Below are 56,555 nucleotides of genomic sequence, written 5' to 3'. Positions count from 1 at the left end.
CGCGCCAGAACGACGACGATGAGAGCGGCCAGCACGACGAAGCACGGCACCAGCCACGGCACCGGCAGCACGCCCGCCGAGCCGCCGATCGAGACGAACTCCGACAGGGCGGGAGGAGCAGAGCCCGACGGAAAGCCGCCGGTCCATAGCAGCACGGTACCCTGCACGATCGTGCCGATGCCCAGCGTGACGATCAGCGGATGAAGCTTGAGGGAGGATGAGATCAGCCCGTTCACCGCCCCGACGAGGCAGGCAAGTGCGACGACCACGAGGCAGACCAGCGCGAAGTTCATGCCCTGGCCGTAGAGCTGCGCGGTGACGACATTGGCGAAGCCGATCAGGAACGGGATCGACAGGTCGATGCCGCCGATGATGACCACCAGCGTCTGCCCGATCGAGGCGATGGCCAGCAGCGAGGCGAGCACCAGCATCGCCCGGATCGAGAATTCGGAGCTGTAGCCGGGGATGAGCACGGTGCCGAGCACGTGCAGGCCGACCGCCACCGTCAGCGACCCCGCGACCCGCCACTGGTCGCTCGTCCAGCGCGACATCATGCCGTCTCCTTCGCCCGGCCGAGCAATCGCTCGTGCAGCGCGGTGAGCACGATCGCCAGCACCAGCACCACGCCATAGGCGATCTGCAGCACGAAGGTCGACAGGTTGAAATAGGTGAGGGCGCTCTGCAGCAGGAAGATGTCGATCGCCCCGATCGCCGCGCCGAGCAGGCCGCCCCTGCCTCCGGCCAGGCTGACGCCGCCCAGCGCCACGGCCGAAATCGCCATGAGGGTGTAGGTCGGCCCGATCGACGGGTCGGCCGAGCCGATCAGCGCCGTCATCATCAGCGCCGCGACGCCGGCGAAGGCGCCGGTGATGACGTAGGACAGGAAACGGACCAAGGTGACCGGAATGCCCGCGGTATAGGCCGCGCGGTCGTCGCTGCCGACCGCCATCAGGTGATCATAATAGGGCAGCCGCCGTATGGCGATCCAGGCCAGGAAGACGGCCGTCAGCGGCAGGATCGACAGCGGCCCGCCGAGCGCTCGCAGCCAGGCAGGCACCGTGCCGGTGGGCGCGGGCAGGATGGTCAGCGTGATGCCGATCAGGATCAGATAGGTGCCCAGCGTAGCGACGATCGGCTGGATGCGCAGCACCGTCGCCAGCACGCCGTTGCCCGCGCCCACCGCCGCCCCGATGAGGACGGCGGCCGGCACGATGATCCACGGCGTCTCGATGCCGAGGCGCTGCACCAGCACCAGCACGATCAGCGCATTGATGAAGCCCATCAGCGGCCCGACCGAGATGTCGATGCCGCCGCGTCCGCCGAGAATCGCCGGCGTCGAGGCGAGCGCCGCGCCGATCAGCGGCGCGGCAAGCCCGATCAGCGTTCCCCAGGCGCCGGGCGCGAAGCGGGCCGGGTTGACGGCGATGTTGACGGCGAGCAGCAGCACCAGCAGCACCGGGCCGAAGCCGGCCTGCTGCCATGCCGCCCGCGCCCAGCCGAAATCGCCGCCCTTGCGATCCGATCGCACAACCGCGCTCATTGCGCCCGCCCGAACATGATGGAGATGATGCGCTCGGCCGCGAGGTCGTCCCCGGTCACTGTCGACGCCACCTGCTGCTCGCGGAAGACGACGATCCGGCGGCAGAGCAGCAGCATTTCCTCGATCTCCGTGGACAGGATGACGAGCCCGACCCCTTCCGCTGCCAGTTCCCTGAACACCGCGTAGAGCGTCTGGCGGGTGGCGATGTCGACGCCGCGCGTCGGGTCGTTGAGCAGCAGCACGTCGGGCTTGTGGGCGAGCGCGCGGGCGAGCAGCACCTTCTGCTGGTTGCCGCCTGACAGCGTCGTGATGGCGTTGCGCGGTTGTTGCGCCACGATGGAGAGCCGTTCTCGGTAGTAGTCGTAGCGCCTGCGCCGCTCGCGCCGGCTGATCAGGCCGAAGCGGCGGTCCTGCCCGACGGTGGCGATGGCGAAATTGTCCACGATCGACATCGTCGGAAAGATGCCGGTGGCGCGGCGGTCGCGCGGCAGGTAGGCGACGCCGCCGGCGATCGCCCTGCGCAGGCTGGTTACGGCATGATCGGCGCCGTCGCGTCGGGACACGACGCTGCCGGCGGCGGGCGCGTGAAGGCCGGCCAGCACTTCGATGAACCGCTCCTGGCCGTGTCCGTCGAGCCCGGCCAGGCCGACGATCTCGCCGGCGCCGACGTCGAGGTCGAAGGGCTCGGCGCCGGCCTTCAGGGCGATGCCGCGCGCCGACAGCCGCGGTTCGGCGTCAGCCATGCCGCAGCCCCCGGGCTGTCTCGGGAGCCATCAGCGCCAGCAGCTCGTCCGGCTTCAGAGCCTCGCGCGTCAGCGTGCGCACCACCCGCCCGCTGCGCAGCACGGTGACCTGGTCCGACAGCGACATCACCTCGTCCATCCTGTGCGTGATGAAGATCACCAGCCGGCCCTCGGCCGCCTGGCCGCGCATAAGCGCGAAGACCGCCTCGCGGTCGGCGAAATCCAGCGCCGCGGTCACCTCGTCGAGGATGAGCACGCGCGGCTCGCGCAGCAGCGCGCGGGCAAGCACCACCAGCTGCTGCGCGGCAAGCGGCAGGTCGGCGGCGAGCGCATCCAGCGGCACAGGCGACACGGCGAAGCGGCCAAGCACGCGTGAGGCGGTCTGGCGCCGCTGGCTCCGCGGTATCAGCCGGCTGAACAGGCCGTCATAGCCGAGCAGCACGTTGTCGACGACGGTGCGGTCCGGCGCGATCAGCACCTCCTGGAACACCGTGGCGAAACCGGCGGCCCTGAAACCGCGCGGATCGCGGGCGGCGATGTCGCGTCCCTCCAGCCGGACCGCGCCGCGGTCCGGCGACACGATGCCGCTCAGCAGCTTGACCAGCGTGCTCTTGCCGGAGCCGTTCTCGCCGAGGATCGTATGGATCGTGCCCGGCCTGAACGAGATCGACGCGCCGTCGAGGGCGACGGTCTCGCCGTAGCGCTTGGAGAGATCGACGATGTCAAGCATTCACACCCCATGGCGGGAACGACCACGCTACGATACCGCACCATTCGTGGTCCGCACCCACCCCGCGCCGTTTCCCACAAGAGAACAAAATGCCCGCCCATCGAGGGCGGGCATTTGCCGGGACGTCGAGGTCTGGCCCGCGACCCCGACGATCCAGGAAGGCGCTAATTCGCGGCGCAGGGATCCGGCGTCTGGCCGTAGTCGAAGAGGGGAACGGCGGCCGGCTTGGCGAAATAGGCGTCCATCATCGGGTCGGGCAGCGGATCCTGCGGCGCGACCGGGAACACCGATACCGCGTCCTTTGTCATGCAGGAGGCGTACCATTTGTCGAGTTCGGCCTGCTTCACCTCCGGCACCGGCACCATGATGATGTTGAGCTTCGGCTGTTGGCCCTCCAGTACCCGCACCCCGACGCGGAACAGCGTCTGCGCGGTCCAGGACGGCATCAGCGCGCCGCCGGTGAACTTGAACTTGTCCGGGTTGTCCTTCCAGTAGCCCAGCGCGTCGCCGGAAATGCTGCCCGAGACCAGCGGCACCGGCCGCCCGGCCTGCTCGAATGCTTCGTCGACGATGCGCGCCTCGCTGCCCGAGGTCCAGACCGCGTCGATCGGCTGCGGATTGGTGGCGAGCACCTGCAGCACCACCGTTTTTGTGACGTTGGGCGACCAGTTGCCGTTGACGTCGCGCACCACCTTGACATCCGGGGCCTCGGCGAAGGCCTTGTCGGCGCCGGCGCGCTGCTGCGCCACCAGCGGGCTGCCGGCGATGCCCTCGACACGCAGCACGTTGCCCTTGCCGCCGAGCCCGTCGACGATGCCCTTGGCAAGGTCGTAGCCGAACTTCACGTAGTTGGAATCGACATTGACCGCATAGGGGCTGGTGACCGCGCCGGCACCGGTGACGAACGGTATTCCCGCCTTGTGGGCCGCCTCGATCGCCTCGTTCAGCGCCGTCGAAGAGCCGGCGAAGGAGGTGATGATGCTGCACTTCTTGTCGATGAAGGCGCGGACCTGCGCGATCTGCTGGCTGGTGTCGCCGTTGGAATCCGACATCTCGAAATCGGACACCCAGCCTTCCTTCTGGTAGAGGCCGACCAGGCGCTTCAGCTCGTTGGTGACCGAAACGCGCCAGGGATTGCCCTGGTACGATTCCGAATGGCACCATTTCCACGGTTTCGGCGGTGCCTTGAAGTCGTCGAAGGCGGCGGGCTGCACGGTGTCCTCGACGCCGGTATAGAGCGCCTTGATGTCGTCGGGCAGCGTGGCGAAGGAAGGCGGCAGTTCGGCCGCCCCGGCGCCGCTCGCCCCCGCCAGCATTCCGCCTGCCAATGCCATCGCGACCACGCCTGCGGCCGACCTTGCCTGCCTCTTCATTCCCTTTGCCTCCTCTTCCCGGGAAAGAATATGTGCCCGCTGCGGGCCGCTCATACCGGACATCTCGCTTCTTTTTCGTATTTGAGAAATCCTGTTCATATGAGATAGATTGCCTGCCGGACTGTCAACTGGAATATTGGAACGGTTCTGGCCGTTCCGGGAAACGTTTCGTGGGATTTCGTATGCTGCATGTGTTCGTCGGTTGCCTCAATCGGACCGCACCCTATTTCTCGCGGGCGCACGGCGTGGGGCTCGCCGTCTACGCCTTCGACGAAGACAGCCTGGCTTTCGAGAAGCGGGCGGAAACGGGCGATGTCGACAATCCGACCTTCCTCTCGGTCGATCCTGAGAAGCGCAGCGTTTATGCCACGTCCGAAGTGTACGAGTGGAAGGAGGGGACGGTCAGCGCCTACCGCTTCGATCCCGACGGCGGCGTCCTCACCTACCTGAACAAGCAGGTCACGCTCGGCAGCATCGCCGCGCACAGCAGCCTCTCCCGCGACGGCCGCTTCCTGATGGTCGCGAACTACTCCATGGGCGAGGGCGGACCCGACCGCTCGGTTTCGGTGTTCGGCCGCAATCCGGACGGAAGCCTGACGCCGGCGGTGTCCGGCGTGGTCCATAGCGGGTCCGGGCCGAACCGGGAGCGCCAGGAGCGCAGCCATGCGCATTGCGCGCTGCAGCTTGCCGATGACGGGCTGGTGCTGGTGGCCGACCTCGGCCTCGACCGCGTGTTCGGCTACCGCCTCGGCTCGGACGGGACGCTGGCGCGGCAGACGGAAGTCGCGGCTGCGTCCGGCGCCGGGCCGCGCCACATCGCGCTCCATCCCGACGGGCGCACCGTCTTCGTCTTCAACGAGCTGGATTCGACGGTCGCGTCCATGCGCCTGCAGGCGGACGGCTCGTTTGCGGTCCTCGACGTGGTCGCGGCGCTGCCCGCCGGGGTCTCGCATTCGCACGCCGCCGACATCCACATCTCGCCGGACGGGCGCTTCCTCTACGGCTCCAATCGCGGTCACGATTCCATCGCCGTCTTCGCGGTCGAGCAGGGCAGCGGCAAGCTCACGCCGCGCGGCCATGTCTCAAGCGGCGGCAGGACCCCGCGCAACTTCACCCTGACGCCTTCCGGCCGCCATCTGCTGGTGGCCAACCAGGACAGCGACGTAATCGTGCTTCTGGCGCGCGATGCCGAGACAGGCGATCTTACCGACACCGGCCGCCGGCTGGAGATCGGCACGCCGATGTGCGTGCGCGTCGCAGCCCTGTAGCGCTGTTCTGCCGCTTGCGCGCGTCTGCCGCGCGGGCGTCAGCGCCAGCCCAGACCCGGTGCGACGTGGGTCAGGATCGCCTCGATCACATGCGCGTTGTAGTCGACGCCGAGCTGGTTGGGCACGGTGAGCAGCAGCGTGTCGGCTTCAGCGATGGCCTCGTCGCCCTTCAGCTGGTCGATGAGGGCGTCCGGCTCGCCGGGATAGCTACGGCCGAACACCGCGCGCGTATCCGCCTCGATGTAGCCGAACTGATCCTTGTTGTCGCTTCCGCCGAAATAGGCGCGGTCGCGGTCGTCCACCAGCGCGAAGATGCTGCGGCTGACCGACACCCGTGCCTCGCGTTCGTGGCCGGCCGCCTTCCACGCCGTGCGAAACACCCGGATCTGCTCGGCCTGCTGGATGTGAAAGGGTTTTCCGCCCTCGTCGAACTTGAGCGTAGAGCTCTGCAGATTCATGCCCAGTTTCGCCGCCCATTCGGCGGTGGCGTTGGTGGCCGCGCCCCACCAGATGCGCTCGCGCAGGCCTTCCGAATGCGGCTCGACGCGCAGAAGACCGGGCGGATTGGGGAACATCGGCCGCGGGTTGGGCTGGGCGAACCCCTTGCCGCGCAGCACTTCGAGCAGCACTTCCGTATGCCGCCGTGCCATGTCGGCATCGGTCTGTCCGTCTTGGGGGACGTGGCCGAAGTAGCGCCAACCGTCGATCACCTGCTCCGGCGAGCCGCGGCTGATGCCGAGTTGCAGCCGCCCGCCGGCGATCAGGTCGGCGGCGCCCGCGTCCTCGGCCATGTAGAGCGGGTTCTCGTAGCGCATGTCGATCACCGCCGTGCCGATCTCGATGCGCTTCGTCTTGGCGCCGACCGCCGCCAGCAGCGGGAACGGCGATGCCAGTTGGCGGGCGAAGTGATGGACGCGGAAATACGCCCCGTCCGCCCCCAGCTCCTCGGCAGCGACGGCGAGGTCGATGGACTGCAGCAGCGCGTCGGCCGCCGTCCGCGTCTGCGATTGTGGCGAGGGCGACCAATGGCCGAACGACAGGAAGCCGATTTTTTTCATGCTGCTGTTTAGCGCGCCCGTCCATGGCGCGCCACGTTGAAATTCGGGCAAACGGCCATGGGCTCTCAGCCGTTCTCCAGGCGCTGCTTGAGCTCGACCGCGGGGCAGCCGAGCTTGACCCGGCCGCGCTCGACGACCACCGCGCGATCCACCGCCCCGGCCTTCGACCGAGCCGGTAGCGGATTGTCAGACCACGCCGGTCACGAGGCCGAGCCCGACGACCGCCACGACCGCGCCGGCCACGCGCACCAGCGTCTGCCCGATCTTGCCGGACTCGCTGCCGATCGCCACGCCGAGGCCGATGCCCGCCGCGTGCAGCAGCGCCGTGGCCGCCACGAAGCCGGCTCCATAGGCGAGGCCGCCCGCGTCTTCCGGCATCTCGGCGCCGTGCGCGTAGCCGTGGAATACAGCGAAGAAGCCGACCAGTGCCATCGCGATCGGCACCGCCGCCCGCAGGTGGAAGGCCACCGCGGCGCCGAGCACGACCACCGACAGGCCAATGCCGAGTTCGATGAAAGGCACGGCAACGCCGGCAAGCCCGAGCGCTCCGCCGAGCGCCATCACGGCGACGAAGCTGGCTGGCACCAGCCAGACGGCGCGCCCGCCGAGCTGGGCGGCGAACACGCCGACCATCACCATGGCGAGGATGTGGTCGAGCCCGCCGATCGGATGCATGAAGCCGTGGGCGAAGCCGCTGGTGTCGCCGACGCCGGTATGCGCCTGGGCCACGCCCGCGGTGAGCGCGAGAAGCGGTGCCGCGAGCAGCGCGGCCAACGGTCTGGTGGTCATGGTCTTTCCTTTCATCGATGGAACGGGCTCCGCGCGGCGTCGGATATGGAAGCCTCACTTGCGCCGAGGCGCCGGCGCGCTGCCGAAGGCCGCGCGCACGCTAATGGAGAACAGCAGTTCGGCGACACGGCGGGCGGCAACCGCATCGGCGGCGAGGCAGCGCACGCCCCAGCCGGCGCCGTTGGGCAGCGTGCTGACGCCCGCGACCGCGTGGCCGTCCGGCGCCAGGGCGGCCAGGTCTTCCCTGACCGGCAGACGCGCCGGGTCGCCGAGCAGCAGGAAACTGGAGACGACGCGCCAGCCGCCGACCGGCGAGGAGGGCCCGACCAGGGCCTCGCCGGTGACGCGAAAACAGTCGCGCAGCAGCAGGCGGCCGGCGGCGTCGCGAACGACGACCTCCGACGCGAGCCGGTCGAACGGCCGCGCCGCGCCCAGCGGATCGTGCAGGGCGAAGGCATCGGCGAGCAGCAGCACCGCCCCCGGCGCCATTTTCGCCTCCAGCCGGTTGACGCAGGAGGCGCCGGGAAACAGCACGAGCGGGTCGGGCGTCAGCGCCAGGAACGCGTCCTCCTCCAGCGCGATCTCGACCGTCTGGCGGGCCGGCTGGCCGTGGCAGTCGTGCACGACGGTCGCCGCCTGGGTAGTGACGTGCGCGGCCGCCCGCGCTCCGATATCGTAGCGGCAGGCGAGGCGTTCGGCGCGATACAGCCCGCCCGAAGAGGATTGCTGGTAGACGGTGAGCAGCGACGGGATGGCGGAATCCAGCGCGAACGGCCGGGTCAGGTGAAACGGGTAGGATACGAACTGGCGACCGACCGCGGTGCGGCCGCCGTGGCGCAGGAAGGCGAGCTCGAAGCGGCCGGCGGGCACGCCCGTAGTGGCCGCCGGCACGCTCGCTTCGCCCGGCGGCGGCGGCTGCCAGTGGCTGGTCATCGGAACAGCACGGCGGACAGGATCTTGTCGGCGATCGCCTCGATCCCCTCCGCCTTGCGGCAGTTGGTCAGCACGATCGGCCGCCCGCCGCGGGCCGCCGTCGCCTCCGCTTCCATGCGGGGCAGATCGACGCCGACATAAGGCGCCAGATCGGTCTTGTTGACGACCAGCAGGTCGCATTTCAGCACCCCCGGCCCGTTCTTGCGCGGGATGTCGTCGCCGCCGGCGACGTCGATGACGAACATCCACCAGTCGACGAGATCGAGCGAGAAGGTCGAGGCGAGATTGTCGCCGCCGCTCTCGATCAGGATCAGCTCGGCGTCTGGAAAGCGCGCCTCCAGCTCGTCGGCGGCGGCGATGTTGAGGGTCGGATCCTCGCGGATCACCGTGTGTGGGCACGCGCCGGCCTCGACCGCGGCGACACGCGCCGGATCGATCAGCCCGGAACGGCGGATGCGCTCGGCATCCTCGGCCGTCACCAGGTCGTTGGTGACGATCGCCAGCGACACGCCGCGCGCCGCGAACGCCGGGATCAGCCGCTCGATCAGCGCCGTCTTGCCGGAGCCGACCGGGCCGCCGATGCCGACGCGCGCCGCGCCGACGCGCGAGGCCGTTTTGCCGTGGGGGGAAAGCCGTGCGTCCATCGTCTCACCTCAGCATGTAGCGCTGCGCGAGCGGCAGCTCGTGCGCCGGCTCGCAGGTCGCCAGCTCGCCGTCGACGAACACGTCGAAGGTCTGCGGGTCGACGCGGATGTTGGGGCAGGCGTCGTTGTGCAGCATGTCCTTCTTCGACAGCGCCCGGCTGCCGCGCGACGGCAGCAGCGCCTTCTTCAGGTCGAGCGTGTCCGCTAGCCCGCGCTCGATCGCCAGCGGGTTGACGAAGCAGGCCGACAGCGCCTGCTTGGCCCGCCCGAACGCGCCCCATTGCGGCCGCAGCAGCAGCGGCTCGCAGGTCATCAGCGAGGCGGCGCTGTCGCCCATCGCGCCCCAGGCGATGAAGCCCCCCTTGATGATCAGCTCCGGTTTGATGCCGAAGAAGGCCGGCCGCCACACCACGATGTCGGCCAGCTTGCCGTCCTCCAGCGAGCCGATGTGCTCGGCGATGCCGAAGGTGCGGGCGGCGTTGATGGTGTATTTGGCGACGTAGCGCTTGATGCGCTCGTTGTCGCCGAAGCCGGTCCTCTCCTCGGGCAGGCGGCCGCGCTGCTTCTTCATCTTGTCGGCGAGCTGCCAGGTGCGGCAGATCACCTCGTTGATGCGGCCCATGCCCTGGCTGTCGGAGCCCAGCATCGAGATGGCGCCGATGTCGTGCAAAATGTCCTCGGCGGCGATCGTCTGGGCGCGGATGCGGCTTTCGGCGAAGGCCACGTCCTCGGGGATCGCTGGGTTGAGGTGGTGGCACACCATCGTCATGTCGAGGTGCTCGTCGAAGGTGTTGACCGTGTAGGGGTTGGTCGGGTTGGTCGACGAGGGCAGGCACCACGGCACGCCGGCGACGCGGATGATGTCCGGCGCGTGGCCGCCGCCGGCGCCCTCGGTGTGGTACATGTGGATGGTGCGGCCCTTGATGGCGGCCAGCGTGTCCTCGAGGAAACCCGACTCGTTCAGCGTGTCGGTGTGGATCTGCACCGGGAAATCGAGCTGGTCGGCCACCGTCAGGCAGGTGTCGATCGAGGCCGGCATGGTGCCCCAGTCCTCGTGCAGCTTGAGCCCGAGGCAGCCGGTCTCGATCTGCTCGACCAGCGAGGCCGGCCGGTGCGAGTTGCCGCGGCCGAGGAAGCCGAAATTGATCGGCCAGTGCTCGGCCGCCTGCAGCATTTTGCCGACGTTGAACGGCCCGCCGCAGTCGATGCCGACGGTGATCGGCCCGAGCGAGCCGCCGAGCATGGTGGTGATGCCGGAGGCGATGGCGTGCTCGCAGAGCTGGGCGCTGTCGAAATGCACATGCACGTCGATGGCTCCGGCGGTGGCGATCAGGCCCTCGCAGTCGCGCACCGTGGTGGCGGCCGAGACGATCAGGCGCGGGTCGACGCCGTCCATGACCGCCGGGTTGCCGGCTTTGCCGATGCCTACGATCTTGCCGTCCCTGACGCCGAGGTCGCCCTTGACGATGCCGACGACCGCGTCGATCACCGTGACGTTGCAGAGCAGGAAGTCGAGCGCACCCTCGGCGCTGGTGACGCCGGCGGCCAGCCCGGCGCCGTCGCGCAGGGTCTTGCCGCCGCCATGCAGGCACTCGTCGCCGTAGACGCCGAAATCCTTCTCGACGATGGCGACGAGTTCGGTGTCGCCGAGGCGAAAACCGTCGCCGGTGGTCGGGCCGTACATGGCGGCATAGTCGCGGCGGGACAGGGTTGCCATGGAAACTTCTCCTCTCAGGCGCCGCGGAAGCCGCCGGCGCGGGCGCGTTCCAGCGCCGCCGCCTTGGCCGCGGGGTCGTCGGCGTTGCCGTCGGACAGGCCGTTCAGGCCGGAAAGCCGCTGCTCGCCGCCGAAGGTGGTGAGCGTCACCTCCTTCTCCTGTCCCGGCTCGAAGCGCACGGCCGTGCCGGCGGCGATGTCGAGGCGCATGCCGTAGGCGGCGGCGCGGTCGAAATCGAGCGCCCGGTTGACCTCGAAGAAATGGTAGTGCGAGCCGATCTGCACCGGCCGGTCGCCGCTGTTGACGACACGCAGCGTCAGCTTGCGGCGGCCGGCATTGAGCTCGATGTCGCCGTCGCCGGTGACCAGCCCGCCCGGTTCGACCGTGTCCACCTCGGCACCCGCCACCGGGCGCAGTGGCTCGTGCACGGTCACCAGCTTGGTGCCGTCGCGAAACGTCGCCTCTACCTGCAGCATCGGCAGCATCGCCGCAACGCCGGGCATCACCTCGGCCTGAGTCAGGATCCGCGAGCCCGCCGACATCATCTCGGCGACCGAGCGGCCCTCGCGCGCGCCTTCGAGAATCTCGTCGGAGATGATGGCGACCGCCTCGGGATAGTTGAGCAGCAGCCCCTTGGCGCGGCGTTTGCGGGCAAGTTCCGCCGCCGTGTAGATGGTGAGGCGTTCGAGCTCGGTCGGCGTCAGAAGCATCGGGGCCTCCTCAGTTGGAAAACAGCCGTTGGCCGGCGGCGCCGTGCAGGGCAACCGCGATCTCGGCCAGCGGAATGAAGGAACGGATCGGCTCGTCGTCGGCGACGGGTGCCGCGCTGCCGGTCTCGATCAGCGGCAGCATACGGGCGAGTTCGGCCTGCGCCTCGATGGCGCCCACCAGGCCGAGCCGCACCGCCGCGGTGGCGAGCGAGGCGGCCGCCTGGTAGCCGGAGATCGCCACCGCGGTCGCCTCGTCGAGGCCGAGCGCCTGCCACAGCAGCCCCTGCACCACCGCGAGATGGCCGGGGGCGGCGCCGTCGCGCAGCATGGCGCGGTAGGCGGCGGCCCCCGGCGTGCCGATGCGGGCGTGGGTGGTCAGCAGCGCAGCGCCGTTGCGCCGCGAGCCGGCGCGCAGACCTTCGACGAGGGTGGAGGCCTCGACCTCGCGGTCGAGCGCCGCCAGCCTGGCGAGGTCTCCGCGCAGCCGGTGCGCGCGCACCAGGGCGACGCGGTCGGCCTCCGCCCAGCGATGCCTGATCTGCGCCCGCATGAAGCCGGCGAAGTCGAAGGCGCCGAGCCGCTCCGCCAGTTGCGACGACGCCTCCAGTCCCTGCGAGAAGGCGAAGCCGCCGGACGGAAACTGGCTGTCGCCGTGTTGCAGCGCCACCAGCAGGCCGAGGCCGCCGGCCGCGCTCATTCGCTCTCCTCGGAGACGGTGACCCGCCCGCCTTCGATCATCGGCTCGATGCGCGCCGCATAGGTCGCGGCAGGCCCGTCGAGCGACACCAGCAGGTCGTCGCCGTCGAAGCGCACCCGCCAGTGCAGATTGCCGGCATGGTAGCCGAGCTCCAGCGCGTCGCTCGCCGAATGAGGCGACAGTCTGAGCCAGCGCTGCTCGCCGGCGCGCACGACGATGGCGCGCTTGTCGTCGAGCAGCAGCACCGCGCCGTCGAACAGCTTCTGGTCGCGCGGCAGCGTGATCGCCACCTCCTCGCCCTTCTCGGTGCGTGCCAGCAGGCGGCGGCGGTCGAGATCGGCCACGGCGATCTTGACCACTTCGACGGCTCCGTGATGCTCCAGATGGTGCAGCCGGTCGTGCAGGCTGTGATCGGTGCTGGCTCCGAGGAGGCTGTCGACGCGAAGCATTTTCTCCACCCTTTCTGCGGTCTGCGGCGCCGTTGCTTCGACGCCGGTCGTTGCGGCGCTACAGGCCCATGTGCCTGTGGATGAGGTCGTTGCTCAGATCGGCCGCGGTGCCGGAAGCGGCGACCCGACCCTTCTCCAGGATGGCGAAGCGGTGGGCGGCGGTGCGCGCGAAGCGGATTTTCTGCTCGACCAGGATGATGGTCAGGCCGTGGTCGCGGTTGAGCGAGACGATCGCCTTCTCGATGTCCTCGACGATATTGGGCTGGATGCCTTCCGTCGGCTCGTCGAGCACGAGGACGGACGGGTCGGTCGCCAGCGCGCGGGCGATGGCGAGCTGCTGCTGCTGGCCGCCCGACAGATTGGTGCCGCGCCGCCCGAGATGGTCCTTCAGGAACGGGAACAGCGACCAGACGAGCTGCGGCACCGTCATCTGCCCGTCGGTGCGCGCGTTGCAGCCGAGCAGGATGTTGTCGAGCACGCTGAGGCCGGGAACGATCTCGCGTCCCTGCGGCACATAGCCGACGCCGCGTCGCGCCCGCTCGTGCGTCGGCGTCGCGCTGATGTCGGCGCCGTCGAACTCGATGGTGCCGGTGGTGCGCACGTCGATGCCGAGCAGGCTGCGCAGCAGCGTCGTCTTGCCGACGCCGTTGCGGCCGAGCAGGCAGAAGGTCTCGCCCTTGCGGATGTCGAGATCGAGATCGTGGATGATGTGGCTGGTTCCGTAGAACGCGTTGAGCTTCCTGAATTTAAGCATGGCTGAGACCCGCCGATCCGAGGTAGGCCTCGATCACCGCCGGATTGTGCTCGATCTCGGCGGCAGTGCCCTCGGCCAGCACCGCGCCCTGGTGCATGACGGTGATGGTGCGGCAGATCAGCCGCACGAACGCCATGTCGTGCTCGATGACCAGGACCGTGTGGCTGCCGGCGAGGTCGAGCAGCAGTTCGGCCGTCTTGTCGGTCTCGGCGGCCGTCATGCCGGCGGCCGGCTCGTCGAGCAGGACGATCTTCGGATCCTGGCTGAGCACCATGGCGAGTTCCAGCCACTGCAACTGCCCATGCGACAGCTCGGAGGCCCTGCGGTTGATGGCACCGAGCAGGCCGGTGCGCTCCGCCACCGCCGCTTCCTTGTCGCTGGGGCGCGACGGCAGCCAGTCGAACAGGTTTTCGAACACGCGCACGCGCCGGTTGCTGGCGACCTGCAGGTTCTCCAGCACCGTCATCTCCTTGAACACGGTCGGCGTCTGGAATTTCCGGCCGAGGCCGCTGCGTGCGATCGCCGCCTCGCCGATGCCGGTGATGTTGCGTTCGCGCAGCCAGATTTCGCCTTCCGACGGCAGGATCTTGCCGCACAGGAGGTCGAGCAGCGTCGACTTGCCGGCGCCGTTCGCCCCGATGATGACGCGCAGCTCACCGTCGGCGATGGCGAGATCGACGTCGCGAACCGCCGGGAAGCCGTCGAAGCGTACGGTCAGCTTCTTCGCCTGCAGGATGGGCATCGCCGCCATCGGCACGGCTGCCGGGCGGCTGACGTTCGCGACGGCGTTCAAGGGTATACCTCCTGTCCGACCGCGCGGGCCTTGCCGGAGCGCCCGATCAGGTCCTTGACGATGCCGGCGATACCGTTCGGCATGACCAGCACGACGAACACGAACAGGCCGCCGAGAACGATCGGCCAGACCGGCTGGAAGGCGGGGCTCTCGCTGGCGACCGAGCCGACGAAATTGACGAGCAGCGCGCCTATGCAGGCACCCAGCAGCGACGCCCGCCCGCCGGTCGCGGCCCAGATCACCATCGAGATGCTGAAGGAGGTCGCCATCAGCGACGGCGAGGCGAACTCGGCGGTGAGCGTGAACAGCATGCCGGCCAGCCCGGCGATGCCGGCCGAGAAGCAGAAGATGAAGAGCTTGTAGTTCTCGACGTCGTAGCCGAGGTAACGCGCCCGTGCCTCGTCCTCGCGGACGGCCTTCAGCACCTGGCCGATGCGCGCCGACAGCATGGCGCGAGACACCAGCACGACCGCCAGCAGCGTGCCGGCGACGAGATAGTAGATGCTCGGCCCGTAGGGATCGAACTCGAAGCCGCCGATCTCGAGCCAGGCGAGATTGGCCAGCCCGTTGAAGCCGCCGGTGAGCGGCTGGTTGTTTATGATCAGCAGCTGGCCGATCAGCGCGAAGGCGAGCGTGATGATGCTGACGTAGACGCCGGTGGTGCGCCGCTTGAACATGACGTAGCCGAGACCGGCGGCAAGTACGCACGGCACCACGATGGCCGCGATCATGCCGAACGCTACCGAGCGAAACGGAATCCACAGGAACGAGCCCGGCGTCACGCAGCACAGGTCGCGCACCGCGTCCGGCTGCATGTTGAGCAGCATCAGCTCCGGCACCGGGTTGTTCTCCGGCACGGCGAGCGTCAGTGACATCGCCAGCATGTAGGCGCCGATGCCGAAGAACAGACCCTGGCCGAGGCTGAGGATGCCGGCATAGCCCCACGACAGGCTGATGCCGACTGCGCAGATCGAATAGACGAGGTAGGTCGCGACGCGGTTGGTCCAGAAGCTGTTGAGAAAGAAGGGGAGGGCGAAGATCACGGCGAAGAACAGCAGGTAGGCGGCGATCGTGGCGGTGCGGTGTTTCATGCGCTCGTCCATGGTCAGCGGCTCCTGCTCACGAACAGGCCCTGCGGCTTGAAGAGGAGGATGAGGATGACCACGGCGAACAGCACGGTGCGGCCGTAGACGTCGTTCAGCCACATGGCGACGAAGCTCTGCACCTCGCCGAGGATGCCGGCGGAGAGGAAGGTGCCGGCGAGGTGGCCGACGCCGCCGGCCACCACCACCAGGAAGGCGTCGACGACATAGGGCGTGCCCATGTCCGGCGAGACGGTCTTGAAGCCGGAGACGAGCACGCCGGCGATGCCGGCGAGGCCCGAGCCGTAGGCGAAGGCGAGCATGTTGACGCGCTTGTCGTTGACGCCGCAGGCCGCCGCCGTGTTGCGCGCCACCGAGACGGCGCGAAGCTGGCTGCCGAAGCGCGTCCTGTAGATCAGCCACCAGGTGACGGCGCCGAGCAGCAGGGCGACGACGAAGATGAAGGCCCGGTAGACGGGGATGTTGGCGCCGAGGAAATGCAGGGTCTGCTGGAGTTCCCCCGGCACCGGCACGTTCTGCAGGTCGGAGCCGAGGCCGTCGATATGGATGCCGAACAGCCCGAGCCCGAAATGGATGCGGATGAGCTGCTGCAGGATCAGCGCGATGCCCCAGGTGGCCAGCAGCGTGTCGAGCAGCCGCCCGTAGAGCCGGCGCACCACGGTGCGCTCGATCACCAGGCCGAAGCCGGCAGTGACCAGGAACGCCAGCGGCAGGCAGAGATAAAGGTTGAAGCCGAGATGCTTAGTCGCCAGCACGGTGACGTAGGCGCCGATCATCACCATCTCGCCATGGGCGAGATTGATGACCTTCATCGTCCCGTAGATGATCGCCAGGCCCAGCGCGACCATGAACAGGATCGAGGCGATGCTCAGTCCGATGACGAATGTTTCCATGCCGCTTCCAACCTGACCCGAAATTCGGGCCGCCGCGGTCGACCGCGCCGGCCCGGTGTCCTGCCGAAAGGCGTTACAGCACGGCGCCGCCGGCGGTGCAGATGCGCTTTTCAGCGGTCTCGCCGACGCTCGAATAGGGCAGGGGCAGCAGCGGCTCCGGATACTGGTCGACGATGTCGAGCAGGCCGTCGGCACGGGTCTTGCCGATGCGCGGGGTCAGGTAGCTGTGCAGGTTCTCGGGGTCGATCGTCACCTTGCCCTGCGGCGCGTCGAACGACAGGCCGCCGGCATTCGCCACCACCGCCTCGGGCGACACGTCGCCGGCCTTTTCGGCGGCCATCGCCCACATGTTGACGCCGATATAGACGGCTTCCATGGCGGCGTGGGTGACGGCATCGGTGCCGGCATAGGCCTTGAACGCCTCGACGAACACCTTGTTCTGCGGCGTGTCGACGGTCTGGAAATAGGGCAGCGAGACGTAGCTGCCCTGGGCGTATTCAGGACCCATCGCCTTGATCTCGACCTCGGTGGTGGTCGAGGAGCAGAGCGGCAGCTTCTCGAAGTCGTAGCCCTGGTTGCGCAGCTCGCGATAGAAGGCCACGATCGAATCGCCGACGACGTTGGAGAAGATCACGTCGGCGCCGCTGGAGCCGATCTTTGACACCATCGAGGCCCATTCGGTATGGCCGAGCGGCAGGTATTCGTCGCCCACCACCTCCATGCCGATACCCTGGCAGATCGTCTTCGAGGTCTTGGCCATGCCGCGCGGGAAGGCGTAGTCGGAGCCGACGATGAACAGCTTGCTCTTGCCGAGGTTCTTCTTCAGCCAGGGCAGCGAATTCTCGAGCTGCTGGTTGGGCACCGCCGAGCCGGCGTAGAGCACGTTCTTCGAGCACTCCTCGCCCTCGTACCAGGTCGGCCAAACCAGCAGGCCCTTGCGCCGCTCGACCACCGGCAGCACCGCCTTGCGGCTGGCGGTGGTGTAGCAGCCGAAGATCACCGGCACCTGGTCCTCGATGGCGAGCTTGCGGGCCTTCTCGCTGTAGATGCGCGGCTCCGACGCCGGGTCCTCGATGATGGGCTTCAACTGCTTGCCCAGCACGCCGCCTTTGGCGTTGATCTCGGCGATCGCCATCTGCGCGCACTGGTTCATCGACTTCTCGACGATGGCGGTGGTTCCCGTCAGGGAATACATGATTCCCACCGGTATCTCGTCCGCCGCCCAGGCCCTGCCGTCGAGGCGCAGGATCGCCGGCGCCGCCAGGCCCATTGCCGCCAGTCCGCTCGCCTTGATGAATGTCCGTCTGTTCTGCATCGTAGTACCCCTCGTTTTGCGCCGTCTTTGACGCTTCGTTCTTGTGGATTGTCCGGTCGCGGTTTGCTGGCGAGGCGACCGGCTCAGGAAACCTTCCGGCTCTTCGCGCGTCCGTGCTCCTAAAAAAACCGCCGAATTCGGCTGCTTTCCCGCGAAAATCGCCTGCTTTTTCTCCGAAAAACCTCCTGGAATTTTTCCAAAACGCCCCGGAATTCTCCCAAAAACCCCGGATATTTCGGCGCTCGGCCATCCGCGCACTCGTCCGAAGGCGCATTTGCGCAGCCCCTGCGCAGGCAAGCACAAGGTCATGCGCGACCGGCCAGCGGACGCGGTTCGGCAGATCGATTCAGCATGACGGCCGCCAACGACACTGTCGGACAGGCCGAAAAACAAAAAGCCCGCCAACTCCTGTCCGGAGCTTGCGGGCTACCCAGCCTCACGGTGCCGACGACGCTGTCGGGCACCACAATCGAAGTTCAAACTTCACTGAACGTCAATTATTTTTCACTGTAGGCACGGTGTCCCTGAACGTCAAGAGTTCATGTGCATTTATGATGGCGCTCGCCAGATCGTCCATCGGGACGCGCTTGGCCATGGCCTGCCTGCGGATGCTCTCATAGGCGGCCTGCTCGCTCAGCCCCTGCGTCTCCATCAGGATGCTCTTCGCCTTGAGGATGCGGTTGTTGCCGGCGAGCTTGCGCTCGAGCTTGCGGATGCGCTTGGCTGCGCCCTGCCGTTCCAGCCACAGCGCGCGGGCGATCGTCAAATTGGTCAGCAGCCCGAACGGGCGGATCGGCCGCTCGATCACCGCCAGCGCGCCGCATTCCAGCACGACTTGCAGCGTGCCTGGATCCTCGAACGACACGACCGCCAGCAGCGCCGGGTCCGACGGCTCGATCGGGCGGAACAGCTTGAGGATTTTTTCGCGGTTCTCCTGCTCGATGGCGACGAGCACCACGGCGGCGGCCGGGCTGATGGCGTCCGGCAGCGGCCAGGTGGTCTCGCAAGTGCAGCCGATGCGTCGGAGATGTTCGACCAGCGCCACGCCTTCCGGGTCTGGCGGGTGGATGACCTGGACCCGCAGCCCCTTCAGATCGCGAAGAATGTTCACCGCCACCGGAGCAATCCGTCACGCCATGCTTCTGGATTGCACGGCGCCCATCCAGTCGTCGTAGGACGCCGTGACGAAATACGGGTCCGGCTTCACCCTGGCCTCGGACTGCCAGAGTATGTCGAACTTGCCTTCCGCGTTGATGCGACCGATGCGCGACCAAAGCTCGGTATGGTGGTTGTCTGGGTCGATGCGGACCCGTCCCTGTGGCGCGTCGAATTCCAGCCCGGCAAGGTGGCGCGCGACGGCCTCTGGCTCGTTGCCGCCGGCCATCTCCAGCGCCTTCGCATAGAGATGCACCTGGAAATAGGCGGCCTCGGCGCTCGCCGTGACCGGCGCGGCCTCGCCGAAGCGGCGCTTGAAGGCGGAAACGAAGCGCCGCGCCTCCGGCGTGTCGAGCGTCTCGAAGAACGAGGCGGCGGTGAGATGCCCGGCGGCGATCTCCGGATGCATCTCCGCCACCTCGGCCTCGGTGGTCGACAGGCTGGCGATCGGCATCGTCCGGGGATCGAAGCCGGCTTCCCGGTAGGCCTCGTAGAGCAGCGCCGCGCCGGTGCCGACGACGTTGGAGACGACGACGTCCGGCTTCAGCTTACGGATCTGCCGGACGACCTTCTCGAAATCCCTGCGGGTGGCTTCGACCGGAACGTAGATCTCGTCGGCCACGCTGCCGCGCGCCCGCGTCACCAGGTCGGTGACCACCCGGTTGTATTCGTAGGGGAATACGTAGTTCGACCCGACCAGCAGGAAGCGTTTGCCGAAGGTCTCGATCAGATAGCGCGCCAGCTGCACGGCGTTCTGGTTGGAGGACGAGCCGGTGTAGAAGCAGCGGGTCGAGTATTCGAAACCTTCGTAGAAGGTCGGGTAGAACAGCAGCCCGCGATAGGCCTCGATTTCCGGCAGCACGGCCTTGCGCGCCGTCGACATGTAGCAGCCGAAGATGAATTTTATGCCGTCCTCGGTGAGCAGGCGCACCGCCAGCTCGCGATATTTCTTCGGCGAGCATTGCGGATCGTAGAAGACCGGCTGGATGGCCCGGCCGAGCACGCCGCCGGCGGCGTTGATCTCCTCGGTCGCCAGCAGCGTCGCGTTCGCCTCGGCGATCTCAGCGGCGGCGGTCACGCCGCTGCGCGAGAACAGAACGCCAATTCGCCAGTCACCATTCGTCACGGTCTGCTCACCTGCCCAAAACGCGAGTCAACGATAGGCGCCCGTCAGCAGCGTTGCCGGAAGAGTCTGAGCGGGCGGGGAGAAAGGGAAACGGCACTGTTTCCTGAGGCGAGCGTATAGCGGCGGCATCGAAAACGCAACGCGGTGTCGAGGCTGGTAATGTCTCAATTTGGAGGTCGGTTATGTGGTTTTCTTAGGCCGATAATCGCGCGCGTCCTGGCAACTATCGTAGGTAGCCCGGTCAATCTGAACCCAATCGGTCTTGTCGATGCCACGTACCTTATGCGCTGGGCTGTAAGGGTAAGCAGAAGCCATCTTGATCCAGCGATTGGTCGCCTTTGAGATCGCGCGCAATTCTTCCGCCACCTCTGATAAATCCTGGTCTCTGCAAAATAGGAGTGCGACGTCATAAGTGTCTTCGTGCGCAAGGCGAATAACGTCCAGAGCGATCCGCACGTCGATACCCTTCTCGTCTCCATCCAAGAATGAAAAGTCAGATCCGTCCGGTAGCTTCACCGTTTTGTTTCTGTAGCGCAGCGGGCGAGTGTAGACGTGCACGCCATCACGACCCATCTGAGCACCTTTGGCAACCCAGAAATGGTTCCAAAACGCATTGTCGCCAGCGTCGGGAACGCCAGTGTAAAAGCGAACGCCGCTGCACACCCAACCTTTTGCGGCGCAAACAGTCTCGGCTAGAAGCTTTGGATCATAGCTGGGGAACTTGTATCCAAACGCCTTTTTAGCGCAATGGAACAGGTTTTGTCCGTCAAAAAACGCTACTGCACGGATTGGATCGGGAAGCTTCATGCTGTGCTCCCCAGAAACAATAACCCCGCCAGAGGCCTTTCAGCGTGTCCGACGGGGGAGAAGTTGATACTCGTCAATATGGGCATGTAGGCCTTCACGTCAAGTTAATTTTCGAACCCTTCCTGCACGGAAACCTGGCCCGACTTCAGTGCAGCAGGGTCCTCCGCCATTTCGCGAAGATCGTCCATCGACGAAGCATACCGACGACGCGCCAACACCATTCCGAACGCCGTTTTCAGCGTCTTCTGAACGCGGATGAAGTTGTACCAGAAAGTGCACAACGCAACCATGTGAATGTGGTTCTCAACTCCTTGGGAACGCATAGCCGCCAAGCCCATTGCTTGCACGCGACGTACCTTCAAGCTGCTACAGCATCGAATAGGGCAGCGACGTCCGCACATTGTGGTCGATGCTCAGCCGCCGCTTGAGCGGCGGGACGGCGCGCTGCGGGCAGTTCTGGCGCTCGCAGATGCGGCAGGAGATGCCGATCGGGTCGAAGGCGGCGCGGCTGTCCTTGTCCAGTCCGTCGGCATAGACGAAATCGCCGGCATAGGAGATCTCGCAGCCCAGCGCGATCACATAGGACCGGTGGAGTGCGCGGTAGCCGCCGCCGCTCTTGGTTATTTCGGTGGCGACGCTGAGATAGCGTACGCCGTCCGGCGTCTCGGCGAGCTGCCGCACGATGCGGCCGGGCGCCTCGAAGGCCTGGTGGGCGTTCCACAGCGGGCAGGCGGCGCCGAAGCGGGCGAACTGCAGCTTCGCCGCGCTGTGCCGCTTGGTGATGTTGCCGGCGCGGTCGATGGTGGCGAAGAAGACCGGCACGCCTTTCAGGCCCGGGCGCTGCAAGGTCGACAGCCGGTGCGCGATCTGCTCGAGGCTGGCGCCGAAGCGGGCGGCGAGCAGTTCGAGATCGTGACGCAGCTCCCTGGCCGCGCTCATGAAGGACTGGTAGGGCAGCACCAGGGCGCCGGCGAAATAGTTCTTGAGGCCGATCTTGCAGACCTCCGCCGCCTCGGCCGAGCGGAAGCCGGCCTTTCCCACGATCCCGGCGATCGGCGGCTCCATCTCCAGCGCCGCGATCTGGAACGCCGTCTGGAAGGTGCGCGTCGCTGCAGGCGAATAGGGGTTGAGGAACAGGGTCCGCGACGCCGGGTCGTAGCGGCGCAAAAAATCCTCGCCCGGACCGGAGCGGACAACGCGCACGCCATGCCGCTTCTCCAGGTGGTCGGCAAGCGCGGCGCCGGCCTCGCGATCGGGCAGGCCGACGTCCGTGGCGAGCTTTTCGGCGGCAACGTCGAGGTCGTGCACGTAGTTGTCGACGAAGTGGAAGAAGTCGCGCACCTCCTCATACGGCGTCGGCTCGGCCGCCGAAACGCCGCGGCCGAGCGTGTCGTCGAGGCTGACCAGCTGCTCGCTGGCGCGGCGATAGGCCTGGTGGCTTGAGATCAGCGCGCGCGCCAGGGACGGCGCGTTCTGCGTGATCAGCTTCAGTTCCTGCAAGGTCGGCCTGTGGCTGTCGAACAGCGGGTCGGAGAGCGCCTCCGACAAGGCCGACAGCATGCGGTCGCTGTCGGTCTGCGCAATGTCGGACAGGTCGATCTGGAACTTTTCCGCAAGCTCCAGCAGCACCGCGGCCGAGACCGGCCGCTGATTGTTCTCGATCTGATTGAGATAGCTCGTCGAAATGCCGAGACGCTCGGCGAACTGCACCTGGGTGAGGCCGGCGGCCTGGCGCAGCTCGCGGATCTTGCGGCCGATATAGAGTTTCGGAGGCGCCATGTCGCAAATTCGCAAAGTGAAGTTTGCAACTTTATACACCACGCTTTTGCACCTGTTCAAGCGTTCTGATGCGAGCGGTTTGGCGTTAGGGGCAACCGTGACCGGGAGTTACGGAGGGCCGCCAGTGAGCTTGTATGACGCATTCGCCATCGGGGGTGTGGCGGTGCCGCTCGCAGTGGTCGTTCCGACGGCCGGGCAGGCGCCCGGGCCGAGGGCCGGCCGCTGATGCGCGCCGTCATCGAGCAGCTCGAGCAGCGGCGGGCCGAGGCCCGCCTCGGCGGCGGGCAGAAGCGCATCGACGCCCAGCACGCCAAGGGCAAGCTGACCGCCCGCGAACGTATCGACGTGCTGCTCGACGAGGGCTCGTTCGAGGAATACGACATGTACGTCACGCACCGGGCGACCGAGTTCGGCATGGCCGGGCAGAAGATTGCCGGCGACGGCGTGGTGACCGGCTGGGGCACCATCAACGGCCGCCTTGTCTACGTGTTCTCGCAGGATTTCACCGTGCTCGGCGGCTCGCTGTCGGAGACGCACGCCAGGAAGATCTGCAAGATCATGGACATGGCCGTGCGCAACGGGGCGCCTGTCATCGGCCTCAACGATTCCGGCGGAGCGCGCATCCAGGAGGGCGTGGATTCGCTGGCCGGCTACGCAGAGGTGTTCAGGCGCAACGTCGACGCCTCTGGCGTCGTCCCGCAGATCTCGGTGATCATGGGGCCCTGCGCCGGCGGCGCCGTCTATTCGCCGGCCATGACCGACTTCATCTTCATGGTGCGCGACTCCTCCTACATGTTCGTCACCGGTCCCGACGTGGTGAAGACCGTCACCAACGAGATCGTCACGGCGGAGGAACTCGGCGGCGCGCGCACGCACACGCAGAAATCCTCGGTCGCCGACGGCGCCTTCGAGAACGACGTCGAGACACTGGAGGCGATCCGCAAGCTGTTCGACTTCCTGCCGCTGAACAACCGCGAGAAGCCGCCCGTCCGGCCGTTCTTCGACGATCCGTCGCGGCTGGAGATGCGGCTGGACACGCTGGTCCCCGACAGCGCCAACAAGCCCTACGACATGAAGGAACTGATCCTGGCGATCGCCGACGAGGGCGACTTCTTCGAGATCCAGGAAGCCTATGCCAAAAACATCGTCACCGGCTTCCTGCGCATCGAGGGCCAGACCGTCGGTGTCGTCGCCAACCAGCCGATGGTGCTGGCCGGCTGCCTCGACATCGATTCCTCGCGCAAGGCGGCGCGCTTCGTGCGCTTCTGCGACGCCTTCTCGATCCCGATCCTGACGCTGGTCGACGTGCCCGGCTTCCTGCCCGGCACTGCCCAGGAATATGGCGGCGTCATCAAGCACGGCGCGAAGCTCCTGTTCGCCTACAGCCAGGCGACCGTGCCGATGGTGACGCTGATCACGCGGAAAGCCTATGGCGGCGCCTATGACGTGATGGCGTCGAAACACATCGGCGCCGACGTCAACTATGCCTGGCCCAGCGCCGAGATCGCCGTGATGGGCGCCAAGGGCGCGACCGAGATCCTCTACCGCTCGGAACTCGGTGATGCGGAGAAGATCGCGCGGCGCACGCAGGACTACGAGGAGCGTTTCGCCAATCCGTTCGTGGCGGCCGAGCGCGGCTTCATCGACGAGGTGATCATGCCGCATTCCTCGCGCCGGCGCATCGCCCGGGCCTTCGCAGCGCTGCGCGGCAAGACGGCCGAGCAGCGCTGGAAGAAGCACGACACCATGCCGCTATGAGGGCCTGACATGTTCAAGAAGATCCTCATCGCCAATCGCGGCGAGATCGCCTGCCGGGTCATCAGGACGGCACGAAAGCTCGGCATCGCCACCGTCGCCGTCCATTCCGACGCCGACCGCGAGGCGCTGCACGTGAAGATGGCTGATGAAGCCGTGCATATCGGCCCGTCCCCGTCCTCAAAATCCTACATCGCCATCGGCAGGGTCCTCGACGCCGTCCGCAGGAGCGGCGCCGACGCGGTGCATCCGGGCTACGGCTTCCTGTCGGAGAACCCGCATTTCGCCGACGCGCTGAAGGAGGCTGAGGTGACCTTCATCGGTCCGCCGGTCGGCGCCATCGAGGCGATGGGCGACAAGATCACCTCCAAGCGGATAGCCGCCGGCGCCGGCGTCAGCACCGTGCCCGGCCATATGGGGCTGATCGACAGTGCCGAGGAGGCGGCGCGCATCGCCCGCGACATCGGCTATCCCGTGATGATCAAGGCGTCGGCCGGCGGCGGCGGCAAGGGCATGCGCATCGCCTGGAACGACGCCGAAGCGCGCGAGGGCTTTCAGTCGTCGCGCAACGAGGCGAAGTCTTCCTTCGGCGACGACCGCATCTTCATCGAGAAATTCGTGACCGATCCGCGCCACATCGAGATCCAGGTGCTCGGCGACCGGCACGGCAACCTGATCTATCTCGGCGAGCGCGAATGCTCGATCCAGCGGCGCAACCAGAAGGTCATCGAGGAGGCGCCTTCGCCTTTCCTGGACGCGGCTACTCGAAAGGCGATGGGCGAGCAGGCGGTGGCGCTCGCCAAGGCCGTCGGCTATTTTTCAGCCGGCACGGTCGAGTTCATCGTCGACGGCGCCCGCAATTTCTACTTTCTCGAGATGAACACCCGCCTGCAGGTCGAGCATCCGGTGACGGAGCTGGTCACCGGCCTCGACCTGGTCGAGCAGATGATCCGGGTTGCGGCCGGCGAAAGGCTGGCCATCCGCCAGGAGGACGTGGCGCTGTCGGGCTGGGCGATCGAGAGCCGCCTTTATGCCGAAGACCCTTACCGCAACTTCCTGCCCTCCATCGGCCGGCTGACGCGCTATCGCCCGCCTGCCGAAGGACGGCGCGACGACGGCATGGTCGTGCGCAACGACACCGGTGTGTTCGAGGGCGGCGAGATCTCGATGTATTACGACCCGATGATCGCAAAGCTGTGCACCTGGGCCCCCGACCGGCTGGCGGCGATCGAGGCGATGGGCGCCGCGCTCGACGACTTCGAGGTGGAAGGCATCGGCCACAATCTTCCTTTCCTGTCGGCGGTGATGCAGCAGGAGCGTTTCCGTGAGGGGCGGCTCACCACCGCCTACATCGCCGAGGAGTTTCCCGACGGGTTCGGCGGCGTGACGCCGGAGGACGAGGAGGCGCGCAAGCTGGCGGCGGTGGCGGCGGTCGTCCACGTGCGCGCCGAGCGGCGCGCCGTGCAGATATCCGGCGCGCTGGCCAACCATCGCCGCACCGTGGCCGGGGACTGGTCTGTGACGATTGCCGGCCGCGCCTTCGACGTCGCCGTGCATGACGACGATGCAGGCATGCTTGTGTCGGTCGGCGACGGCGCCCCGCTTGCGGTGGCGAGCGACTGGCTGCCCGGCCGCAGCCACGCCCGCTTCGTCGTCGGCGGCGAGCCGATGGGCGTCAAGGTCGCAGCCGCCGGCAGCGGCTGGCGGCTGCGCTGGCGCGGCATCGACGCGGTCGCCCGCGTGCGCTCGCCGCGCGTGGCAGCACTCGCCGGACTGATGCCCGACAAGGCGCCGCCGGACACGTCCAAAATGCTGCTCTGCCCGATGCCGGGCGTCGTCACCTCGATCATGGTCGCCGAAGGCGACGTGGTGGAGGCCGGCCAGGCGCTCGCCACGGTCGAGGCCATGAAGATGGAGAACGTGCTGCGCGCCGAGCGCCGCGGCATCGTCAAGCGCATCGCCGCCGCGACCGGCGCCAGCCTGGCCGTCGACGAGCTGATCATGGAGTTCGCGTGATGGCCGCAGCGATTGGCGTTCCCTCCCCCTCGAGGGGAGGGTGGCCGGACGAAGTCCGGCCGGGTGGGGTCCTCTCCTCCCGCTCGGCGTCACTGAACGAATTGGGTCGAGCACTGCCGAAGCGACCCCACCCGGCTCGCTGCGCGAGCCACCCTCCCCTCAAGGGGGAGGGATCGGCGCCCGGCCGGAGGCGCTCCGCATGACCGATCTCGAAAGGTGGCGCGCCCTCGCCGAGAAGGAGATCAGGGCAGACCCGCAAAAGCTCGTCTGGCAGACGCCGGAGGGCATCGCCGTCAAGCCGCTCTACACCGCCGAGGATCTTGCCGGCGTCGACCATCTCGGCAGCATGCCGGGCGAAAAACCCTTCGTGCGCGGGCCGCGCGCAACCATGTATGCCGGCCGGCCGTGGACGATCCGCCAATATGCCGGGTTCTCGACGGCGGAGGCCTCCAACGCCTTCTACCGCAAGGCGCTCGCCGCCGGGCAGCAGGGCGTGTCGGTTGCCTTCGACCTCGCCACTCACCGCGGCTACGACAGCGATCATCCGCGCGTCGAGGGCGACGTCGGCAAGGCCGGCGTGGCGATCGATTCGGTCGAGGACATGAAGATCCTGTTCGACGGCATCCCGCTCGACCAGGTGTCGGTGTCGATGACCATGAATGGCGCGGTGATCCCGATCCTGGCGAATTTCATCGTCGCCGGCGAGGAGCAGGGCGTCTCGCGCGAAAAGCTTTCCGGGACCATCCAGAACGACGTGCTCAAGGAGTTCATGGTCCGCAACACCTACATCTACCCGCCGGAACCGTCGATGCGCATCGTCGCCGACATCATCGCCTATACGGCGAAGGAGATGCCGAAGTTCAACTCCATCTCGATCTCCGGCTATCACATGCAGGAGGCCGGGGCGACGCTGGTGCAGGAGCTGGCCTTCACGCTGGCCGACGGGCGCGAATATGTGCGGGCGGCGCTGAAAAAGGGCCTCGATGTCGACGATTTCGCCGGGCGCCTGTCGTTTTTCTTCGCCGTCGGCATGAATTTCTTCATGGAGGCGGCGAAACTGCGCGCGGCGCGGCTGTTGTGGACGCGCATCATGGAGGAGTTTTCGCCGAAGAAGGCGTCGTCGCTGATGCTGCGCACGCACTGCCAGACTTCTGGCGTGTCCTTGCAGGAGCAGGATCCTTACAACAACATCGTGCGCACCGCCTTCGAGGCGATGAGCGCCGCACTCGGCGGCACGCAGAGCCTGCACACCAATTCCTTCGACGAGGCGATCGCGCTGCCGACGGAATTTTCGGCGCGCATCGCCCGCAACACGCAGCTCATCCTGCAGCACGAGACCGGCGTGACCCGGGTGGTCGACCCGCTCGCCGGTTCCTACTACGTCGAGAGCCTGACCGGCGAGCTCGCCGAAAAGGCGTGGGCGCTGATCGAGGAGATCGAGGCGATGGGCGGCATGACCAAGGCCGTCAACGACGGCCTGCCGAAGCGCCTGATCGAGGAGGCGGCGACCCGCCGCCAGGCGGCCGTCGATCGCGGCGACGAGGTCATCGTCGGCGTCAACAAGTACCGGCTCGAACAGGAAGACCGGATCGACATCCTCGACATCGACAACAAGGCGGTGCGCGAGGCGCAGGTCGCCCGCATCGAGCAGACAAAGCGCCGGCGCGACCCCGCGCGGGTCGAGGCAGCCCTTGCCGCGCTCGCCGAGGTCGCGGCCGGCGGCGCGGGCAACCTGCTCGAGGCCGCGGTCGAGGCCGCCCGGGCGCGCGCCACGCTCGGCGAGATATCAGATGCCATGCGAACAGTCTTCGGCGATCATTCGGCCGTGCCGAAGGTGGTGCGCAAGGTCTACGGCCAGTCCTATGCCGGCGAGCCGGAATACGAGACGCTGGTGACGCGGCTGCGGCATGTCGCGTCCGTGCTCGGCGAGCCGCCGCGGCTGCTCGTCGCCAAGCTCGGCCAGGACGGCCACGACCGTGGCGCCAAGGTCATCGCGTCTGCCTTCGGCGACATCGGCTTCGAGGTGATCGCCGGCCCGCTTTTCCAGACGCCGCAGGAGGCGGCCGACCTGGCGATAGGCGCGGAGGTGCATGTGGTCGGCATGTCGTCGCTGGCGGCTGGCCACAAGACGCTGGCGCCGCAGCTTGTCGAGGCGCTGAAGGCGCACGGCGCGAAGGACGTCGTCGTGGTGGTCGGCGGCGTCGTCCCGCGGCAGGACTACCAATATCTGCTCGATCACGGCGTCGCCGCGGTGTTCGGACCGGGCACCAACGTGCTCGACGCGGCGCGCGGCGTGCTCGACCTTCTGGAGGGCAGGCGCCGCAACATGTGACGCGCGTCCGGAGCCGTTCCGGCGGCCAAGGCGAAGCAGGCGCGGGTCACTTCTGGGCCATGGATAATCCGAGGCGGAAACCTTCACATTCGCAAGCGCTTGTCTTATTTCGGGGCGATGTCAGGCGTTCGGACGGCTCTCCGCGGCCGTCCGGAATACAACCCAAGAGTAGCTCCCCATGTCCGTTTCCTCCTTCGATTGGCATTCCCCCGACGCTCCGGCGGAGCTTGCCGGACTGGCAAGGGCTGAGCAGGAGCGGGTAGGGCGGGTCACCAACATGAAGGGTGTGCTGCTGCATTCGGCGCCGGCGTTTCGCCTGTTCGGCGCGGTGCTGCCGCTCAAGGAGAGCCTGCGCTCGCGCCTCGGCGCGCGCGCCGTCGACGTGTTCTCGCTGGCGATCTCGGAGGATTCGCACTGCCTGCTGTGCTCGCTCTATTTCCGCCGCGCGCTCAAGGCGCACGGCGTAGATCCCGACGGCTACGTGCCGACCGACGACGAGGCGGCGCTGATCGAGATCGCCCATCGCATCGCAGGCGAGCCGGTCGCGCACAAGGCCACGCCGCCGGCCGCGCTGAAGTTGCTGGAAGCCAGATACGGTGCGGAAACCGTCGTGGAGGTCGTCGCCTACGGCTCGGCGATGCTTGCGACCAACCGGCTGAACACCACGCTCGGCATTCCGATCGACGACGACCTGCTGCCGGCGGCCGATATTGCCGGCGCCAAGGCGAACGCTGCCTGATGGTGGCGAAGCGCCGAGCAGGTCTAGCTTCGGTACGGCAGACGAGGCGAGCCTTTCAACTCAAGCTCTGACGAGTGAAGCGCCCCCCTCTCCGTCTCGCCCTTCGGGCTCGACACCTCTCCCCCACATTCGTGGGGGCGAGGAACCGCTACCGCGATGCCGGCGCCTCTCCAGCCTGGGTTCCTCGCCCCCACGAATGTGGGGAGAGGTGTCGAGCCCGAAGGGCGAGACGGAGAGGGGGGCTCGCGAGAAACTTCAAAGGTCGGAGTTCAGGGCTTTCGAGCTAGCTTTCCGGCAGGTTCCACACACCCGGCAGCGATAGCGCCGCCCGGTCGAAGCGGAAGGCGGAGATGTCGGCGGGGGTCTGCCCGTCGATCAAAAGCTCCGACAGGGTGCGGCCGATGACGGACGCAAACTTGAAGGCGTGCGTGGCGCCGACGGCGCAGACGCAGTTCGGATGGCCGGGGATGCGGTCGAGCACGAAGTCCGCGTCCGGCGTGTGGGTGAGCAGGCAGGTCTTGGTGTAGAGCACCGGGCCGGCCGCCCTCGGTATGTGGTCTTCGAGGAAGCGCAGCACGTCCCGCTCGTTACCGGCGTCCGGATCGAAGCCGCGGCTGTCCGTATCGGTGGGGGAAAAGCGGTCCTTCGCGATCTTGACCCCCGCGGCGCCATAGACTGGAAAGCCGTAATAATTGTCGTGGATCATCCATATCCATACCGGGAAACGGTCGGGCGAAAATTCCTGCAGATGCGGGCTGTCGACATAGGTCACCTGCTCGTGCGTGACCTTCAGCGGCAGTTCCAGGCCGAAATGGGCGAGCAGCCGGTTCGTCCACGGGCCGCCGGCGACGACGATCTTCTCCGCCGAAAAAATCCGTCCGCCCGCCGATATCTCGTAGCCGCCGTTGACCGGGCGGATCTGCTTCACCGGCATGTTGTCGAGAAGGGTGGCGCCGTTGCGCAGCGCGAGGCGGCGATGCGCCTCGTTCGCCTTGATGGCGCCGACGAGCCCGCCGTCGGGCTGGTAGACGGCATGGATGTCGCCGTCGAAGCGGAATTGCGGAAAGCGTCGCCGCAGCTCCGCCGCGTCGAGGATGTCATAGGGCACGCCGCATGCCGCCATGCTCTCGTTGTAGGCGGCTTCGTCGAGCGTCGTCTTCGGCGGCCAGAAATTCAGCTCCCCGGTCTTCAGCACGAGCTGCTCGCCGCTGTCCTCCTCGACGGTTCCCCACGCCTCGTAGGCCTGCTCGGCGAACCGCACATAGGGGACGGTATGGTAGGTCTTGCGGATGATGCGCGAATGGTCCTGCGACTCGCCGCGCCCATGGCCGAGCTCGAACTGCTCGATGCCCAGCACGTCGGTGCCGGCGCGGCGCGACAGCCAGTAGCAGGCGGCGCTGCCAAGCCCGCCAAGCCCGAGGACCACATGGGTATAGCTGTCTTTCATGGTCTAGCTCCCGGATTCCGTCATAGCCGGCGTCGTCGATGCGTCGAAGTTCCAAATATCACAACAATGATCCGAAATACGATACAATTTGCCTTTCATTCTGCGCTCGCGCGGGTAAAGTCTGCTGCAACGAGGCGTGCCCGAGCTGGATACCGGCTGCCCTGTGGGCCGGGCCCCGCGGCGGCCGCGGCCCTTCCGCCGGCCGCGCGTTGCAGTTTGAAGGAGCGTTTCCGGCCATGAGCCAGAAGTCCATGCGTTACCGCCTCGGCGTAGACATCGGCGGCACGTTCACCGACGTGCTGCTGATGGAGGAGGATAGCGGCAGGCTCGTTGCCCTGAAGGTGCCTTCGAATCGCCAGAACCCGGAAGACGCGATCATCGCCGGGCTCGACCAGCTCGATGCCCGCCACGGCATTGCTGCGTCCGAAATCGCCTACTTCTCGCACGGTACGACGCTCGGCGTGAACACGCTCCTGGAGCGCGACGGCGCCGAGGTCGGGCTGCTGACCACCAGGGGCTTTCGCGACATCCTCGAGCTGCGGCGGCTGCGGCTTCCCAAGGCCAACGACCTGTTCTTCCCGCGTCCGCGCGCGCTGGCGCCGCGCCGCCGCGTCGCCGAAGTGGACGAGCGGCTGGCGCAGGACGGCGAGGTGGTCGTGCCGATCCGGCGCGACGACGTGCTCGCCGCCGCCCGTCACCTCGTCGCGCAGGGCGCCTCGAACATCGCCATCTGCTTCCTGCATTCCTACCGCTTTCCGGCACACGAGCAGCAGGCGAAAACCTGGATCCTGGAGGAGTTCCCCGACCTCTACGTCATCGCGTCGTCCGACCTCTGGCCGCAGCAGCGCGAATACGAGCGCTGCCTGGTCAGCGTCATCAACGGCTATATCGGCGCCCGCATGCGCACCTATTTCGACACGCTGGAGGACAAGACGAAGCGCGCCGGCCTGGCGACCCGCATCTTCTCGACCAAGTCGAACGGCGGGGTGATGAGCGTCGAGGCCGCCGGCGAGCGGCCGGTCGAGACGCTGCTGTCCGGTCCGGCCTCGGGCGTCATCGGCGCCGCCTTCATCGGCAGGATGATCGGCGATGAGCGCCTGATCACGCTGGACATGGGCGGCACCAGCGTCGACATCGCCGTCGTCGACGGCGAGATACCCTATTCCACCGAGAACACCATCGGCGACTTCCCGGTGCTGCTGCCGGCCGTCGACGTGTCGGCGATCGGCGCCGGCGGCGGCTCCGTCGCCTGGCTCGACGCGGAGGGCGTTCTGAAGGTCGGGCCGCGCAGCGCCGGCGCGCGGCCGGGGCCTGCCTGCTACGGGCGCGGCGGCACCGAGCCGACCGTCACCGATGCCTATGCGGTGCTCGGCATCATGGCGCCGGGCGGCCTGCTCGGCGGCGAGATGAAGCTCGACATCGACAAGGCGCGCGCCGCGTTGGCGACGCTGGGCGAGCGTCTCGGCAAGACTCCGGAGGAGACCGCCGACGCCATCCTGCAGGTGGCGACCGCCAACATCTATGCCGAGCTGGTGCCGCAGCTCGCCCGGCGCGGCGTCGACGCCGGCGACTTCTCGCTGCTCGCCTACGGCGCCGCCGGGCCGACGCATGTCTTCATGCTCGCCCGCGAGCTCAACATGCGGCGCGTGCTGGTGCCGCCGACGCCGGGCCTGCTCTGCGCGCTAGGCTGCCTGGTCGCCGATCTGCGCGCCGACTTCGTGCGCAGCCTGTGGCAGGACGCGCGCGACCTCGCCGACGAGACGCTGGCCGGCTGCTACGCGACGCTGGAGGGCGAGGCGCGCGACTGGCTGGACAAGCAGCAGGTCGACGTCACCGAGACCTACCTGATCCGCTCGGCCGACATCTGCTATGTCGGCCAGTCCTTCGAACTGAACGTCGTGTTCCCGGACGAGCCGTTGTCGGTGGAAGCGCTGCAGCGCTGGTTCCACGACCGCTACGAGCTGGTCTACGGCTTCGCCGACCGCAGCAACCCCATCCGTATCCTCGAGGCGCGGGTGCAGATCGTCGGTGTCACGCGAAAACCCAATTTCGATGACCTGCGCCCCTTCGCGACGGCCGGCGACAAGCCGGCCTCGTCGCGCCCGATCTACGAGCAGGGCAGGGCCGTCACCGGCGCCGTCCTGCAGCGCGCGGCGCTTCGCCCCGGCGACCGTTTCCGCGGGCCTGCCGTGGTCGAGCAGTACGACACGACGGTCTACGTGCCCGAAGGTTTCGAGGTGACGGTGGACGACTGGTTCAATCTCGTCGGGGAGCGGCTGAAATGATCGAGGACAAGATCGGTCTGGAGATCCTGAGCAACCGCTTCCAGGCGATCGTCGACGAGATGGCGCAGGCGCTGTTCCGCACCGCGCACACCGTCTTCATCAAGGAAACGCAGGACTATGGCGCGGTGCTGGTGAGCCCCGGCGGCGAGGTGTTCGCCGCGTCGCGCCGCTACGGCGTGCTGATGATGGTCGGCATGCCGATGGACGACGCCGTCAAGGCGATGGGCGACGACGTGCGCGAGGGCGACATCTTCATGACCAACGACCCCGAGGCGACCGGGGGAATGTGCACCCATCTCAACGACATCTTCCTGTGGAAGCCGATTTTCCACGACGGCAAGCTGATCTGCTACGCCTGGACCTTCGTCCACATGTCGGATGTCGGCGGCCGCGTACCGGGCAGCATCGCGCCGTCGAGCCACGAGATCTACCAGGAAGGCATCCGCGTTCCGCCGCAAAAACTGTTCCACCAGGGCAGGCTCGACGAGACCTTCCTGAAGATGTTCCTGGTCAACACCCGGACCGCCGACCAGAACTGGGGCGACATGAAGGCCTGCATCGCCGGGCTGTCGACGGCGGAGCGGCGGGTCAAGGAATTGCTGGGGCGCTTCGGGCCGGAGAAGATCAGTCAGGGCATCGTCGACGTGATGGACTACGCCGAGACGCAGGCCCGGCGGGTCATTTCGACCGTGCCCGACGGCGTCTACCGCTTCAGCGATTTCATCGAGGCCGACATGGTCGGGCAGGGGCTGCTGCGCGTCAACCTGAAGCTGACCATCGGCGGCGGCGAGATGCATATGGACTTCACCGGGACGGCGCCGCAGGTGCGCGCCGCGCTCAACCTGCCGAGCTTCAGCAAGGACGGCCACTGGATGCTGATCACCGGCGTGGTCAACTGGCTGTGCACGCGCGAGCCCGGCATCGCCTACAATGCCGGGCTGGTGCGGCCGATGAAGGTCCACATCCCCAGGGGCACCATCATCAATCCTGAGGCCGGCGCCGCCTATGGCGGGCGCTATTCGACCTCGCACAAGGTCTGCGACGTCATCATCGGCGCGCTGTCGCAGGCGGTGCCCGACCAGCTTCCGGCAACCGACTCGGGCCAGGGCTCGATCCTGCTGGTATCGGTGCCGGACATGGCGACCGGCGAGACGAGGGTCAGCGTCGTCCAGCCGCTGGTCGGCGGCTCCGGCGGCCGGCCGGTCGACGACGGCGTCGACGGCACCATGGTCATCCTCAACTTCCTCAAGAACGTGCCGACCGAGCTGCTCGAGCACGAGATGCCGAACCTCCTGATCCGCCGCTATTCGCTGCGCGACGATTCCGGCGGCGCCGGCCGCTATCGCGGCGGCACAGGCTCGATCGTCGAGTTCGAGACCAACGTGCCGTTCACCACCATCACGGCGCGCAACATGGAGCGCTATTTGTTCCCGCCGGCCGGCCGCAAGGGCGGCACGCCGGGCACGACCGGCTACACCCTCCTCAACCCGGACGGCGACGACCCGCGCGACATCGGCAAGATCGACATTCTGGAGATGGATGCCGGTGATGTGCTGCGCCTCGGCACGCAGGGCGGCGGCGGTTATGGCGATCCGCTCGAGCGGCCGGCGGCGACGGTGTGGGAGGATGTGCTCGACGAATATGTGTCGCTCGATACCGCCCGTGAAAAATACGGCGTAGTCGGCACGCTGAAGGACGGGCTCGATCGCGCGGCGACGGAGGCGCTGCGCGGGAAGATGCGCGCCGCCCGCGACGGCGCGCCGCTCAAGGAGTTCGACTTCGGCCCGGCGCGCGACGCCTATCACGCACGCTGGCCTGCCGCGCTTCATGACGCGGTCAGCGAGATCACCCAGGACATGCCGCGCGTGCAGCGGCAGACTTCCTACCGCGCGCTCTACGCCGAGATCGACCGCAGGCTCGATGCCGGCGAGACCGTGAGCGCGGCCGACGTGCCCGGCCTGCTGGCGGCGCTGCGGTCCCCCGGCCGGCGCGGGGCTTCGGCGCGGCGCTGAGGCTGTGGGCCGGACGGCTCCGTTTTTCCGTCCCTTGCTGGAGAACGACGATGAGCGAATGGCTTGTGACCACCGACTGGCTCTCGGAACATCTGGGCGAGCCGGGGCTCGTCGTGCTCGACTGCTCCTGGTACCTGCCGGAGGCCGGCAAGCATGCCGTCGACGATTTCCGCCGCGGCCACATCCCTGGCGCCCGCTTCATCGACCTCGGCGCGGTGTCGGATCCGGACTCGCCCTACGTCAACATGCTGCCCTCGGCGGAACTCTGGGCGAGGGAGGTCGGCGCCCTCGGCATCGGCAACGACACCACCGTGGTCGTCTACGATTCCGGCTACGTGTCGGCGCGGCTGTGGTGGATGTTCCGCGTCTTCGGCCACGACAGGGTGCGCATCCTCGATGGCGGCTTCCGCAAATGGCTGGCTGAAGGCAGGCCGGTCGAGGCAGGCGACGCGCCTGACGTCGCTCCGGTGGTGTTCGAGGCGAAGCTCAGGCCGGGCCATGTCGCCGACACCGACGATGTGCGGGCCGCGCTCGACGGCGGCACGACAGTGGTCGATGCGCGCACCGCGGCCCGCTTCGACGGCACGGAAGGCTCCGGCTATCCCGGCGTGGCCAGCGGCCACATGCCCAACGCCATCAACACGCCCTGGCAGAAATTCTTCGATCCGGCGAACAATTTTGCCTTCGTCGATGCGCAAACCGCTGCGAAAATCTTCGCCGATGCCGACGCCGATGTCGGCGGCCCGGTGATCACCACCTGCGGCTCCGGCGTGACCGCCGCCATCCTCGGCTTCATGATCGAGCGTGCCGGCAACAAGGACTGGAAGCTCTACGACGGCTCGTGGCATGAATGGGGGCAGCGCGACGATACCCCGAAGCTGACCGCCGGCGCGGCGAAAAAGGCCTGACGCGGGCCGGCATGGGCGACCTCGACGCCTCACGCTACGCCCTGCAGTTGCGCCAGGTCGCACCGGACGCCGCCCTGCCGAAGTCAGCCGACGTCGTCATCATCGGCGGCGGCATCGTCGGCGTGTCGGCGGCGTGGCATCTGGCGCGGCGCGGGCTGTCGGTAGCGCTCTGCGAGAAGGGCGCCATCGCCGGCGAGCAGTCGGGGCGCAACTGGGGCTGGTGCCGCAACACGCTGCGCCATCCCGCCGAAATCCCGCTGATGCGGCAGAGCATGCGCGACTGGCGCGACCCGGCCGTGTTCGGGGCGCTCGACACCGGCTTCCGCACCACCGGCATCCTCTATCTCGGCGGCCGCAGCCGCAACGACGAGGCGGGCTATGAGGCATGGCTCGCTTCGGTCCGGCCGCATGCGCTGGACAGCAGGATGGTCACCGCCGCGGAAGCCGCGCAACTGGTGCCGGGCGGCGCGCAGCCGGGGCGGGGCGGTCTCTACACCGCGTCCGACGGCGGGGCCGAGCCGGACAGAGCGACGGCTGCGATCGGCGAGGCGGCGAGGGTTTTCGGCGCGACCATCCACTCCGGATGCGCGGTCAGGAGCATCGAAACGCAGGGCGGACGGCTTTCCGGGGTCGTGACCGAAAGAGGGCCGATCGCTTGCGGCGCCGTGCTTCTGGCCGCCGGCATCTGGTCGCGCCTGTTCGCCGGCAATCTCGGCATCGACCTGCCGCAGCTCAAGGTGATGGGCTCGGTGATGCGCACGCATCCCCTGCCGGGCGGGCCGGAAGTCTCGGTCGCCGGCCGGCGCTTCGGCTGGCGCAAGCGGCGCGACGGCGGCTACATCGTCTCGCAGGCCGACGCGACGATCTTCGACATCGTTCCCGACAGTTTCCGCCTGCTCTCCGACTTCCGCCCGGCCTTCGCAGCCGGCCTGCGCAGCCTGCGGCTGCGCATCGGCCGCCGCTTCGTCGAGGAGGCGCGCCTTGCCCGGCATTGGCAGCCGGACGAGATCACGCCGTTCGAGCAGGTTCGCATCGCCGATCCCGAGCCGGCCGGCTGGGTGCTGAGGGAGGCGGCGCAAAAAATCGCCGAGGCCTATCCGCTGTTCGCCGGCATGCGCATTGCCGGCCGGTGGGGCGGCCTGATCGACGTCATGCCGGACGCGCTGCCGGTGATCGGTCCGGTCACCGCCGTCTCCGGCCTGTTCATGGCGACCGGCTTTTCCGGCCACGGCTTCGGCATCGGACCGGGGGCGGGAAGGCTTGCGGCCGAGATGATCTGCGGCGAGCCGCCCTGCGTCGACCCGGCGGCGTTTCACCTCGACCGATTTTCGCGCACCGCGAGCATGTCCCGACAGCCGAAGGAGGAGGAAAAATGATCCTGGCTTCGATCATGCCACCGGTCGCCGACCCTGGAGACGGCGGCTGAGCGCTTCGTGTCGATGGGTTCACCGTCACCGGCCGCGACGCCCTTGCCGTCGCCGGCGATTGGCTGACGGCCGTTCCGGTTCAGAGCGCGTTCAGCGCCTGGTCGAGATCGTCGAGGATGTCGTCGACGTTTTCCAGCCCAACGGAAAGCCGCAGCAGGCCGTCGCCAATGCCGTGCCTGGCGCGCTCCTCGGTGCCGTAGGTCGCGTGGGTCATCGAGGCGGGATGCTGGATGAGCGTTTCCGTGTCGCCGAGGCTGACCGCCCGGGTGACGAGGGACAGCTTGTTCATGAACGCCATGCCCATGTCCATGCCGCCGTCGAGCTCGAAGGCGATCAGCCCGCCCGGCGCCGACATCTGGCGCCTGGCGAGGTCGAACTGCGGGAAGGATTCCAGCCCCGGATAGGAAATGCTGGCGACCTTGCCATGGTCTTCCAGCAGCCGGGCGACCGCCATGGCCGAGGCCGAATGCCGTTCCAGACGAAGCTCCAGGGTCTTCAGCCCGCGCAGCAGCAGGAAGCAGTTGAAGGGCGACAGCGTCGCGCCCGTCATCCAGCGCAGGCCGGTGGTCCGCACCTGCTTGATCATGTCGGCCGTGCCGACCACGATGCCGCCGAGCAGGTCTCCATGGCCGCCCAGATATTTCGTGGCCGAATGCACGACGACGTCTGCGCCGAATTCCAGCGGCCGCTGCAGCGCCGGCGTCGCGAAGGTGTTGTCGACGATCACGACCGCGCCGGCGCGGCCGGCGATGCGCGCGATCTCTGCGATGTCGATGACGCGCAGGTTCGGGTTGGCGGGCGTCTCGAAGAAGACCGCCCTGGTGTTCTCGCCGACGAGTTCCGCCACCGTCTCGGGCCGGGTGAAGTCGGCGAGATGGACGATCACTCCGAAGCGGGTGAGCGCCTGGGTGAAATAGGCGAAGGTGTTGCCGTAGATCGTGTGGTCGACAATCACCTCGTCGCCCGGATTGAGGATGGTGAGCATGACGCTCGATATGGCGGCCATGCCGGAGCCCGCCGTCATCGCCGCTTCGCCGCCCTCCAGGCTCGCCATGCGCTCTTCAAGGATGGTCTGGGTGGGGTTGCGGGTGCGCCCGTAGATGTAACCGGCGCGCTCGCCGCGGAACATTTCCGACCCTGCCTCGGCCGTCTCGAAGGCGAAGGTCGAGGTCATGTAGATGGGTGGCGTCAGCGCCCCGTCATGCTCCGCGGGATCGTAGCCGAGATGGATCGCCCGGGTGGAGAAGCCCTGCGGCCGGTTGCGTCTCGCAGTCATGGCGATGTCCTTCCTTCGGCCGACGGCGGCAGCGTTGCAAGTCCCGTGGCGCGTCGCCATCCGCGGATGGGTCGCCCGCCGCATGCCGGGTTCAAGTGCTCACGGAAGACGCCGAAGACAAGGGCGCCACGGGAGAAAGAGCTAGCACCTGGTCGCCAAAAATGTCAACATACACGACAGTATATCATTATTCGGAACAAATCCCATCCGTTGAAGTGATCCCCGGCATGGGACTTCACCGCGGCGCGATGTTGTGACCGTCACGCCGGATCAGCCGCGAGCGAGAGCAAGAAACCAGCATGAAGCATGACGTCGTCATCGTGGGGGCCGGACATAACGGCCTCGTCTGCGGCGCCTATCTGGCCAAGGCCGGACTGAAGGTCTGCGTGGTCGAAAAGCGCGGGCTGCTCGGCGGCGCCTGCGTGACGGAGGAGGTCTGGCCGGGCTACAAGGTCAGCACCGCCGCGCATATGCTGGGATTGCTGCAGCCGCGGGTGATCCTCGACCTCGAATTGCAGAAGTTCGGCTACGAGGTTTTGGCGACGCCGCCGATCGTCCAGCCGATTGAGGGCGCCGGTCCGATAGTGCTCTGGCGCGAGACCGACCGCCTGGCCAAGCAGTTCGCGCGGTTCTCTGGCAAGGACGCATCGGCCTATCCGGACTATCTCGACCATCTGGCGCGGCTCGGGCCGATCTTCCGGCAACTCATGTGGGAGATCCCGTTCGATCCGAGCGTGCTCGGGCCGCGCAATCTGCGCGACATGGCCATGTTCGCGTGGCGCAACCGCGGCATGGTCGGCCGCTTCCACGACGTGGCCGACCTGTTGACCATGAGTGCCTACGACTATCTCGGCCGCTGGTTCGAGTCCGATGCGGTCAAGGCGATCCTCGGCTACTACCCCGCCGGCGGCTCGGGCCAGAGCGTCGGCTTCCATACCGAGGGCACCGCCTATTTCCTGCTGCGCGGCTATCTGCGCGACAACACCACGCCCGCCGGCGGCACCGGGCTGGTGCGCGGCGGCATGGGAGCCGTCAGCGAGGCGATCGCCCGCGCCGGCGCGCGCTTCGGCATGGAGACGCGGGTCGATGCGGAGGTGGCCCGCATCATCGTCGCCGACGGCAGGGCCGAGGGCGTGGTGCTGGCGAACGGCGACGAGGTCCGTGCCAAGCTCGTCGTCTCGAACGCTTCGGCCAGGCACACTTTCCTGAACCTCGTCGACGAGAAGGCGCTGCCCACGGAATTCCTGCGCGGCATCCGCGGCTTCGGCGGCCAGGCGACGGCCTTCAAGGTGCATCTCGCCGTGGAGGAGTTGCCGAAATGGGAAGGCATCGAGGCCTCCGGATACGGCCAGGGCGATCCGTCCCAGGTGACGATCGCGCCGAGCGTCGCCTATCTCGAACAGGCCTTTGCCGATCTTCAGGCGGGGCAGCCGTCCCGGCGGCCCTATCTCACCGTCCAGGCACCGTCCGTCGTCGATCCATCGCTCGCCCCGAAAGGTCATCACCTGCTCAGCATCTATGGCGGCCACATCCCCTCAGGTCCGGGCGCCGACCACGGCGAGGCGACGAAGCAGGCGGTCGTGGGGCGCGTGCTGGAGACGATCGCGGCGTTCGCGCCGACTTGGCCGGCCACCTACCTGCACAAGCACGTCATGCTCGCCGCCGACTACGAGGAGCAGTTCGGCCTGCCCGGCGGCAATCCGCACCATGCCGACCTGACGCTCAGCCAGCTCTTCTTCCGCCGCCCCGTACCACGCTTCGCCGATCACTCCACCCCGGTGCGAAACCTCTTCCTGTGCAGCGCCTCCAACCATCCGGGCGGCGGCGTCACTGGCGTGCCCGGCTACAATGCGGCGCGGGTCGTCCTTGGAAGGCTCGGGCGAAGGGGCAGGTGAAGGGGCCGGCGAGACGCCGCGAACTGGTCTGCCGCGTCGATTCGCTGCGTGCGGAAACTGAAGGTTCGTTTCAAATATTGGAATTTTTCGCGGGCCGCGCTACAGCCTTTCGACAGGAAGCGGATGAGCGGCCGTGCCGGTTGAAGAACCGGGCACGGTTTGCCGAAGCCGAGGTCGGGAGAACGGGATGGAAACCACGGTCGTCAAAGGCCTCAAGGTGCTCGAGGCGCTGGCGCGCAGCCCGGGGAGCCGCACGCTGACCGATCTTGCCGCCGAATGCGGAATGAGCAAGAGCAACGTCCACCGGCTGCTGCGCACCCTCGAGGAATGCGGCTACGTGGCGCGCGACGCGGATGCGCGCACCTACAAGGCGACGCTGCGGCTGTGGGAGCTCGGCGTGCGCGTCTATTCCCGGCTCGATCTCAGGGCCTATGCCGCCCGTCACCTGCGCGAGCTGGCCGAAGTCACCGAGGAGACCACGCATCTCTCGGTGTTCGACGGGGAGGGGGTTCTTTACCTCGACAAGGCCGACGGCATCCATGCCGTGCGCACCTATGTGAATGTCGGCGACCGTGCCCCCGCCTATTGCTCCTCGACCGGCAAGGCCATGCTCGCCTACCTGCCGGAGGAGACGATCCGCCGCGTCAGCGGCAATCTCAAGCGCTTCACCGAGAACACCGTGCGCACCCCGGCTGAGCTTCGCGCCGACCTCGAGCTGATCCGCCAGCGCGGCTACTCCGAGACGTGCGGCGAGTACCGTGCCGGCGTGCTCGGCTTCTCCACGGCGATCCGCAGCCCGTCGGGCGAGGTCATCGGCGCCATCGGCGTCGCCGGCCCGGAGGAGCGCATGCGCCAGCGCGACATCGACGCCACCATCCGCGCCGTCCTCACCGCAGGTCGGCGGATCGAGGCCGATCTCGGCTTCGGCGTGGTGGAGCCGACGGCCGTCGCTGCGACGGTCGCGCCGAGGAAGACGGCCGCCCGGGCACGCAAGGCGGCCACCGTCGAATAGCCCGGATGCCGGCTTTGCCTCGCTCTGACACGAAGAGCCCGCCTCCAGCGCCCTCGTTCCCGCATCACACCTTGGAAAGCCTGCGCTCCGGGTCGAAGAACGGCATCGGCACGACCGTCGCGGCGAGCTTGCGATCACCCGCCACTACCCGCAGGGCGGTGCCGTGGCCGGTGGCCGGCGTCTCCAGGAAGGCGATGGCGATGGGATGGCCGAGTTGCGGCGACAGCGTCGCCGAGGTGACGAAGCCGACGTCGCGGCCGTCCAGCGTCACGCGGTCGCCGTCGATCGGGACCTCCGGGCCGGCGAGGCTGAGGCCCGCGAGCTGCGTCGCCGGCCCTTCCTGCTTGACTCTGACCAGCAGGTCCCTGGCGCGGTAGCCGCCCTTGCTCTCGTTGATCATCCAGCCGAGCCCCACCTGGGTCGGATTGTGCTGCCAGTCGAAGTCGTGGCCGAAATTGAGGATCGACGCCTCCATGCGCCGCAGGTTGAGCGCGCGGCTCCCGGCCAGCTTGACACCGGCGGGACGGCAATGGTCCCACAGCTCGGCGAACATTTTTGCGCCGTGCCCGACCGGCACGTAGATGTCGTAGCCGAGCTCCGCCGTGTAGCCGGTGCGCGAGATGACGACCGGTGCGCCGCAGACCTCGGTCTCCACCGACCAGTAGAACGGCACGCGCGACAGGTCGGCAGCGCAGACCTTCTGCAGGATGTCGCGCGATTGCGGGCCCTGGATGCTGGCGACATGGATGGTGTCGAGGTGGCTTGTCACCGTCACGCGCTTGCCCTGCGCGTGGGCGTAGATCCACAGCTCGGAGTTCCCCGGTCCGCCGATCCACCAGAATTTTTCGGCGGAGAAGCGCACCAGCACGGCGTCCTCGACGATGCCGCCGAAGTCGTAGCACATGATGGCATAGTAGCACTGCCCGTCCTTCATGCGCGTCAGGTCGCGCGGAACCAGGCTGTCCAGCAGCGGCAGAGCGTCGGGGCCGGCGATCTCGATGATCTCCTCGCCGGTGACGTCCCACAGGCCGGCGACCTTGCGGCAGGCCCAGTATTCCTCGACCGCGTCGGTGAACTGGTCGGGCTTGAGATAGGTGTTGTGCAGCTTGAAGTCGGTCGCGATGGCGCCGATCGTCGGATAGAAGGCCGTGCGCTTCAGGCCGGCGCGCGAGCGCATGCCGGTGCGTGCATAGGGCGGCACGCCGGTCAGGCTGGCGAATTCGGTGCGGGCGTAGGGCACGCTTCTCTTGGCTTCCATCAGGGTCTCCGTTCGGGCTCGGACGCCGCTGCTGCCGGGCTTGCGCCGATCCGCGGCACGGCGTCGAGCAATTGCATGGTGTAGGGGCTGGAGGGCGCGCTCAGCGTAGTCTCGGTGTCGCCGATCTCGCAGAAGGCGCCCCGGCTGAGCACGCCGATCTGCTGCGCGAACCAGCGCACGACAGCCAGGTCGTGCGAGATGAACAGGTAGGTCAGGCCGCGCTCGCGCTGCAGCGTCTCGAGCAGTTGCAGGATGCTCGCCTGCACCGACACGTCGAGCGCCGAAAGAATCTCGTCGCAGATGATCAGCTCGGGATCGGCGGCGAGCGCCCGGGCAATCGCCACGCGCTGCCGTTCGCCTCCCGAGAGCTGGTGCGGGCGGCGGTCCGCATAGGCCGGGTCGAGGCGCACCGCCTGCAAGAGTTCGGCGACCCTCGCCTCGCGCCCGGCGGCGTCCAGCCGGCCGAACATGCCGAGCGGCCGCGACAGGATGCTGCGCACCGTCTTGCGCGGGTTGAGCGAACTGTCCGGGTTCTGGAAGATGATCTGGATCTTCTGACGCAGATGCAGAGGCCGCTGCCGCGCCAGCGCCGCCAGCGGCGTGCCGGCGAAGCGGATGGTGCCGAGGCGCGGCCGCGCCAGGCCGGCCACGGCGCGGGCGATGCTCGACTTGCCGCTGCCGCTCTCGCCGATCAGCGCGAACGTCTGGCCGCGCTGGACGCTGAAGCTGACGCCCTTCACCGTGTCGGCGCCGGCGGGCAACTTGCCGAAGCCGAGCAGGCCGCGGCGGGCATAGCTGACGCGAAGATTTTCGATCTCGAGCAGGTTCGGCGCCTCGTCCTCACCGGCCGGGGTCGCGCCAGGGTGGCCGGCGGGCGGCCGGTCGATGCGCGGGATCGCGGCGATCAGCTTGCGCGTGTAGTCGTGCTGGGGCCGCTCGAACAGGCTTGCCGTGTCGGCCGCCTCGACCAGCCTGCCTTTCTGCATGACAGCGACCCGCTCGCACAGTTGCGCGAGCGAGGCGAGGTCGTGGCTGACATAGAGCATCGACACGCCGGTCTCGCGCTTGAGCTCGGCGAGCAGCTGCAGGATGCGCTTCTGCGTCGTCACGTCGAGGCCGGTCGTCGGCTCGTCGAGGACGACGAGGTCGGGGCGGCAGGCGAGCGCCATGGCGATGGCGACGCGCTGCTGCTGGCCGCCCGACAGCTCGTGCGGGTAGCGCCGCGCCGCCTTGGCCGGCTGTGGGATGCCGACGGAGTCGAGCAGCTCGGCGACGCGGGCTTGCGTTCCCTGCGGCACAGGCACCGAATGGAACGTCAGCATCTCGCCGATCTGGTGCCCGACCTTCATCGACGGCGTCAGGCTGGCCATCGGGTTCTGCGGCACGAAGCCGATCGAGCGGCCGCGGATCGTGGTCAGCTCGCGCTCCGGCATCGCGAAGATGTCGCGGCCGCGGAACAGCACCTGCCCGCCGCCGACGCTGCTCGCGCCGCGCCGCTCGCCCATCAGGCTGTAGGCGACCGTGGTCTTGCCACTGCCCGACTCGCCGGCGAGCCCGAGTGCCTCGCCGTTGGCGATCTCGAAGGAGACGCCGTCGACGGCGCGCGACCATCCGCGGTCGCCGTGATAGTCGACCGACAGGTTTTTCACTTGCGCGACGAATTGCTGCGAGGCTGTCACTTCGCCTCCGCGCTGCGCTGGCCGGGACGGTCGATCAGCCGGGAGAGGCCATCGGCGAACAGGTTGATGCCGATCACCAGCACCGCCATGGCGGTGGCGGGCGCAAGCACCGGCCACAGCGAGTTGGTGGCGTTGGCCCGCGCCTCGTTGATCATCAGGCCCCATTCGGGCGTCGGCGGCGGCGCGCCGAAGCCGAGGAAGCCGAGCGAGCCGATGAAGATGATGGCGAAGGCGCAGCGGATGGCGAACTCGACCAGCATGACGCCGGTGATGTTGGGCAGGATCTCGCGCAGGCAGATGCTGAGCGTGGATTCGCCGCGCGCCAGCGCCGCCGCGACATAGTCGTTGGTGACGACGGTGAGCGTCGCCGCCCGCGCCACGCGCGCCACGCGCGGGGCGAACAGGAACGCGACGGTGAGCACCACCAGCCAGAGGCTGTTGCCGACCGCGCTGATGATCAGCAGCGCCAGCACCAGGGTCGGAATGCTGATCAGGATGTCGATGATGCGCATGCCGATCTCGTCGACCCAGTTGCGCAGGTAGCCGAACACGATGCCGATCAGGCCGCCGACCGCCACCGCGAGCAAGGTCGCGGCGAAGGTCATGGTCAGAACGGAGCGGGTGCCGAGCACGACGCGGCTGAACACGTCTCGGCCGAGATTGTCCGTGCCGAAGGGATGCTGCAGCGAGGCGCCCTCGAACGGGCTGCCCGTCAGGATCGCGGTCGCGCCATAGGGCGCCCAGGCAGCCCCGGTCAGCGCCACCACGACATAGACGAGGATGATGGCGGCGCCGACCCAGCCGCTTGCCGACAGGCCGGGACGGGCCAGCCTCAAGCTCGCCCGCGGCGCCCCGGCATCCTGTTGCTGCACGCTCATCCTAGCGGAGCTTCGGATTGAGCAGGATGACGAGCACATCGGCGATCAGGTTGGTCGCGATGTAGGCGCCGGTCATCACCATGCTGATGGCGAGGATGACGGGCACGTCCTTGTGGCTGATCGAATCCACCATCAGCCGGCCGATGCCGGGGAATTCGAACACCGCCTCGACGACCACCACGCCGCCGATCATCCAGGCGACGTTGAGGGCGGTGATGTTGATCGCCGGCCCGAGCGCGTTGGGCAGGGCGTGGAACAGGAGCACGCGCCAGGTGGGCAGCCCCTTCAGCCGCGCCATCAGCACGTAGCTGGAGTCCAGCACCTCGATCAGGCTCTCGCGCATCATGCGCACCGCATAGGCAGACATGGCCGCCACGATGGTGATGGTCGGCAGGGCGATCAGCCGCAGCAGGTCGCCGAAGCCGTTCGCTTGGCCGATCAGGGCGAGCGGCGGCAGCCAGGCCAGCTTGATCGCGAAGATCGAGATCAGCAGGATGCCGATGACGAATTCCGGCAGGCACATGAAGATGAGCACGACGACCGAGATCGCATGGTCGGCCATCCTGCCGCGGTTGATGGCGGTGATCACGCCGAGCGCGATCGAGATCGGGATGTAGAGGATGAGCGCGAAGCCCGACAGCAGCGCGGTGTTGGCGATGCGCGAGGCGATGTAGTCCAGCACCGGCCGGTCGGCGACCAGCGAGGTGCCGAAATCGCCCGACAGCAGGTTCGACAGCCATGTCAGGTATCGCTCGGGCGCGGACAGGTGCAGGTTCAGCGTCTCGCGCAGCAGCGCGAGCGACTCGGGCGTGGCGTTGCGGCCGAGGATGCGCTCGGCGGCATCGCCCGGCAGCAGCTCGACGCACCAGAAGATGATCGCCGACACGGCGAGAAGGCTGATCAAAGCCATCCCGATCCGTGTCAGCACCAGTCTCGACATGGGCGACGGTCAGCCGATCTCGACTTCGGAAAAATCCTTGGTCGACTGCTGCGGATGCAGCTTCCAGCCGGAGATGTTGGCGCGGGTCGCCGACAGCGCGTCCGGGAAGATCGAGATGATGGCGCCGCCGTCCTCGCGCAGCAGGCGCTGGGCGTTCTGGTAGAGCTCGGTGCGCTTGGCGACGTCCGTCGAGGCACGCGCCTCGTTGATGAAGGCGTCGAACTCGGGGCGCTTCCAGTGCGTCTCGTTCCAGTCCGACGTCGACAGATAGGGCGCGGCGAGCGCGTCGTCGGCGCCGCGGCCCGACCAGGACGAGCAGACGAAGGGCTGCTTCAGCCACACCGCGCTCCAGTAGTCGTTGGCGGGGGCCTTGTTGAGCGTGACGCGGATGCCGGCTTCCGAAGCCATGGCCTGGTAGAGCGTCGCCATCTCGATGAAGCCGGGCGTCGTCTCGGAGGTGAAGAGCTCGATGTCGATGCCGTCGGGATGGCCGGCCTCGGCCAGCAGCGCCTTTGCCTTCTCGATGTCGCGCGCCCGCGTCTCGGCCTGCAGCGCGTACTCGATCCACGGCGCCACCGGATTGTCGTCGCCGATGTTGCCGTAGCCGCGCAGCACCAGCTGCAGCATCTGCTCGCGGTCGACGACGTATTTCATCGCCTGGCGCACGCGGACGTCGTCGAAGGGCGGCGTGTCGGCCCAGCAGCTCAGCGTCAGCACGAAGGGCGAGCGCGTGGTCACCACCTTGATGTCGGGGTTCTTCTGCAGGCCGGCGACGCCGGCGCGGCCGAGATCCCAGACGAGGTCGATCTGCCCGGATTCGATCGCCGCGATACGCGCCGATTCCTCCGGAATGGCGCGCAGCTCGACAGCGTCCACCTTGGGCAGGCCCGGACGCCAGTAATTCTCGTTCTTGACGAACGTGCTGACGTCCTCGCCCGGCACGAACTGCTTGACCTTGAACGGCCCGGTGCCGATGCCCGCCGTCCGCAACTCCGACTCGGGCTGGCCCTCGCGCAGGATGTAGGTGAAGCGGTTGGCGATCAGCGCCGGGAACTCGACGGTGGCTGTCTTCAGCTTGAAGCGGACCGTGTGGTCGTCGAGCGCCGCGATGGCGTCGGGATCGATCGCCGCCATCGAGGAGGCGCCGGGCGACGCCGTCTTCGGATCGAGCAGCCGCTTGTAGGTGTGGACGACGTGCTTGGCCGTGAACGCCTCGCCGTCGTGGAATTTCACGCCTTCCTGCAGCTTGAACGTCCACTCGTCGCCGGTGGCGTTGGATTCCCACGACTTTGCAAGCTGCGGCGCGGCCGCGAACGCGTCGTCGAGCACGGTCAGGCGCTCGAACACAAGGTTGATGCGGGCGGCATCCGGATCGGCCGTGCTCTGCGCCGGATCCATGGTGCCGGTGGCGCCGTCGGCCTCTCCCGCCGCGATCCGCAGCGTCTTGGCCTGCGCCCAGCTCTTCGGCACATGCAGGGCCACCGAAAGCGGGCCGGCCGCCAGAGCCGCCCCCGTGCAAGCCAGAACCTTGCGGCGCGACAGCCGAAGAATGTCTTTCCCGTACATGCAACCCCCTTGAGCTCGGCGGCTCCGCGCCGCGCGACTTGCGTGATCTCTCAGTGCTCCATTCGAGGCGTGATCACCTGCGCCGACGATGGCGGCTGCGTCTGTTCCCTGGCTGGGGACGCTAGCCCAGAATCTCAGTATTTGGAATACGGTTTTTTATTTTGATACAATTGCAAGCCCTCGACTGTTAAGCCAAACCGTCCTCAACGGCATGCCATGCCACAATGGAATTGCTCTTGTTGGCGGCAAACATGGCAAAACCGACCAAATGCGGTTTCGACGGAAGGATTACAGTCGCGACGGCGGGCCGCCCGGCTGAGACGCCGGACGTGCGGAGAGGTGAGGGAGACGAGAGCATGACGGTCGAACCATTCGCGGATCTGCTTGGCGCCTCCCCCTCCGGCAACGGCCGGCTGGCCGTCCCCTTCGACGGCAACTCCCTCGACGTCGAGATCGAGCCCGATCCGCTGACCGGCGCGTATCAGTGGTTTCATTTCCGCGTCCGCGCCGACGGTGCTGTGCCCATCCGCATCGTCAATACGGGCGCGTCGAGCTATCCGCGTGGCTGGGAGGACTGCATCGTCTGGGTCCAGCCCGCCGGCGGACGGTGGAGGCCGCTTCGTGCCGCTCATGCGGACGGCATCGTCACCTTTTCGCATGCCGTTCCAGGTTCGGTCGTGTCCTATGCCCTGTTTCCGCCCTATCGGCAGGCGCGGCTTGCCAGGCTTGCGCAGCGGGTCGCCGCCAGTCCCGCCGGCCAGGTCGTGCCGGGGGACACGAAGGCGGGGCGCGCGGCGAGGTTCGCTCTCGGTGGCGACGCATCGGCACGGCAGATATGGATCGTTTGCGGCCAGCACGGCAGCGAGCACCCGGCGCTCTGGTTCGCCGACGGGCTTGTCGAAGCGCTGCTGCAGGACGAGACGCTGCTGGCCGGGAAACGATTTCACGTCGTCCCCATCGCCAATCCGGGCGGCATGCGCCGCGGATTTCTCCGCACCAACCCGCTGGGCCAGGACCCCAACCGCCATTGGGGCGAAGGTCGTGCCGCGTGCCCGGAGGTCGCGACTTTGCTCGACGCGATGGAGGGCAGGGGCGTCGACGTGCTGCTCGACGTCCATACCGATTTCGAGATGGGCACTGTCTATCTCGACGTGCTCGACGAATGGATGGAAACGCCCGAGCGGCTCTCCCGCCTGCGCGAAGACTTCGAGCATGGCTTGGCCGAGTTCTCCTCCGACGTGGCTTTCGGCCGGCGCTATCCCTGGAGCGAGCCGCCGTCGCCCGACCTGCTTGCGGGCATGTGCGCGCCGGCGGTGGAGCGCCGCTTCGGCGCCGCCGCCATCACGCTGGAACTGCCGATCGGCCGCTACCGCGACGCGCTGGGCGCGCCGGGCATATGGTACCCTCGGCATTCGCTCGCCCTCGGACGGGCGGCCGCCGCCGTCCTGCTCGGCCGAGCGTGACGGCGGGAACGGGAACTGCCGGGCGACTGCCTTCATGGCGCGGGGGCGGACCAGCGTAGCATTCCCTGGAAGCCTGTTGCGATATTCGGAATTATCTGCATTGCTCGCATGAGCCGTCCGGCGGTTCCGGACAAACGAATCCGGCGCTTCATGGCGCGTTTCACAGAGAGGAGCGGGACCATGGCTCGGTTCCAGGACAAGGTCGCGATCGTTTCGGGCGGCGCCGATGGCATGGGCGCCGCCTGCGTGCGCCAGCTCGCGGCGGAAGGCGCGGCCGTCTTCGCGCTGGACGTCAAGGCGGATGTGGCACAGGCGCTGACCGAGGAGCTGTCGGGCTCCGGCGCGAAAGTGACCGCGCTCGAGGCCGACGTGCTGGACGAGGAGAAGTTCCGCGCCGCCCTCCAGACCGCGTTGGCGGCGGCCGGCCGCGTCGACGTGCTGATCAACATCGCCGGCGGCAGCGCGCCAGGCCTCGTCGCCGACATCGATCTGTCCGTATGGGACAGGCTCTACCGGCTGAACGTGCGCAGCACGCTGGTCGCCTGCCAGGAGGTGCTGCCGATGATGCGCCGGCAGGGCAGGGGCAGCATCGTCACCATGGCCTCCATCTCGGGCCTGCGCGGCGATCCCGGCTGGGCCGCCTACAACTCGGCCAAGGCCGGCATCATCTCGCTGACGCAGTCGCTGGCATGGGAGGAGGGGCTGAACGGCATCCGCGTCAATGCCATCTGTCCCGGCCCTGTCGCCTCCGAGCGCATGCTGGCGACGCTGCCGCCGGAAGCCTTCGAGCAATACGACCAGGCCAGCGCGCTCGGCCGTATGGGCCGGGCGGAGGAGCTTGCCGAGGCTATCCTGTTCCTGGCCTCCGACCAGGCCTCCTTCGTCACCGGCGCGGCACTGGTCGCCGACGGCGGGCTGACGGCCCGCACCGGCCAGCCGACGGATTTCGACCGGGTGCGCAGCGAAGAGTTCGCGCGCCGGCGCGGCGGAAAATAGGCTGGTGCAGGCGGCAAGATCGGCGATGGACAGCCTGGAATTCGACTATGTCGTGGTTGGCGGTGGCGGCGCCGGCGCGGTGCTCGCCAGGACGCTGGCCGAGAGGACGAGCGCCAGCGTGGCGCTGCTGGAGATCGGTCCGAGCGATGCGGACAAGGACGAGGTGCTGGATTTCCGGCGCTACCGCGAGGTTCCCGCAGGCCCGCTCGGAACGCGCATCGCGATCGTGCCGCCGACACGGGGAAACGGGCGCTTCAGCTATCCGGTGAGCCGCGTGCTCGGCGGCTCGACCTCGCAGAACACCTGCATCTGGTTCCGGCCGCCGGCCAGCGATTTCGACGACTGGGCCGCCGCCGGCGCGCTGGGATGGGGACCCGACGCGATCCTTCCGCATTTCGAGGCGCTCGAGGCGAGCGTCAAGGTCGAGACCCAGGCGGCCGACCTCGATTCGCACCGCGTGCTGTTCGACGCGGCGCGTCAGTCCGGCTTCGAACGCATCGACTTCAGCACCCCCTTCGATATCGGCATGGGCGACTACCGGATGAGCAAGTCCGGAGCGTACCGCCAGTCGACGTCGGTCGTCTTCCTGCGGCCGCCGTCCTCCCTTCCGGCGAATCTCGCCGTGCTGACGGAGACCGCGGTGGAGCGGCTGCTGTTCGGGCCCGGCAACGAAGTGACCGGCGTCGAGACCAGCCGCGGACCGATCCGCGCCCGCCGCGAGGTCGTGCTGTCAGCCGGCGCGCTGGAGACGCCGAAGTTGCTGATGCTGTCGGGCATCGGCCCGGCCGATCATCTGCGCGAGTTCGGACTTGAGGTGCGCAGGGACCTTCCCGGCGTCGGGCGCCATCTGCTCGACCACCCCGCCGCCTGCGTGAATATTGCGGCGACGCGGCCTTTGGCGCGCGACGAGGTCTGGAACTATGCGGGCGTCCTGTTCGAGCGCGTCGAGCCGGATGCGCCCTGGCCGGACATCGAGATCCAGCTCGGACCGGAGCTGTTCGAGCAGCAGACGGCACCGGCCGGCTATCCATCCGCCCCTTTCGGTTTCGCCGCCTATTTCACGGTCAACCGGGCGAGAAGCGAGGGGAGCGTGTGCCTCTCGTCGCCCGGCCCGCACGATCATCCCGCCGTCGATCCGGCCTATTTCAGCGATCCCGACGGTTACGACATGCGCATCATGGTCGGCGGCGTCAAAGCCGCGCGCCGGCTGTTCGCGGCGCCGGCGATGCAGGGCTGGGCCGGCGCCGAGCTTGCTCCCGGCGCGGACTGCCGGGACGACGAGGAAATCGCCGATTTCGTGCGCGAAACGGTGACGACCGGCTATCACCCCGCCGGTACCTGCCGGATGGGCGATCCGGCCGACCCGCGGGCTGTGGTCGATCCCGAGCTGCGCGTCATCGGCGTGCCGGGCCTGCGCGTCGCCGACGCCTCGATCATGCCGACCATGGTCAGCGTCAACATCGCCCCGACCTGCATGATGATCGGCCGCCGCGCCGCCGAGCTGATCGCCCGCTCGCCGGCTTGAGCCGGCGAGCGTGCATACAAACTTACCCCCACCCCTCAAGGGGGATCTTGCCGCGGTTCCGCCAAACGTGAATCGGTTGCGATTTCGCTCGGCATGGCGACCACAAAATCCCCCTCCCCCTTGAGGGGAGGGGTTAGGGGTGGGGGCGCGAGCCGCTCGCCATATGCGATTGCCATCGGAAGGATCGATCGCGGCGGCCGACGGGATATGCGATCACCGTTCGTAGAACTTGTTCAGCCGGGCGCTGATCACGATCTCGTTGAGGCAGACCGAGGCGGGCCGCGTGGCGAGGAACAGCACGAGCTCGGCCAGATCCTCCGGCTGCAGCATCTCGGCCCGCTCCTGCGCGCTCGGCGGCTGCGGGCGCTTGTCGAGGATCGGCGTCGCCACCTCGGCCGGCAGGATGGCGGTCGAGCGGATGCCGCTGCGGTATTCCTCCATGTTGATGCTCTGGCTCATCGCCACGACGGCGTGCTTGGCCGCCGTATAGACGGGCCCGCTCACCGGGTGGATGAATTTTCCCGCCCACGAAGCGGTATGGATCAGCAGCCCTTGCTTGGCTCGGCGCATGGGGTGCATCGCGGCCGCCGCGCAGTAGAAGGCTGCCGACAGGTTGCCGTTGATCAGCGAATCGATGCTGTCCGTCGTCAGGTCCCGCCACGCCCTTTCGGCGATGTTGCCGCCGGCATTGTTGACGAGGATGTCGAGGCGCCCGAACCGCTCCTCGATCTCGCCCACGATCGCGCCCGCCGTGTCCGGCTGCGTCAGGTCGCCGGCCCGCGCAACGGCCGTTCCGCCGCTGGCGGCGATTTTCTCCGCTGTCTGCTCCAGCGCCTCCTGGCGCCGACCCGTCAGCACCGCGACGCAGCCGGCGCCCGCCAGCGCGGTGGCGACCGCCTGTCCGATGCCGCTGCCCGCTCCGGTGACCCAGGCGACTTTTCCAACCAGACTGTCCATGCCGCTTCGCCCTTCTTGATCTGCGACGCTGATAGCGAACGCGGATGCGCAAGCACAAGAGGGCAGCCGTCCGGCGGTGACGTGACAGACGACGACGGCACGCCGCCGGCCGGCGCCCGTCAGGCGCGATGGTCGAGCCTGGCGACGAGCCGGTCGCCGGCATACTGGATGAGGCATACCAGCACGATCAGCACGGCGACCACGGCGATCATCACCATCGTTTCGAAGCGCTGGTAGCCGTAGCGGATGGCCAGATCCCCGAGGCCGCCCGCGCCGATCGCGCCGGCCATGGCCGACGCGCCGACGAGCGTCACCAGCGTCACGGTGAAGCCGGCGACGAGGCCGGGCAGCGCTTCCGGGACCAGCACCTCGCGGATGATCGTCCAGCGGTTGCCGCCCATGGCGCGGGCCGCCTCGACCAGCCCGTGATCCACCTCGCGCAGCGAAACCTCCGCGATGCGCGCATAGTAGGGCGTGGCGGCGATCGACAGCGGCACGATCGCCGCCCAGGTGCCGATCGACGTGCCGACGATCAACCGCGTCAGCGGGATCAAGGCAACGAGCAGGATGATGAACGGCACCGAGCGGAAACCGTTGATGACGGCGCCGAGGATACGATTGAACCACAGGTTCTCGGCGATGCCGCCGCGATCGGTGGCGACCAGCGCCAGGCCGAGCGGCAGGCCCGCGACCAGCGAGATCAGGCCGGAGGCGGCCGTCATCAGGATGGTTTCCCAGGTCGAGCGGACAAGCAGTTCAAGCATCACCGGCGACATGGCCGAGCACCTCGGTTCGCGCGCCGCGCGCTTGAAGAAATTGGCTGACCCTGGCCACGTCTTCGCCGCCGCCCGGGATCATCAGGAACAGCGTGCCGACCGGCTCGCCCTGGATCGTCTCGATGCCGCCGTGGATCAGCCGGAAGGACACCTTCAGCGTGCCGGCAAGGTCGGAGAGCAGCGCCTGGCGCGCCGCGTCGCCGAAGATGTCGATCCTGAGCACGGCCTCCCCGACGGGTTCGGGCGAAAGCCTGCCCGCGATCTCCGGCGGCAACTGCGGACGCATGCCGGCAAGCAGCCGTTGCGTGACCTCCGACTTCGGTTCGGCAAAGACCGACCAGACCGGTCCTTCCTCGACGATGCGTCCCTGGTCTATGACCGCAACACGATCGGCGATCGACCGGATCACCTCCATCTCGTGGGTGATGAGCAGGATGGTGAGTCCGAACCGGCGGTTGATGTCCTTCAGCAGCGCCAGGATCGAGCGCGTCGTCTCAGGATCGAGCGCCGACGTCGCCTCGTCCGAAAGCAGCAGGGCCGGATTGGCGGCCAGCGCGCGGGCTATGCCGACACGCTGCTTCTGGCCGCCGGAAAGCTGCGCCGGATAGCTTCCGGCCTTCTCGGGCAGCCCGACGAGATCCAGAAGCTCGGCGGCCCGGCGGACGCGCTCCGCCTTGCCGATTCCCGCGATCTTCAACGGCAGGGCGACGTTCTGCACCACGGTCTTGGCTGACAGCAGGTTGAAATGCTGGAAGATCATACCGATGCGCCGGCGCAGCGGCTGCAGGTCGCGCTCGCCGAGCCGGCTGATCTCCCGGCCCTCGATGAACACCTCGCCGGAATCGGGTCGCTCCAGGCCGTTGAGGCAGCGGATCAGCGTCGATTTGCCCGCGCCGCTGCGACCGATGATGCCGAGAATCTCGCCCTTGTGGACGGTCAGCGAGACGCCGTCGAGTGCCGCCGTCCGCCCGAACCGGCGGCGCAGGTCGGTCAGGCGGACGACATCATGGTGCAGCCCGGCGCGCTCCACCGGCACTCCTGCTGAAAAGTGTACGTTCATTATACGTCCAGGTCCGAGTAAAAACAGGTCGGCGGCCCGCGTGGAACGCAGGCCGCCGCAGCCGGTGCGATATCGGCGCTCAGTAGGCGCTGATGCCCGTTCCCTTGTACACCCGATCGAACTCGGCCTTCACCGTTTCGTTCTGGTAGGATTCGACCAGGGTCTTCACCCAAGACTCGTTCTCGGCGCCGGCTTTCACGGCGATGAAGTTGCGGTACGGATTGTCGGCCACCGGCTCCTGGGCGATGCGCTCGTCAGGGGTCAGGCCGCTCTTCAGCGCCCAGTCGGTGTTCACCACCGCCGCGTCGAGATCGTCGACCGAGCGTCCGACGATGCCGGCGTCGAGTTCCTTGATGTCGAGCTTCCTCGGATTTTCGGCGATGTCGGTCACGGTGGCGAGGATGCCGGTGCCGTCCTTCAGCTTGATCAGCCCTTCGTTCTGCAGCACGCGCAGCGCGCGGCCCTCGTTCGACGGATCGTTGGGCACGCCGACCACGGCGCCTTCCGGCAACTCGGCGACTGTCTTGTGCTTCTTCGAATAGAGGCCGATCGGCCACACGGCGGTATAGCCGGCCGGCACGATGTGGTAGCCCTGCGTCTTGATCTGGTTGTCGAGATAGGGCTGGTGCTGGAAGGCGTTGGCATCTATCTCGCCGCGTTCCAGCGCCTCGTTCGGCTGGGTGTAGTCGTTGAAGACCACGGTCTCGATGGTGAGGCCGCGCCTGGCGCCTTCCTCGACGACGACGCGCCACACGTCCTCGTCCTCGCCGCTGATGATGCCGACCTTGATCTCCTTCTTGTCCTGGGCGAGGACCGGCGCGGCGAATGCGAAGCTGCCGAGCGCCACGGCGGAGGCGACCAGCATGCCGAGGCCGGTCCGGCGGGGAACGGCGCTGGCGAGCGGATATGTATTTTTCGGGTCGGACATGATCGTTCCTGGCAGGTTGCTGTTGAGGCTGGATCATCGGCGATGCCGCCATTTTGCGCAAAGGAACGCTTTTCCTGCCTAATCGCCGGGCAGGAATACTGTCTCAAATAATGGCTCGAAATGAGAGCCGGAACCTCCGTCTTCGCAGGTGCGAAAAGTGAGGGGAAATGAGCGGTGCGTGCCGCAGGCCTTGCGGCATGCTGCTCTCCCCGGTCGCACGAGTGGCCGCAAGCCCTGGCCCGCCGGTCTATGCCGGCCTGCGGGCATCCTGCTCGAGGTGCCGGCGGCGCCATGCGGACGGCGCCTCGCCCGTGTGCCGGCGGAAGAAGCGCGAGAAATAGGCGGGATCGCCGAACCCCACCTCGCGGCCGATGTCCTCGACCGGGCGTATGGTGAACATCAGCAGCCGCTTCGCCTCGAGCAGCCGCCGCTTCTGCAGCATGTCCTTGACGGTCGAGCCGAAGACCTCGTGGGCGGCCTTGTCGAGCAGATGCGGCGTGGTCGCCAGCAGTTCGACATAGGCGCCGACCGGCAAATCCTTGCGGAAATGCCGATCGACCGCCCGCCGCAGCGCTGCCGCGAGCGCTACGGTCGGCGACGCCGAGAGACCGGTCGAGCCTTCTCCCAGACGGGCGATCAGCGACAGAACGACGCCGATCAGCCCCGTCAGCACCTTGTCGGCGGCGGGGCCATGCGTCCGATACTCGGCCGCGATCATGTCGACGAGAGCGCCGATCCCCGCCCAGCCGGCATCGTCACGGCCGCCGGTGATGAAGACCGGCGCATCGAGGCCGAGATCGACGCGCGGCGCCAGCGTCTTCAGCATGCCGTCCGAAATGGATATCACGAAGGCGTCGGACTCCACGTCGACGTCGAAGCCATGGATGACGTTGCTCGGCACGAAGCTCACCGTCGGTGCCGAAAAGTTCCAAGTCTCGTCTTCGATGCGATAGGTCCCGCTCCCCCGGAACCAGTATGTGATCTGCCCCATCGATGGATGCTGGTGCGGAGCGACATGGCCGAAGTGCAGGGATTTGCGTTCCATGACG

At 67.7% G+C, this 56,555-nt stretch carries 50 protein-coding genes (2 of these 50 cut by a window edge); 16 read left to right on the top strand and 34 right to left on the bottom strand.

Annotated elements, in window-relative coordinates; genetic code table 11:
- The 5 genes from C7I84_RS02275 to C7I84_RS02255 form a co-directional block, all read right to left on the bottom strand.
- Positions 1-551, bottom strand: partial view of an ABC transporter permease gene (locus C7I84_RS02275; RefSeq protein WP_106770711.1) — the 5' portion only. The gene continues 409 nt to the left of window position 1, outside the view; 551 of the gene's 960 nt are visible here — the first part of the coding sequence; the start codon lies at positions 549-551; its stop codon lies off the left edge, out of view.
- Positions 551-1,540 carry an ABC transporter permease gene (locus C7I84_RS02270; RefSeq protein WP_106770534.1) on the bottom strand — a complete coding sequence of 330 codons (990 nt, stop codon included), beginning with the start codon at positions 1,538-1,540 and terminating at the stop codon, positions 551-553. Before C7I84_RS02270 ends, C7I84_RS02275 begins: the two co-directional genes overlap by 1 nt.
- Positions 1,537-2,283, bottom strand: coding sequence for an ATP-binding cassette domain-containing protein (locus C7I84_RS02265; RefSeq protein ID WP_106770533.1), 747 nt, complete (start codon positions 2,281-2,283; stop codon positions 1,537-1,539). Before C7I84_RS02265 ends, C7I84_RS02270 begins: the two co-directional genes overlap by 4 nt.
- Entirely contained in the window at positions 2,276-3,013 is a 738-nt protein-coding gene (locus C7I84_RS02260; RefSeq protein ID WP_106770532.1) for an ATP-binding cassette domain-containing protein, read from the bottom strand. The genes C7I84_RS02265 and C7I84_RS02260 overlap by 8 nt, the downstream gene beginning before the upstream one ends.
- Before the next feature lie 164 nt (positions 3,014-3,177).
- Complete coding sequence (locus C7I84_RS02255; RefSeq protein WP_106770531.1) at positions 3,178-4,386, bottom strand: substrate-binding domain-containing protein; 1,209 nt, start codon at positions 4,384-4,386, stop codon at positions 3,178-3,180.
- A gap of 170 nt (positions 4,387-4,556) precedes the next feature.
- On the opposite strand from C7I84_RS02255, the gene C7I84_RS02250 reads away from it, so the two are divergent.
- Entirely contained in the window at positions 4,557-5,654 is a 1,098-nt protein-coding gene (locus tag C7I84_RS02250; protein WP_342587147.1) for a lactonase family protein, read from the top strand.
- A gap of 38 nt (positions 5,655-5,692) precedes the next feature.
- Here the strand turns inward: C7I84_RS02250 and C7I84_RS02245 are convergent, their stop codons facing one another.
- The 13 genes from C7I84_RS02245 to C7I84_RS02185 form a co-directional block, all read right to left on the bottom strand.
- Positions 5,693-6,712, bottom strand: coding sequence for an LLM class flavin-dependent oxidoreductase (locus C7I84_RS02245; protein WP_106770529.1), 1,020 nt, complete (start codon positions 6,710-6,712; stop codon positions 5,693-5,695).
- Between the two features lie 186 nt (positions 6,713-6,898).
- Positions 6,899-7,486, bottom strand: a complete 588-nt coding sequence (locus C7I84_RS02240; protein WP_425351288.1) for a HupE/UreJ family protein — start codon at positions 7,484-7,486, stop codon at positions 6,899-6,901.
- Positions 7,487-7,555: 69 nt separating this feature from the next.
- Complete coding sequence (locus tag C7I84_RS02235) at positions 7,556-8,434, bottom strand: urease accessory protein UreD (protein WP_106770527.1); 879 nt, start codon at positions 8,432-8,434, stop codon at positions 7,556-7,558.
- Positions 8,431-9,078: an urease accessory protein UreG gene (gene ureG / locus C7I84_RS02230; RefSeq protein WP_106770526.1), complete on the bottom strand. Its 648-nt coding sequence runs from the start codon at positions 9,076-9,078 to the stop codon at positions 8,431-8,433. The genes C7I84_RS02235 and ureG overlap by 4 nt, the downstream gene beginning before the upstream one ends.
- A gap of 4 nt (positions 9,079-9,082) precedes the next feature.
- The gene (gene ureC, locus C7I84_RS02225; RefSeq protein WP_106770525.1) at positions 9,083-10,795 is read right to left on the bottom strand and encodes an urease subunit alpha; all 1,713 of its coding nucleotides are present in this window, start codon (positions 10,793-10,795) and stop codon (positions 9,083-9,085) included.
- A gap of 14 nt (positions 10,796-10,809) precedes the next feature.
- Positions 10,810-11,505, bottom strand: a complete 696-nt coding sequence (locus C7I84_RS02220) for an urease subunit beta (protein WP_106770524.1) — start codon at positions 11,503-11,505, stop codon at positions 10,810-10,812.
- Positions 11,506-11,515: 10 nt separating this feature from the next.
- Positions 11,516-12,202 carry an urease accessory protein UreF gene (locus tag C7I84_RS02215; protein WP_106770523.1) on the bottom strand — a complete coding sequence of 229 codons (687 nt, stop codon included), beginning with the start codon at positions 12,200-12,202 and terminating at the stop codon, positions 11,516-11,518.
- Complete coding sequence (gene ureE, locus C7I84_RS02210; protein ID WP_106770522.1) at positions 12,199-12,651, bottom strand: urease accessory protein UreE; 453 nt, start codon at positions 12,649-12,651, stop codon at positions 12,199-12,201. The genes C7I84_RS02215 and ureE overlap by 4 nt, the downstream gene beginning before the upstream one ends.
- Before the next feature lie 58 nt (positions 12,652-12,709).
- A complete protein-coding gene (gene urtE, locus C7I84_RS02205; protein ID WP_106770521.1) occupies positions 12,710-13,405 on the bottom strand; it encodes an urea ABC transporter ATP-binding subunit UrtE in 696 nt (231 codons plus the stop codon).
- Positions 13,398-14,147 (bottom strand): urea ABC transporter ATP-binding protein UrtD, encoded by a 750-nt coding sequence (gene urtD / locus C7I84_RS02200; protein ID WP_425351287.1) that lies wholly within the window; start codon positions 14,145-14,147, stop codon positions 13,398-13,400. Before urtD ends, urtE begins: the two co-directional genes overlap by 8 nt.
- 47 nt (positions 14,148-14,194) lie before the next feature.
- On the bottom strand, positions 14,195-15,301 hold the full coding sequence (gene urtC / locus C7I84_RS02195; RefSeq protein WP_245428288.1) for an urea ABC transporter permease subunit UrtC: 1,107 nt from the start codon (positions 15,299-15,301) through the stop codon (positions 14,195-14,197).
- A gap of 2 nt (positions 15,302-15,303) precedes the next feature.
- Complete coding sequence (gene urtB, locus C7I84_RS02190; protein ID WP_106770519.1) at positions 15,304-16,194, bottom strand: urea ABC transporter permease subunit UrtB; 891 nt, start codon at positions 16,192-16,194, stop codon at positions 15,304-15,306.
- 73 nt (positions 16,195-16,267) lie between these two features.
- Entirely contained in the window at positions 16,268-17,509 is a 1,242-nt protein-coding gene (locus tag C7I84_RS02185) for a transporter substrate-binding domain-containing protein (RefSeq protein WP_106770518.1), read from the bottom strand.
- A 351-nt stretch (positions 17,510-17,860) separates the two neighbouring features.
- Here C7I84_RS02185 and C7I84_RS29895 point away from each other — a divergent pair, with 351 nt between their 5' ends.
- On the top strand, positions 17,861-18,022 hold the full coding sequence (locus C7I84_RS29895; RefSeq protein WP_165815950.1) for a hypothetical protein: 162 nt from the start codon (positions 17,861-17,863) through the stop codon (positions 18,020-18,022).
- Here C7I84_RS29895 and C7I84_RS02180 read toward each other — a convergent pair.
- The 4 genes from C7I84_RS02180 to C7I84_RS02160 all read right to left on the bottom strand — a co-directional run bounded on the left by C7I84_RS02180 (position 18,003) and on the right by C7I84_RS02160 (position 22,376).
- Complete coding sequence (locus C7I84_RS02180; protein WP_106770517.1) at positions 18,003-18,626, bottom strand: ANTAR domain-containing response regulator; 624 nt, start codon at positions 18,624-18,626, stop codon at positions 18,003-18,005. The two genes, C7I84_RS29895 and C7I84_RS02180, sit on opposite strands and share 20 nt — an antisense overlap.
- 12 nt (positions 18,627-18,638) lie before the next feature.
- Positions 18,639-19,790: a transporter substrate-binding domain-containing protein gene (locus C7I84_RS02175; RefSeq protein ID WP_106770516.1), complete on the bottom strand. Its 1,152-nt coding sequence runs from the start codon at positions 19,788-19,790 to the stop codon at positions 18,639-18,641.
- Positions 19,791-19,970: 180 nt separating this feature from the next.
- Positions 19,971-20,597, bottom strand: coding sequence for an NYN domain-containing protein (locus C7I84_RS02170; protein ID WP_106770515.1), 627 nt, complete (start codon positions 20,595-20,597; stop codon positions 19,971-19,973).
- A 366-nt stretch (positions 20,598-20,963) separates the two neighbouring features.
- Positions 20,964-22,376 carry a helix-turn-helix domain-containing protein gene (locus C7I84_RS02160; RefSeq protein ID WP_106770513.1) on the bottom strand — a complete coding sequence of 471 codons (1,413 nt, stop codon included), beginning with the start codon at positions 22,374-22,376 and terminating at the stop codon, positions 20,964-20,966.
- A 225-nt stretch (positions 22,377-22,601) separates the two neighbouring features.
- Here C7I84_RS02160 and C7I84_RS02150 point away from each other — a divergent pair, with 225 nt between their 5' ends.
- From C7I84_RS02150 to C7I84_RS02135, 4 genes are all read left to right on the top strand, one after another.
- Entirely contained in the window at positions 22,602-24,134 is a 1,533-nt protein-coding gene (locus C7I84_RS02150) for an acyl-CoA carboxylase subunit beta (protein WP_106770511.1), read from the top strand.
- A 9-nt stretch (positions 24,135-24,143) separates the two neighbouring features.
- A complete protein-coding gene (locus C7I84_RS02145) occupies positions 24,144-26,147 on the top strand; it encodes an acetyl-CoA carboxylase biotin carboxylase subunit (RefSeq protein ID WP_106770510.1) in 2,004 nt (667 codons plus the stop codon).
- Between the two features lie 199 nt (positions 26,148-26,346).
- Entirely contained in the window at positions 26,347-28,479 is a 2,133-nt protein-coding gene (scpA, locus tag C7I84_RS02140; RefSeq protein WP_106770509.1) for a methylmalonyl-CoA mutase, read from the top strand.
- A gap of 178 nt (positions 28,480-28,657) precedes the next feature.
- Positions 28,658-29,218 carry a carboxymuconolactone decarboxylase family protein gene (locus C7I84_RS02135; RefSeq protein ID WP_133170047.1) on the top strand — a complete coding sequence of 187 codons (561 nt, stop codon included), beginning with the start codon at positions 28,658-28,660 and terminating at the stop codon, positions 29,216-29,218.
- A 283-nt stretch (positions 29,219-29,501) separates the two neighbouring features.
- Here C7I84_RS02135 and solA read toward each other — a convergent pair whose 3' ends face one another.
- A complete protein-coding gene (gene solA, locus C7I84_RS02130; protein ID WP_106770507.1) occupies positions 29,502-30,665 on the bottom strand; it encodes an N-methyl-L-tryptophan oxidase in 1,164 nt (387 codons plus the stop codon).
- A 236-nt stretch (positions 30,666-30,901) separates the two neighbouring features.
- Between solA and C7I84_RS02125 the strand changes: the two genes are divergently transcribed.
- The 4 genes from C7I84_RS02125 to C7I84_RS02110 are packed head-to-tail and all read left to right on the top strand — an operon-like array spanning position 30,902 to position 37,246.
- Positions 30,902-32,950 carry a hydantoinase/oxoprolinase family protein gene (locus tag C7I84_RS02125; protein WP_207770949.1) on the top strand — a complete coding sequence of 683 codons (2,049 nt, stop codon included), beginning with the start codon at positions 30,902-30,904 and terminating at the stop codon, positions 32,948-32,950.
- Positions 32,947-34,962 carry a hydantoinase B/oxoprolinase family protein gene (locus tag C7I84_RS02120; RefSeq protein WP_106770506.1) on the top strand — a complete coding sequence of 672 codons (2,016 nt, stop codon included), beginning with the start codon at positions 32,947-32,949 and terminating at the stop codon, positions 34,960-34,962. Before C7I84_RS02125 ends, C7I84_RS02120 begins: the two co-directional genes overlap by 4 nt.
- 50 nt (positions 34,963-35,012) lie before the next feature.
- Entirely contained in the window at positions 35,013-35,870 is an 858-nt protein-coding gene (locus tag C7I84_RS02115; RefSeq protein WP_106770505.1) for a sulfurtransferase, read from the top strand.
- 11 nt (positions 35,871-35,881) lie between these two features.
- Complete coding sequence (locus C7I84_RS02110; RefSeq protein ID WP_106770504.1) at positions 35,882-37,246, top strand: NAD(P)/FAD-dependent oxidoreductase; 1,365 nt, start codon at positions 35,882-35,884, stop codon at positions 37,244-37,246.
- A gap of 130 nt (positions 37,247-37,376) precedes the next feature.
- Here the strand turns inward: C7I84_RS02110 and megL are convergent, their stop codons facing one another.
- Positions 37,377-38,573 carry a methionine gamma-lyase gene (gene megL, locus C7I84_RS02105; protein ID WP_106770503.1) on the bottom strand — a complete coding sequence of 399 codons (1,197 nt, stop codon included), beginning with the start codon at positions 38,571-38,573 and terminating at the stop codon, positions 37,377-37,379.
- A gap of 299 nt (positions 38,574-38,872) precedes the next feature.
- On the opposite strand from megL, the gene C7I84_RS02100 reads away from it, so the two are divergent.
- A complete protein-coding gene (locus C7I84_RS02100) occupies positions 38,873-40,468 on the top strand; it encodes a phytoene desaturase family protein (protein WP_106770502.1) in 1,596 nt (531 codons plus the stop codon).
- Between the two features lie 187 nt (positions 40,469-40,655).
- Positions 40,656-41,480, top strand: coding sequence for an IclR family transcriptional regulator (locus C7I84_RS02095; RefSeq protein ID WP_106770501.1), 825 nt, complete (start codon positions 40,656-40,658; stop codon positions 41,478-41,480).
- Between the two features lie 64 nt (positions 41,481-41,544).
- Here C7I84_RS02095 and C7I84_RS02090 read toward each other — a convergent pair whose 3' ends face one another.
- From C7I84_RS02090 to C7I84_RS02070, 5 genes are read right to left on the bottom strand one after another with little or no spacing between them, the layout of a single operon-like run.
- Positions 41,545-42,738, bottom strand: coding sequence for an aminomethyl transferase family protein (locus C7I84_RS02090; protein WP_106770500.1), 1,194 nt, complete (start codon positions 42,736-42,738; stop codon positions 41,545-41,547).
- The gene (locus C7I84_RS02085; RefSeq protein WP_165815949.1) at positions 42,738-44,417 is read right to left on the bottom strand and encodes a dipeptide ABC transporter ATP-binding protein; all 1,680 of its coding nucleotides are present in this window, start codon (positions 44,415-44,417) and stop codon (positions 42,738-42,740) included. Before C7I84_RS02085 ends, C7I84_RS02090 begins: the two co-directional genes overlap by 1 nt.
- On the bottom strand, positions 44,414-45,295 hold the full coding sequence (locus tag C7I84_RS02080; RefSeq protein WP_165815948.1) for an ABC transporter permease: 882 nt from the start codon (positions 45,293-45,295) through the stop codon (positions 44,414-44,416). The genes C7I84_RS02085 and C7I84_RS02080 overlap by 4 nt, the downstream gene beginning before the upstream one ends.
- 1 nt (position 45,296) lies before the next feature.
- Positions 45,297-46,235, bottom strand: coding sequence for an ABC transporter permease (locus C7I84_RS02075; RefSeq protein WP_106770497.1), 939 nt, complete (start codon positions 46,233-46,235; stop codon positions 45,297-45,299).
- A gap of 9 nt (positions 46,236-46,244) precedes the next feature.
- Positions 46,245-47,801, bottom strand: a complete 1,557-nt coding sequence (locus C7I84_RS02070; RefSeq protein WP_106770496.1) for an ABC transporter substrate-binding protein — start codon at positions 47,799-47,801, stop codon at positions 46,245-46,247.
- A gap of 356 nt (positions 47,802-48,157) precedes the next feature.
- Here C7I84_RS02070 and C7I84_RS02065 point away from each other — a divergent pair, with 356 nt between their 5' ends.
- The 3 genes from C7I84_RS02065 to C7I84_RS02055 all read left to right on the top strand — a co-directional run bounded on the left by C7I84_RS02065 (position 48,158) and on the right by C7I84_RS02055 (position 51,785).
- Positions 48,158-49,264 (top strand): M14-type cytosolic carboxypeptidase, encoded by a 1,107-nt coding sequence (locus tag C7I84_RS02065; protein WP_106770495.1) that lies wholly within the window; start codon positions 48,158-48,160, stop codon positions 49,262-49,264.
- 180 nt (positions 49,265-49,444) lie between these two features.
- A complete protein-coding gene (locus C7I84_RS02060) occupies positions 49,445-50,260 on the top strand; it encodes an SDR family NAD(P)-dependent oxidoreductase (protein WP_165815946.1) in 816 nt (271 codons plus the stop codon).
- 4 nt (positions 50,261-50,264) lie between these two features.
- Positions 50,265-51,785 (top strand): GMC family oxidoreductase, encoded by a 1,521-nt coding sequence (locus C7I84_RS02055; protein WP_133170046.1) that lies wholly within the window; start codon positions 50,265-50,267, stop codon positions 51,783-51,785.
- A 213-nt stretch (positions 51,786-51,998) separates the two neighbouring features.
- Here the strand turns inward: C7I84_RS02055 and C7I84_RS02050 are convergent, their stop codons facing one another.
- From C7I84_RS02050 to C7I84_RS02030, 5 genes are all read right to left on the bottom strand, one after another.
- Complete coding sequence (locus C7I84_RS02050; RefSeq protein ID WP_106770492.1) at positions 51,999-52,742, bottom strand: SDR family oxidoreductase; 744 nt, start codon at positions 52,740-52,742, stop codon at positions 51,999-52,001.
- Between the two features lie 119 nt (positions 52,743-52,861).
- Positions 52,862-53,518 (bottom strand): methionine ABC transporter permease, encoded by a 657-nt coding sequence (locus C7I84_RS02045; protein ID WP_106770491.1) that lies wholly within the window; start codon positions 53,516-53,518, stop codon positions 52,862-52,864.
- Complete coding sequence (locus C7I84_RS02040) at positions 53,499-54,578, bottom strand: methionine ABC transporter ATP-binding protein (protein WP_106770490.1); 1,080 nt, start codon at positions 54,576-54,578, stop codon at positions 53,499-53,501. Before C7I84_RS02040 ends, C7I84_RS02045 begins: the two co-directional genes overlap by 20 nt.
- A 79-nt stretch (positions 54,579-54,657) precedes the next feature.
- Entirely contained in the window at positions 54,658-55,506 is an 849-nt protein-coding gene (locus C7I84_RS02035; protein WP_106770489.1) for a MetQ/NlpA family ABC transporter substrate-binding protein, read from the bottom strand.
- Between the two features lie 247 nt (positions 55,507-55,753).
- On the bottom strand, positions 55,754-56,497 hold the full coding sequence (locus tag C7I84_RS02030; protein ID WP_245428287.1) for a helix-turn-helix domain-containing protein: 744 nt from the start codon (positions 56,495-56,497) through the stop codon (positions 55,754-55,756).
- A 24-nt stretch (positions 56,498-56,521) separates the two neighbouring features.
- On the opposite strand from C7I84_RS02030, the gene C7I84_RS31000 reads away from it, so the two are divergent.
- Positions 56,522-56,555, top strand: partial view of a hypothetical protein gene (locus C7I84_RS31000; RefSeq protein WP_245428286.1) — the 5' portion only. Its footprint extends 149 nt past the window's final position; 34 of the gene's 183 nt are visible here — the first part of the coding sequence; the start codon lies at positions 56,522-56,524; its stop codon lies beyond the right edge, outside the window.

Source organism: Kumtagia ephedrae (genome assembly GCF_003012745.1).
Classification (GTDB): Bacteria; Pseudomonadota; Alphaproteobacteria; order Rhizobiales; family Rhizobiaceae; genus Kumtagia; species Kumtagia ephedrae.
The sequence above is the reverse complement of the archived record's forward strand: the minus strand, read 5'-3'. Positions and strand labels throughout refer to the sequence as shown.

Excerpts from the sequence above, each read along its gene's own strand:
- C7I84_RS02270 (WP_106770534.1), bottom strand. The coding sequence starts at position 1,540 with ATGAGCGCGGTTGTGCGATCGGATCGCAAGGGCGGCGATTTCGGCTGG.
- C7I84_RS02265 (WP_106770533.1), bottom strand. The coding sequence starts at position 2,283 with ATGGCTGACGCCGAACCGCGGCTGTCGGCGCGCGGCATCGCCCTGAAG.
- C7I84_RS02260 (WP_106770532.1), bottom strand. The coding sequence starts at position 3,013 with ATGCTTGACATCGTCGATCTCTCCAAGCGCTACGGCGAGACCGTCGCC.
- C7I84_RS02255 (WP_106770531.1), bottom strand. The coding sequence starts at position 4,386 with ATGAAGAGGCAGGCAAGGTCGGCCGCAGGCGTGGTCGCGATGGCATTG.
- C7I84_RS02245 (WP_106770529.1), bottom strand. The coding sequence starts at position 6,712 with ATGAAAAAAATCGGCTTCCTGTCGTTCGGCCATTGGTCGCCCTCGCCA.
- C7I84_RS02235 (WP_106770527.1), bottom strand. The coding sequence starts at position 8,434 with ATGACCAGCCACTGGCAGCCGCCGCCGCCGGGCGAAGCGAGCGTGCCG.
- ureG (WP_106770526.1), bottom strand. The coding sequence starts at position 9,078 with ATGGACGCACGGCTTTCCCCCCACGGCAAAACGGCCTCGCGCGTCGGC.
- ureC (WP_106770525.1), bottom strand. The coding sequence starts at position 10,795 with ATGGCAACCCTGTCCCGCCGCGACTATGCCGCCATGTACGGCCCGACC.
- C7I84_RS02220 (WP_106770524.1), bottom strand. The coding sequence starts at position 11,505 with ATGCTTCTGACGCCGACCGAGCTCGAACGCCTCACCATCTACACGGCG.
- C7I84_RS02215 (WP_106770523.1), bottom strand. The coding sequence starts at position 12,202 with ATGAGCGCGGCCGGCGGCCTCGGCCTGCTGGTGGCGCTGCAACACGGC.
- ureE (WP_106770522.1), bottom strand. The coding sequence starts at position 12,651 with ATGCTTCGCGTCGACAGCCTCCTCGGAGCCAGCACCGATCACAGCCTG.
- urtE (WP_106770521.1), bottom strand. The coding sequence starts at position 13,405 with ATGCTTAAATTCAGGAAGCTCAACGCGTTCTACGGAACCAGCCACATC.
- urtD (WP_425351287.1), bottom strand. The coding sequence starts at position 14,147 with ATGCCCATCCTGCAGGCGAAGAAGCTGACCGTACGCTTCGACGGCTTC.
- urtC (WP_245428288.1), bottom strand. The coding sequence starts at position 15,301 with ATGGACGAGCGCATGAAACACCGCACCGCCACGATCGCCGCCTACCTG.
- urtB (WP_106770519.1), bottom strand. The coding sequence starts at position 16,194 with ATGGAAACATTCGTCATCGGACTGAGCATCGCCTCGATCCTGTTCATG.
- C7I84_RS02185 (WP_106770518.1), bottom strand. The coding sequence starts at position 17,509 with ATGCAGAACAGACGGACATTCATCAAGGCGAGCGGACTGGCGGCAATG.
- C7I84_RS29895 (WP_165815950.1), top strand. The coding sequence starts at position 17,861 with ATGACGGCCGCCAACGACACTGTCGGACAGGCCGAAAAACAAAAAGCC.
- C7I84_RS02170 (WP_106770515.1), bottom strand. The coding sequence starts at position 20,597 with ATGAAGCTTCCCGATCCAATCCGTGCAGTAGCGTTTTTTGACGGACAA.
- C7I84_RS02160 (WP_106770513.1), bottom strand. The coding sequence starts at position 22,376 with ATGGCGCCTCCGAAACTCTATATCGGCCGCAAGATCCGCGAGCTGCGC.
- C7I84_RS02150 (WP_106770511.1), top strand. The coding sequence starts at position 22,602 with ATGCGCGCCGTCATCGAGCAGCTCGAGCAGCGGCGGGCCGAGGCCCGC.
- C7I84_RS02145 (WP_106770510.1), top strand. The coding sequence starts at position 24,144 with ATGTTCAAGAAGATCCTCATCGCCAATCGCGGCGAGATCGCCTGCCGG.
- scpA (WP_106770509.1), top strand. The coding sequence starts at position 26,347 with ATGACCGATCTCGAAAGGTGGCGCGCCCTCGCCGAGAAGGAGATCAGG.
- C7I84_RS02135 (WP_133170047.1), top strand. The coding sequence starts at position 28,658 with ATGTCCGTTTCCTCCTTCGATTGGCATTCCCCCGACGCTCCGGCGGAG.
- solA (WP_106770507.1), bottom strand. The coding sequence starts at position 30,665 with ATGAAAGACAGCTATACCCATGTGGTCCTCGGGCTTGGCGGGCTTGGC.
- C7I84_RS02125 (WP_207770949.1), top strand. The coding sequence starts at position 30,902 with ATGAGCCAGAAGTCCATGCGTTACCGCCTCGGCGTAGACATCGGCGGC.
- C7I84_RS02120 (WP_106770506.1), top strand. The coding sequence starts at position 32,947 with ATGATCGAGGACAAGATCGGTCTGGAGATCCTGAGCAACCGCTTCCAG.
- C7I84_RS02115 (WP_106770505.1), top strand. The coding sequence starts at position 35,013 with ATGAGCGAATGGCTTGTGACCACCGACTGGCTCTCGGAACATCTGGGC.
- C7I84_RS02110 (WP_106770504.1), top strand. The coding sequence starts at position 35,882 with ATGGGCGACCTCGACGCCTCACGCTACGCCCTGCAGTTGCGCCAGGTC.
- megL (WP_106770503.1), bottom strand. The coding sequence starts at position 38,573 with ATGACTGCGAGACGCAACCGGCCGCAGGGCTTCTCCACCCGGGCGATC.
- C7I84_RS02100 (WP_106770502.1), top strand. The coding sequence starts at position 38,873 with ATGAAGCATGACGTCGTCATCGTGGGGGCCGGACATAACGGCCTCGTC.
- C7I84_RS02095 (WP_106770501.1), top strand. The coding sequence starts at position 40,656 with ATGGAAACCACGGTCGTCAAAGGCCTCAAGGTGCTCGAGGCGCTGGCG.
- C7I84_RS02090 (WP_106770500.1), bottom strand. The coding sequence starts at position 42,738 with ATGGAAGCCAAGAGAAGCGTGCCCTACGCCCGCACCGAATTCGCCAGC.
- C7I84_RS02080 (WP_165815948.1), bottom strand. The coding sequence starts at position 45,295 with ATGAGCGTGCAGCAACAGGATGCCGGGGCGCCGCGGGCGAGCTTGAGG.
- C7I84_RS02075 (WP_106770497.1), bottom strand. The coding sequence starts at position 46,235 with ATGTCGAGACTGGTGCTGACACGGATCGGGATGGCTTTGATCAGCCTT.
- C7I84_RS02070 (WP_106770496.1), bottom strand. The coding sequence starts at position 47,801 with ATGTACGGGAAAGACATTCTTCGGCTGTCGCGCCGCAAGGTTCTGGCT.
- C7I84_RS02065 (WP_106770495.1), top strand. The coding sequence starts at position 48,158 with ATGACGGTCGAACCATTCGCGGATCTGCTTGGCGCCTCCCCCTCCGGC.
- C7I84_RS02060 (WP_165815946.1), top strand. The coding sequence starts at position 49,445 with ATGGCTCGGTTCCAGGACAAGGTCGCGATCGTTTCGGGCGGCGCCGAT.
- C7I84_RS02050 (WP_106770492.1), bottom strand. The coding sequence starts at position 52,742 with ATGGACAGTCTGGTTGGAAAAGTCGCCTGGGTCACCGGAGCGGGCAGC.
- C7I84_RS02045 (WP_106770491.1), bottom strand. The coding sequence starts at position 53,518 with ATGTCGCCGGTGATGCTTGAACTGCTTGTCCGCTCGACCTGGGAAACC.
- C7I84_RS02040 (WP_106770490.1), bottom strand. The coding sequence starts at position 54,578 with ATGAACGTACACTTTTCAGCAGGAGTGCCGGTGGAGCGCGCCGGGCTG.
- C7I84_RS02035 (WP_106770489.1), bottom strand. The coding sequence starts at position 55,506 with ATGTCCGACCCGAAAAATACATATCCGCTCGCCAGCGCCGTTCCCCGC.
- C7I84_RS02030 (WP_245428287.1), bottom strand. The coding sequence starts at position 56,497 with ATGGGGCAGATCACATACTGGTTCCGGGGGAGCGGGACCTATCGCATC.